We start from the raw sequence: 52,915 nt of genomic DNA, 5'->3' as shown, positions 1-52,915 counted from the left end.
ACTCAGCATTGGGCTGGAAAAGCCCTGTCGCATTCGAAAGGAAAGTGGCTTAAACGAGCACTTGGGGCGGCACAAAAACGGGACAGGTCCACTCTGGAAGCATTAGGGACGAAAAAAATACGCTGCTGGTCCCCAACGGTATTTTGCGTCACCCTGGTACAAGGTCTTCAAGTTCCGGCATCAGAACAACGCTTTCCTGTTCGTTCGGGTCCGTGCGTGCGATAACTGCAACTGCGGGTTCATTCCCATCGTTGAACGGAAGGTGCGGAGTGTTTGATGGTATATAGATCAGGTCTCCTGCTTGCGTTTCCATAACGTGTTCTAGCCTGTCGCCCCAATACATCTTAGCAGACCCGGAAATCACATAAATCGCGGTTTCATGTGTCTCATGTTTATGCGCCCTGGCGCGCCCTCCGGGCGGGACCGTGAGCAGATGCATGCAGAAAGCTTGGCTACCTACCGTCTGTCTGGCGATGCCTTCGAAGTAATCGAACCCCTGTTTCCCGGAATAGGTTTCGCCGGGGCGCAGTTTCACTCAATCCGCCATCTAGGTTTTCCTTCCTAAGATTTGAGCTAGAGAATGATAGGCCAGCTTCGCCTGGAAACGTAGGGAAATCAGAAGCGGGTTTTGGGCGGAGATTCTAACGAGCCTTTTGAACGAACCGCATACCGGGTGATACGGCCTGAGATACATAAGGACGAAGAAAACCACGTTTGCGGACGTTACACATACCAAACTGTGCACGTAGCCATGACAGGTCCGTACCTCGACCCTCCTCCAAAATCTTCCCTGTTGGGCGGTCACATGGCGTATTGCCATTGAAGACCTTTGGAAAGATTTCATTACCTCGGGTCAGAGAAAGGGTCCGGAGGGGTATTCAATCGCAGATGCCGCATGAATGCCCGTGCGATCCTTGGAACCGGTTTTTGATCAGAGACCACAAAATGGCCCCGGTACCGCATTGGAGATTCAAATCGGACAAATGCCAGGTCGGGAGATCGGTAATGGTAGACGGGAAAGGGATTGATAACAGACAGCCCCAATCCTTCGCGCGCCATGTCGGCTGCGGCAAATGAGGTTGAAACTTCGGCAACGATCCTCGGTTTAGCGCGCACTTGATGAAGCAACCGGTCCAGCTGCCCGCGCCGCCCATGTCGATACGTCAGTGCGATCAACTCTTGCTCATGCAAGTCTGAAGGCGTCAGAACGGTGCGTTCAGACAGGGGATGTTCGGGTCGCATGACGCAAACGGCTGGTGACTCGCGAAATGGTATAAGTTTGATGCCAGCGCGGCTTTGTTCAATCCCGGTCACGGCAAGATCAAATCGGTTCTCAAGCACGCCAAGCGTGACCATATCCGACGTTGTCACCTCAAGGTTCACGAAAAAACCGGGATTCCCGCGAATGAAACTGGCGATGAGGGAAACGATGTATCGATGAGCATAGCTGGGCGGTGCAACGAGGCGCAGTGTTTCCTGCACAGTTTCGCCCGGACCATCGATCCTGTCCAATGCCTCGAACAAAGGATCCAATCGCATATTCAGCCTCACGGCTTCTTGCGTCGGTCGCAATCTGCCTGCATCCCGTTCGAACAGTGTTCTGCCCAATCGATCCTCCAGGCTGCTGACGGAGCGACTGACCGCGGATTGAGATAAGCCGAGCTGCCGTGCGGCAGCGGCTGTTGTTCCAGACTGCATGAGCGCACGGAGCGCCTGGTATTCCGGCAGAGAATGCCAGTTGCGAGGTTTCTTCATTGCTGGGCGCCCGCATGATTCCGACTAGCTCTATGAGTAAAACTCATCAAGTTTTTTTACAATCATGACGATTACGTCTGTTAGCGTGTGTCGAGATGACACTAATCTGGGTAAAGCGAGTTTGAGGACCCTCCCTCTTATCATTGATGGGCACAACGACGTATTGTCAAAACTGGCCTCGTCAGGTGGTCTGCCCGAAGCGGGCCGCTTCCTGACCGGGCTCGAAGGCGCGATCGACTCTGTAAAATCCACGGCCGGTGGATTTGGCGGAGGCTTCTTTGCCGTCTGGGTGCCTTCGCCTATCGATGCCGATGCAAAAATGGAAGAAATGGTCCGGCCCAGCTATGACCTGCCGCTTCCCAATCATATTGATGCCGAAGATGCTCTGCCCTCAGCGCTGGGGCAGATTGCCATCCTGCTGGAACTGGAACGTTTGGGGGCGTTGAAAGTGGTTCGATCGGTTTCGGATATCCGGGACTGCTTGGCGCAAGGCCAGATGGCGGCCATTTTTCACATCGAGGGCGCCGAGGCGATTGATGCAGATCTGCATTCGCTTGATGTATTTCATGCGGCGGGGTTGCGATCGCTTGGGCCCGTGTGGAGCCGACCCAACATTTTTGGCCATGGTGTGCCGTTTAGATATCCATCGGGGCCAGATACTGGCCCTGGGTTGACGGATCATGGACTGCGGCTTGTGCAGCGATGCAATGCGCTGGGTATCATGTTGGATTTGTCCCACCTCAATGAAAAAGGTTTCTGGGATGTAGCGCGGTATTCGGATGCGCCTTTGGTCGCAACGCATTCGAATGCCCACGCCATCTGTCCGCACGCGCGAAATCTGACCGATGATCAGCTTCGCACCATCGCGGAAAGCGACGGGATGGTCGGGTTGAACTTTGCCACTGCGTTTCTGCGTGAGGATGGTCGGATGCTGTCCGACGTGCCGTTGATGCAGGTTCTGAAGCACCTTGACCACCTGATCGGGATAATGGGTGAAGACCGGGTCGGGCTTGGGTCCGATTATGACGGGGCGGTCGTGCCGGACGACGTGAAGGACATCTCGATGCTGCCTCGATTGAGAGATGCCATGGTGACCCATGGATACGGCGAAGAGCTCATCAAGAAGCTCTGCCACGAAAACTGGTTGCGTGTTCTTGAGAAGACCTGGGGCTCGTAACCGTTAGTGAAGACTTGATGACAGAGAGGACAAAATGAACGCATTTAACAGATTGCTTACCGGTGCGGCGCTAGGATTGGCGCTGGCCGTGACCTCGACTTCGGCAATGGCCGAAACGCCGCCGAACATGCTGGTTATCGCGCATCGAATCGACGACATCACGACGTTGGACCCGGCCGAAAGCTTTGAGTTTGCGGGTTCGGATGTCAGCCGGAATGTCTATCAGAAGCTGGTCAACTTCGACCCGCTCAATCTGGACGCTGGTTATCAGCCCGACATCGCTGAAAGCTGGGATGTGTCTGAAGACGGCAAATCGATCACCTTCAATATCAGGGAAGGACTGACCTTTCACTCCGGAAATCCGGTGACGGCAGAAGATGTTGAATTTTCGCTGCGTCGCGCGATCATTCTGAACAAGACGCCGGCCTTTATCCTGACCCAGTTTGGGTTCACGCCGGAAAATGTCGAACAAACGATTGTCGCGGACGGCAACACTCTGACGATCACGACGGACAAACCCTATGCGACATCCTTCGTTCTGAACTGTCTGACCGCTACCATCGGCGGCATTGTCGATAAGAAGACGGTGATGGAACACGACAAGGATGGCGACTTGGGCAATGAATGGCTCAAGACCAATACTGCTGGATCTGGAGCTTATAGCCTGGTCAGCTGGAAACCCAATGAAAGCGTAACACTGAAGTCGAACCCCGATTTCTATTTGGGTGCTCCGGCCATGGAGCGTGTGGTTGTCCGTCACGTTCAGGAAAGCGCCAGCCAGCGCCTGTTGCTGGAACGTGGTGATATCGATGTCGCGCGCAACCTGAACCCAGAAGATGTTGCCGGTGCTTCATCTGTTGCCGGCGTAAAGATTGCAGACGAGCTTAAGGGCCGCCTGATGTATGTTTCGCTGAGCCAGAAACACCCTGAGCTGAGCAAGCCTCAGGTTCGGCAGGCGTTCAAATATCTGGTTGACTATGAAGGGATGCGCGACAGCTTCCTGAAAGGGCAATACACGATCCACCAGAATTTCCTGCCCCAAACCTATCTCGGTGCCTCTGACGAGACGCCGTTTAGCTTTGATGTGGAAAAGGCCAAGGCCCTGCTGGATGAAGCAGGTGTAAGCGGGCTTGAGATCGAAGTTGGTGTGCGTGAAGCGCAGGAACGGATCGAAATCGCCCAATCGCTACAGAATGCGCTGAGTCAGGTTGGCATCACGATGAACATCACCGTGGGGACCGCCAAACAAATTTTGGCGCGGTATCGTGCGCGGGAACTGGATGTTTACCTTGGCGCATGGGGGCCGGACTATCCCGACCCGCAGACGAACGCAGGTACCTTTGCCTATAACCCGGATAATTCGGACGAAGCCAATGCCACAGGATTGCTGGCTTGGCGGAATTCTTGGGATACCGGCGGGCTGACCGAGAAAACGGATGCGGCTGTTGTCGAAAACGACACCGCGAAACGCGCTGACATGTACAAGGAAATCCAGGCCGAGTTCCGCGAGACTTCGCCGTTTGTCATCATGTTCCAGCAGATTGAGCAATCGGCCCTGCGTGAAAACGTGACGAATTTCTCAACCGGTCAGGCGATTACATCGGCGTCGTATTGGCAGGTGACCAAGTAAATGGCACTGGCCGAAAGACCAACTGAGGGGCGCCGCTCGGCGCCTCTTATCCATTGGATCAAGAGTATCCTGAAAACTCTTGGCACCATCGCAATTACAATGCTGGGTCTGCTTTTCGTGACCTTCATCATCGGTCGCGTGATGCCGATCGACCCGGTACTGGCAATCGTCGGTGAACGCGCATCGCAATCGACTTATGATGCGGTCTATCAACAGCTTGGTCTTGATAAGCCGCTGTTGGTTCAATTTGGATATTACCTTTGGGATGTTCTGCACGGTGATTTTGGCGATTCACTTCTGAATGCCCGCCCGGTTTCTCAGGATATTGCCCGCGTCTTCCCTGCCACGCTGGAATTGGCGACTTTGGGCGTTCTGATTGGAATCTTTCTGGGTGTTCCGCTTGGTGTGATCGCCGCAGTCAAGCGCGGATCATGGATCGATCAGGTCGCCCGTGTGGTCGCGCTTGTCGGGTATTCAATGCCAATCTTCTGGCTGGGGCTCATGGGGCTTCTGGTCTTCTACGGGATACTCGGCTGGGTCGGTGGCCCGGGCCGCCTGGATATCTTCTACGAGGACATAGTGCCCTCACGCACTGGGCTGATTTTGGTAGACAGTGCCTTGGCCCAGGATTGGGATGTCTTCCGCAATGCGTTGTCCCATATCATCCTGCCCGCGGCATTGCTGGGGTACTACTCGCTTGCCTACATCAGCCGGATGACCCGATCCTTCATGCTGGAACAGTTGTCAGCCGAGTATGTCATCACCGCCCGCGTCAAAGGGCTGTCTGAAAGACAAGTTATCTGGCGCCACGCCTTCAAGAATATCCGGGTGCAGCTGATCACAGTGATCGCACTCAGCTATGCCAACTTGTTGGAAGGATCAGTTCTGACCGAGATCATCTTTAGCTGGCCGGGGATCGGCAGCTATATCACGACGGCTTTGTTGAGCGCCGATATGAATGCCGTTCTTGGAGGAACCGTTGTGGTCGGGCTGATCTTTATCTGCCTGAACATATTCTCGGACCTTCTTTACCGTTTCTTTGATCCGAGGTCGAAATGAGCGACATGACCTTGCGCCAGTGGCTGCTGACCGACGAGCCGACTTCGCGCCGCCATGCCAGATTGGCCAGCTTCTACAAAGGCTGGCTGACTTTGCGATCAAACTCGATGGCAATGGTCGGGTTGGCGATTCTTGTCGTCCTTGTTCTGACAGCGGTCTTTGCGCCTTTTCTCGCGCCGCACGATCCCTTTGTTCAGAGCCTGTCCAGCCGACTTCTCCCCATCGGGGCTGAAGGGCACCTGTTGGGAACCGACAGCTTGGGGCGGGATATTCTGTCACGCCTGATCTTTGGGGCGCGAATTACACTGTACATCGTAGCTCTTGTGGCGCTCATCGCACCGATTGCGGGGCTTCTGGTCGGGACTGTTGCGGGATATGTGGGGGGATGGACGGATGTGATCCTTATGCGCATCACGGATATTTTCCTCGCTTTTCCACGACTTGTTCTGGCGCTGGCGTTTGTCGCGGCGCTTGGGGCAGGGATTGAAAACGCTGTTCTGGCAATCTCACTCACGGCGTGGCCGCCCTATGCACGTATGGCGCGTGCAGAAACCCTGACCATCCGGTCGACCGACTATATCAACGCGATACGCCTTCAGGGTGCCGGGCCGCTCCGCATCATCACCCGGCATATCTGGCCGCTTTGCATCTCATCTTTGATTGTGCGGGTCACGCTGGATATGGCCGGGATCATTTTGGCTGCCGCCGGCCTTGGTTTTCTGGGGTTGGGGGCACAACCTCCAAGCCCGGAATGGGGTGCCATGATATCCGAGGGTCGAAGGTTCATCCTTGATCACTGGTGGGTGGCCACGGTGCCGGGGCTCGCAATTTTCACGGTTTCGCTGGCCTTCAACCTGTTGGGTGACGGGCTGCGGGACGCGCTTGATCCAAAGGACGGTGGGCAATGAACTTACTCGACATCGAAGATCTGTGGGTTCGTTTCCCAACCCGTCAGGGCGTGTTTGACGCCGTGCGGGGCGTGTCGTTTTCGCTGGGGCGCGAGCGTCTGGGGATCGTCGGCGAAAGCGGCTCGGGCAAGTCGATGACGGGACGGGCCATTCTGCGCCTGATCCGAAATCCGGGTATCGTGGAGGCCAAACACATCAATTTGGAAGGCCGAGACCTGATGAAGCTCAGCGAGCGCGAGATGCGTGAGGTGCGAGGGAAGCAGATCTCCATGGTGATGCAGGACCCCAAGTTTTCTCTGAACCCGGTGGTCACCGTTGGTGAGCAACTCATGGAAGCATACCTTCAGCACAATTCCGGCTCGAAGGCCCATGCTAAGAAGATGGCTATCGAGATGTTGGATAACGTCTCAATCCGTGATCCTGAGCGGGTGATGCGAACGTACCCGCATGAGGTGTCTGGGGGTATGGGGCAGCGGATTATGATTGCGATGATGTTGATTCCCAACCCCAAGATACTGATTGCCGACGAACCAACGTCGGCACTTGATGTCAGCGTTCAGCGGCAGGTGCTGAATATCATGGACGGATTGGTCAAGGAACGGGGGATGGGCCTGATATTCATCAGCCACGACCTGAATCTGGTGTCTGAATTCTGCGACCGTGTTCTCATCATGTATTCGGGTCGCATCGTCGAGGTTTGCGAGGCTGACAAGCTGCATCAGGCCCAACATCCCTATACCCAGGGCTTGCTGAACTCGCTGCCGCGCCTTGACGAAAAATGCACTCACCTGAGTGTTCTCACACGCGATCCGTCGTGGTCCGAAGCCCCGAGCGTGAGGGGCTGAAATGAAGGCACTTGAAATCAACAATCTGAATGTCTGGTTTGGTCATGCACACGACCGGGTCGATGCGGTGAAGGACGCAAACCTTGAAGTCGCGCAGGGCGAGAGTTTTGGCCTTGTGGGCGAAAGCGGGTCCGGCAAGTCGACAATTCTGAGGGCAATAACCGGACTTGCACCGCAATGGTCGGGCACAATCCGAGTGGAAGGCCAGGCGATATCCGGGTCCCGGCGGGATCGGTCATTCTTTCGAACCGTCCAGATGGTGTTTCAAGACCCCTACGCGTCTTTGCATCCGCGGCACACTGTTGATCAGGTCCTCAGTGAAACTATTCATCTGCATGGGTTTGGGGACATCGATAAACGCGTGAGCGATTTGCTCAATGACGTCGGACTTGGGCAAAAATTCCGGTTCCGGTATCCACACCAGCTTTCCGGTGGCCAACGACAACGCGTGGCAATCGCAAGGGCCTTGGCAGGTGAGCCGGATATCTTGCTTTTGGACGAACCCACGTCAGCTTTGGATGTCAGCGTTCAGGCCGAAGTGCTCAACCTGTTGACTGACCTGCGCAAACAGCGCGGACTGACCTATCTGATGGTGTCTCATGATCTTCCGGTTATCGCACATATGTGCGAGCAATTGGCAGTTATGAGAAATGGTGAAATTGTTGAGGTCATGTCCTCGGAAACTTTGCGTTTGGGGAATCCAAGCCACGAGTATTCCAAGCAATTGTTGACCGCGTCTGTTGCTCCGAACCAATAACGAATGTTCATTCAATGTGGGGTTTGTCCTTCACACGATTAATTTGGGGGTCAGACAATAGCGTCCTTTGGCACGTCTGATGTGAATTTATCCCTATTTCGATAGGGACCGCGACGACACTACAGCGATCGAGATATTGGAAACGGCTACAAATTGTGTAACCGTGAAGCATGCAAGTAATGCAATATAAGTTTTAGCAACGAGGTCACTAATGAAAAGCAAGGTGCAAAACTTGGCGATTGCGGTTGCGTTACTGATCGCGCCACCTGTTTCAGCCCAGCAATCTGATTGGTCTTTTTCGGGCACAGCTTATCTGTTCATGGCCGAAACGGATATTTCTCTTGCAACACCAAGTGGAACAATCGACGGCACGTTGAGTTTTTCAGACGCTCTCGAAAACCTGGATTTTGCGTTTATGGGCAGTATTTCAGCGTCTAACGGGCGCTGGTTGTTGCTTGCTGATTACAACTACACCGATTTGGCGTTTAGTAACTCAACTCCCGGCCCGGCGTTTTCGAGTTTGGATACCTCTGCCACCACGCAATTTCTTAGCGGCTATGTTGGTTACCATGTTTATGAGACACCCGCGATCAGCGTGGCCTTAGCAGGCGGGTTCAGGTGGTTCAGCACGGAAACCACGTTCCGATTGCAACCTGGGGTCGCTGCTGGGCGAAGTGTGACGACCGACGACAACTGGACTGATCCGGTCGTAGCTGCCCGTGCAAGAGTTCGGATTTCTGACAAATGGTCAGGGACCGGGTTCGTGGATTATGGCGGGTTTCGGAGCGGTAGCGAAACCTGGCAAGTTTTGCTGACCGCAGATTATGAAATCAATGACAGATGGCTGATCCGCGGCGGCTACCGGTATATTTCCTTCGATCATGAGATCAACGGCAATGATTTCAGGTTTGACCAGTCCGGCCCGCTGCTGGGCGCAACGTACAGGTTCTGAAGACAACGTCAGGCGCATCCCTGATACTAACCTATGTTGCAACAGCGGCTGAACGCGGTTGTTTCTAAGGGCTGTCGTCGCTCGATAGTCCAGAAACGCACTGTCTGATTTCAAATAAGCTTTTGCTTTTTATGATTATTTTTTACTTTGGTAAATGGCGGAGACGAAGGGATTCGAACCCTCGAGACCCTTCCGGGCCTACTCCCTTAGCAGGGGAGCGCCTTCGACCACTCGGCCACGTCTCCGCCGACGGGTATATCCGTGCAAGCAACGGAAATACAAGGTCAATTCCGCAAAGTTTGGTTTTTTTTGCAGATCTGTCCGAACTCTTTGAAATAGAACGGAATCGCACCGGTTTGCATACACCATTTGTAAGTACGGGTTCACTTTCTTCAGGCCCGATGCAGTTCGTAATATCCTTAGAATCGCGGGCCTTGCCTGTGGCATCTGGCCTGATGTACGAGAATTTGAACGTGGCAAGTCTACAGCGGAGTTCAAGTGCTCGGTTGGCTTTGCAACGTGGAACCGGGTCACGAGTTTTTGCGTGATTGCGTTCCGTGCGCCAGTGCGAACCCAACAACTTATTGAAAAAGCATAGAAAACACATTCTCTTTTTGGAAGTCACGATCCGGTAACGCCGTGATGCGAATCGTTCTTTCGTCGTTGAGGAGAACATCATGTCGCAACATACCGTTCCGTCTGAACCATGGCAGAACCCTGACGAAGCCAATCAAAAGGTAGGCCGGGGTCGGCGCCGTTTGAGTGTGTTGGCGCGTTCCACTCAGGAGGTTTTCAAGGATCACAACGGTGAATCGGACCTTTTTGAAGGGACATGGCCCACGAATTTCTCGAAGGGTTTGCGTCATGACGTGAACGGAATTGTCGACGCGCAGGTCTATACCGAGTTTCTGGAAGAAGTGGCGGATCCGACCTGCACCGACAATCATGGCAATCGGTTGGCGTTGTTCGACACGCCAGCCTATTCCGGGCCCTTCCGCACCGCGCCATCAGAGGGTGGTGAATTTAGGTGGCGTGCGTGGGAAGGGCCAATCCTGGGCCATCGGCTTGGTCTCAACGGATGTGACGCGGGGGGGGTGGGAATTGCACCCGCGCCCCGGCTTGGATCGGATGAGTTGGCGGCGGAGATGGCCGAGATTTACGCGATGGCCTATCTGCGGGATGTGCCGTTCGAATCCATCAGGGATGGTGCCGGTGATGCGGCCAACGTGGCGGGTGCCCTTTGTCAGATGGAATGGTTCCGTCGCGATGGCAGCCCTCGGGACGCTGATGGCGCAGAGATTGGAAAGGTTTCGGCGGCGCGGCGGGTTCGGGACGGTGGCGGCCTGACCCCTCAAACCCTGTTTCGCGGTTGCTCACAGGGCTGTGCACAGGGACCGTATCTGTCGCAGTTCCTGGTACAAGGCCACGATCCACTGACAGCAGATCAAGCGCGCCGACAAAAGCAAAAGCTGACGCAGGCAATGGCCGTCGGGGCTGTTCCCTTCGGCGCTTTGAGGATCGACCAGAAAATCCAGCCGCAGGCGGCGGGCGTGGACTATCTGCGGGATTGGGCTGAGTGGCTGGACGTTCAGAACGGGGCGGACACGACGGCTGAACAAGCCTTTGAGAGCGAGGGAACGAAATTCATTGAAACACCGCGCGACCTTGCCTCTTACGTGCATTTTGACAGAATCTATCAGGCTTTTTTCAATGCCTGCCTGCTGATGCTGGGACAGGGCACGCCGACAGATGAAGGTTTGCCCGAGGATGGATATGCCGGTGTGCGTGATCCAGGCTCTGCCTGCGGCGGCGCGCACGTACTGTCCCTGTTGACGGAAGCCGGGGCACGGGCCCTGAGGGCCGCGAAACGCCAGACGTTTCAGGTGCACAATCGTGCCCGGCCGGAAAAGCTGGGCAGTGTTACGAGTTTGATGGCGAACGGTCACGGCGCAACCCTTGGCGCGGCCGAGCCTTTTGCCGCGACCCATCTGGGAAAACTCGAAGCGGCGACAAGCGAAGGTTTCAGCCTTATGGATGCAATCGCCGCCTCGCCTTCGGTGAAGCGGTTTGCGCATAACGCCATTTCCCATAAGGGCTTGCCGCGAAATGACCGTAACTTGCTGCTGCCGGTTGCTTATCCCGAAGGGTCGCCAATGCACCCGTCTTATGGCGCGGCTCATGGTGCCGTTGCCGGGGCATGTATCACAGTGCTCAAGGCTTTCTTCAGAACGCACGCTTTGGATGGATTACGGGTTTCTTTGGCTGCGGCTGGTCTGCCTCGGGTCCTTGTGCCAGCTGCGGGGGGCAAGACCCTGATCGACTCGACCCGACCGGAAGACAGTGCAGACTGCCTGACGCTGAATGGCGAGCTGAACAAGCTGGCTGCGAATATTGCACTTGGGCGCAATCTGGCAGGGGTTCATTTCTATAGCGATTATTTCGACAGTATCCGGATGGGTGAGCGTATCGCGGTCGGAATACTGGCAGAGCATATGGCAAAATCACCGACGTCATCGAAAGTGTCGCTTGAGACCTTTGACGGCGATCATCTCAGCATCTCGGGAAAACGGTCTTCTGGCAGTGAAATCCACGTAGCCAATAGTTCGCCTGAATTGTGGTGGACCCGCCACCTGCCAGAGCAGGCAGGTTGGGGCGGATGAGGTTTCAGATTTTTTCGGAGGGAGATTTTTCATGATGCTTACGTACCCGTCAACGATGATGATCTCTCGAACCAGGCTGGAACTGCCGTGGCAAGTATTGATGGCAGATCAGCCCTGCGTTTCAGATACAGATCGGTGTTCGGTGATGGCTGTTTTTCAATCTCCAGGTTGCGCCGATAGGGGGGTGAGTGAAGCCGCCCTGTCGGACTGGAACTCGAGAATTGAAGGGTTCTTTGATGGCAATGGAGTGAGCCCGTTCCTGGTCATGGACCCAGACGACATCGTCGATGGTCAGATATCGACGGGGTTCAAATGGTCTGCCAACCCGCGCGAGCCCCGGGATTGTCTGGGCGAGGATCTGGCCGCCAGTCTTTCGGATCAGGGTTGGGCAAGCAGGGCTGAGCTGCACAATGAATTTCTGGAATATGCGCTGATTTTACGGCCCGGTTCCGACGGCAAAATGCGGCCGAAGCGCTTTGTCGCTACGACCGAACTGATGGAGTGGTGGAGAACCATGGCAGTGTTCGATCTGGATCACTTCCTTTCGGTCGTTGAAACCGTATCCAGATGTTCATATTCCTGCGAAGAGTTGTTCGGGGTTTCGCGAGCAGACTGGTGCGCATTGGATGTGCCTCAACGCATTGCTCGTTTTCACAAAAGACTGGTGGGAACAGATTTTGCCCACCCACCAGAGCATCCGTTGAATATCGAACATGCTTTGTTCATGATCAGAGAAACGAACAGCCTGAGCGACCTGATCGCTACAATGCATCTTTCCTCATTCCCATATGTTGTCGGCAATGGTGAAAACAGAAGGCCCGCGCGGCTTGATGAAGTGTTACATTTTGCCGACCGGAAGGATTTGTATTGTCGCCATGCGGGATCTGGGTTGGCGGGTGAAGCCCTTGATCTGGCCTTCTCCAGGGGCACAGCGACACCGACAGGGCGCGCGATGGCGTTCGCGAATCCTCTGGGGCTTTATATTCGGGCGTTTCACATGTCCGAACTCTTCGTGGATGCGGTGAATGTGCCGACAGATTGGGTGCGTTATCCGCGCGGTGAAGCGGGAATGCCCATGCGCCTTGAGTTCGGGCCGGGCGACGATGATCCGCGGTTTCTGGACGATATCACCATGGGAACAGGGTCGACCGCACGGCCTGCGTCGGGTTATGCGCTTGCCGGCCTGATCGAGGTTGGCCCTTTGATAACAGTGGCGGCCAATCCACGCGCGATCACAAGGGTCGAATTTGTTGAAGTCCCGCCAGTTGATCCAAGCGACATCGTTTGTGGACTGCCGGAAACCCAACGATGCAAACAGATTTCTGAATTTGCGGACCGGACTGAAACCGAGGTCTCTGGCAAACTGGCGCTAACTCGCCAATTCAGTCACTGACAAAGGTTTCAAACCGGCACGGCTTTGACAACGGGCAAAGGTATTTCCGGCGCGGTCATATCGAATATGGCAATCGGGCGACCGGCAGCGTTGGCCGCCGCTGTCAATACAGTCATCAGCGTCGGGTCGGGACTCTGCCAGGCGTCCACATCGAAAAAGGATGCCGGAGTTGTCGGGCGATCGGTTCGCGCGCCGCGATACAGTCGGAACAAGCGCGCCTGTTCCTCATTCATCGCGTCATCTGTCACGCCGGTGTGGTCAAGGGTCACCATGTTGCGCCAGGACACAACCGCTTCGCATGCCGCGTGCCAGACACCTGTCGTCAGATCGGCGGAAAAAGCCGTTCCATAGGTTGGTCGCCCGCCATCCGCATCGGCGCAGACCGCACGCAATAGCAGGCCGACGCCCGAAACCATCCGAACGTGAACGCTCAGATGACGCAGGTAGGTGTTCAGCCAGCTGGTCACGTCGCGCGGCAACGCTGTTTCGGGCAACACCTGGTCGAACCCGTGTGGTCCAAGCGCGTGTTCCAGACATTCAAGCACCGCCCACAGCGCAGCGGCCTCATGCGTTGGTCCCGCTGCGGCCCCCTTCGACGTGATCTGTCCGTTGCTGCCCTGCGCACCCAGAGCAAGGGCATCATTTGGCAGAACATGCGTGGCACCATCCGATGAAATCAGGCTTTCGCGGGTTTCAGGCGAATCCGCGCTGTATTGCAGCGCATAACGTTCGATCGCCTCGAATCCCGAAAGCCGCGCGGCTTCGTTCCGGTTACGCGCTGTGCCAAAGGACACGCGATGTTTCATTGCGCCAGCGGGTGGCACTGTTCCGTTTCGCAAATTGATCATGCGAAAGGCGGTGTGGATCGGAGCACTTTTGGGAAATTCAGCAAAAGAAGGTCCGGAAATAATCCCTGCGTTTTCGGCCAGTTCAATCAGCGCGTCGGTCATTTTTGTTTCCGGATAGGTATGTAACGGGTTATACAAATGGTTGTGGTTGTTAAGAAAGGACTTTTAGTATGGCTCGTTTGACTATTAATCCGAAATACACACTTAAGGATCTTGGGTGTGAAGTTCTGAACGCCGCCCGGAGCAACGCGCTGGGGTCACAAGAGGGTCGCGACGCGGCTGAGCGGCAGATTCATGAAATCCTTGCTGATGTCGGTAATCCTGCGGTGGAGTTTGTTTATGATTCCAAGAACAAGGTTCATATCGTAATCCCTGATCTGAGCGATAAAGAGCCAGACCCAAATCCCGATCACGAGTCATGGTGCTGCAAGCTGGCCTATGAAGCGATGGGTGGCATTGTCGTTTATGGCTGTGGTTCCTGATCGCAGTATCTGAACTTGCCTGAGGAGTTTATTTGAGTAAGGCAAAAACCAAGATATTCCTGACCGGTCCGTTTCAGGTGATTTGCAACGACGGCCAGGATGCAACACCACGCGGCACCAAGGCGAAAGCGCTTCTCGCCTTGGTGTTGTTGTCTAAGAATGCTGTTCGCAGCAGGGCCTGGCTGCAAGACAAGCTTTGGAGCAAAAGCTCACCTGCACAGGGTGCGGCCTCGTTGCGCAAGGAACTTAGTGTCCTGACCAAGCATCTGGCCGGGTTCGGTCTGGGGTTTTTGGACATCGGGCGCGAGAATGTCTCCATCGACCTGAAAGCGCTTGAAATTGATTTGTTTGATGAACCGCTTCAACCGGATCGCGCCGAGCTTCTGGAAGGGTTGGATGTTGCAGACCCGGAATTTGAAGACTGGTTGGCAGTTGAACGGCAAGCGTATTGGGACGTTGGCTTTGATGAAAATGCGCCTGTCCCGGTTGGCGCGCGCTTTCCATCCCATTGGGGGCATCAGAGACCTGCAATTGTAGTCGAGCCGTTTGAAGTAATTGGTGACGATAACAATATCAACGTTGCGGCGGCGTCGATACGGGACGAATTGCTTTTCCTCTTGGGTACGTTGTCGGATGTCATCGAATTGCGTGATGCGCGCAGGCAAGAAGGGCCTGTCGACGGCTATATGCTAAGCGGCAGCGTGGTAGCGGCCGAAGGACTGCGGGTGGCGGCACAATTAACATCAACCGTGGATCAGGTGTGCCTATGGACCGAACGTTTCCGGTTTCGGGAAAAGGATACGTTTGACGCCGTTGAAGAAATCGCAATGAAAGTTGTCGAAGCGCTTCAACTACGGCTGCGGGATGGTCACTGGTCCGACATCTGGTCAGCACGCGCCACATCCACCGAAGTTTGGACGGCATTTCAGAATGGTCGCATTCAGGAGAGCCTTACGACCAAGGACGGCCTGTTTCGTGCCATCCGCCAGTATGAGGTCTGTTTGCAGCGCGATCCGGACTATCTGCCTGCGCGGATCGCTGTCGGATTCTGCCGCCTGGATCTGATCCGGTTGGGCATGGAAGATTCGCCGGAAAAAACGCTGGCTCTGGTCGAGGCCGACTGCGCCGTCATGCGTGAAAAACACCCGGCGGATCCTTATTGCGCCGCACTCGAAGCGTTTACCCACAGTGTTGCTGGCCATACTGCCGAGGCTTGCCAGCTGATGCGCAAGGTACTTGAGAGGTTCCACAGCAGCCCCGAATTGCTGGGCTATTATGGTGTCTTGTTGATGTATGATGACCGGCTTGAGGACGGAATAGCCACGTATCGGCAGGCCCTCGCGTTAACGCCGCACCCGCCGATCTGGATCGAGGCGAACCTGTCCATGACCCTTGCCCTCTCCGGAGACAAGGCAGCATGGCAGCACGCGCATAATGTCTTGCGAGTGGACCCCGGCAGCGTGCGGGCGCGGGTTGTGTTATGCATGTTGTCCGCCGCCGCTGGCAACCAGTCACTGGCACGCCGGCACGCCCGTCGCATCCTGGAATTGCAGCCCGGTTTCACGGCAGAGCGCTGGGCCTGGCCGGGCTGTTTCAAAAACAGAAAATACTATGACGAAGGTGCACGACTGTTGGCCGAAGCAGGTCTGTGATGGCGTCTAATTGTCGTCCAGCACTTTGCGGGCGACGCGGAAACACTCCAACGCCTGCGGAACGCCGCAATAAATCCCGACCACGTGGATGATGGCGCGTATTTCTTCTTTGGTCACCCCGTTGGTGATGGCACCCCGGCAGTGGATTTCCCATTCATGCATCTTTCCCAGTGCTCCGATCATGGACAGGTTCATCATCGACCGCGTTTTTGCGTCGATCACGTCATCCCCCCAGCCAAAACCCCAGCACCAGGCGGTCATGGCTTCCTGAAACGGGCGGGTGAAATCATCTGCTGCTGCAAGGTTCTTTTCCACATAGTCCGCGCCCAGTGTATTCTTCCGTTGTTCCAACCCTTTCAGGAACAGGTCTTCGTCAAATAAGTCGGCCATTACGGGTCTCCGGTTTGTCAGCGTGTCAGGCGGTGTTTGTATGCGGGATCGTAGTGTGATTTCATCCGGTGGTGCACCTGTATACCCGGTCCGGCATGTCCACTATGTCGATATACCCAAGTGCTTTGGGCAAAATCCGGTCAATTTCGCAAGGGTGCCAGTCCTTGGGCATCAGCGTGGTTGATCTACCCGCTCAAGGGTAGGGCAAGCAGGTTATGTCTGCCTGGGGTGGGTTTCATTCCACGGCCTCGCGCATCCATTGTTGCAACTTGGCGATTGAGTGTTCGGACATCACACCGCAGCCCGGATCCAGCACCAGCGGGCCGGGGCAGTAACCACGGGATCTGAGGCCGCGATGCACGGATTCCACAAGCCGGATGTCTTCTTCGACCGTTGTTTCCCTGTCCTGAACGGCCAGTTGCCGGATCACCGCGCTTTCCGAACCACCTTCAGTGTACCAACCGCGCCAGACGGTGCAGTGATCCGTGTCATTTGCGCGCCAGTGATATGTGTTCAGCACATTGCCCGGATAGCACTGGAACGAAAACATCGGCCACAGGAACCAAGACTGGTAATCGCCCGCATGAGGCACCGACAGGTCGATTGGGTAAGTCATCTTGTCGAGGCTCTGACATTCGGTCGTGTGGCGCAGCACGAAACCGCCGCCTGCATCGGGTTGGATGTCGTAGGTTTCGGGCTTGACGACACCTTCAGCGAAAGTCGGGTGGTTGCTCGGGCAGTGATAGCATTCCGAATAATTCTCGACGCTGACCTTCCAGTTGCAGTGTTCCGGAATCTCGACCCATTCCAGCGGCTCGAGTTCGTCGATATGCGGGACGAATGCACGGATTTCCTGCCGTACTCCGGGATACCAGTCATCCATCGGGGCTGCCTTGTCGTCGAGATTGACGAAGATGAACCCATTGAAGATTTCGGTCCGGACCGCCGTCAGGCAGATCGCATTGCGGTCAAATCCGGGGACGGATTTGATATTTGGACCCGCGCGCAACTGACCTGACAATTCATAGGTCCACGCGTGATAGGGACAGACGACAACGCGGGTGTTGCCTGTGCCCGAGACCATTTCATGCGCACGGTGCTGGCAGACATTATAGAAAGTGCGAATTTCGCCATCGCGCCCGCGAATGCAAAACAGGCTTTGCCCGGCAATCTCGAAGGCAAAGTAATCTCCTGTTTCCCGAACCTGCGCGACATGGCCTGCGAACTGCCATGTTCGGGCCAAAAGCCCCTGCATCTCCTTCTCGAAAATGGCGGGGTCGGTATAATATCGCGCGTCCAGTGAGTGGGTCAGCGGTGCGTTCATTCGGGTTCCTCCGCATAGATGCCAAGCTGATGGCGACGACGATGGAAACGTTCGACCCGTTCGACGATCTCGTCGCTGGATACGGCGATCACGAAAGACAGCAGCGTTTCCAGCAGCGCGATGGTCGAAACGGATGATGGGAAAAACTGCGGCGTATCTGCTGCGACGACAAACCCGTGATGGGCGTTCCGGATCACAGGGCTGGCCGGACTGTCCGAGATACCGATGACAGTCAGGCCCTGCTGACGTGCCAGTTTGACCGCCTCGATCACTTCGGTGCGGTAGGGATGACAGGTGATCGCAATCAGCACGTCCTGCTCATCGGCCCAGGCCAGATCGTCCATTGGGGTTGAACCGGGGCGGGGGATTGCATGAAACTGCTTCATCCCGGTCGAAGCCAGATAAGTAAAGTTGCGCGCGTTGGAGTTGTTGACGCCTACGCCGAGTGTGAAAATCTGGCGAGAATTCCAGATGATTTCGGCAGCAGATTTCAGGCGGGTCGCGTCGATCCCTGCAAATGTTTCCTCGATATTCCGGATTGCGGCACCGATCATATCGGCATACAGCCCGCCCAATTCACCGGATTTGCCGATGTCCTGAAGCCATCTGGCGCGGTCTGGAAACGACACGCGCCCTTTTCGGATCGCGTCGCGAAAGGGTTCGCGAAAATCTTCGTACCCTTCAAACCCCACTTGCCGCGCCATGCGCACGAATGTGTTGGGCTTGACCTTTGCCGCCTCGGCAATTTCGCGCACGGTTGAAACCCCTACATCCGTAGGGTTTTCCAGAACGTAACGCGCGGCTTTCTGCGCCTCAGGGGTCAGGGCGTCCCACTCTTCGGTCAGGCGATCCAGAACAGTTGATGATACATTTGTGTCATTCATGATTGACGATGGTACAAATGTGGAATTAGCCTGTCGAGCAGAAAAGCGACTCGGGAAGAGGAAAAATCATGTCCGGGAATGAACTGCCGTCACACGCACGTGTGGTCATCGTCGGAGGCGGCGTCATGGGCGTTGGTCTGGCCTACCATCTGGCCCATGAAGGCTGGGGCGAAGAGACTGTTCTGCTGGAAAAGGCCGAGCTGACCAGCGGCAGTACATGGCATGCGGCGGGGCAGATTACGCATTCAACCTCAAGCTTTGGTCTGGGCAAATGCGTCGATTACAACATCGGCTTGTATTCCGGCCTGCTGGAGGCCGAGACAGGTCAGCCTGTCACGTGGCATGGCTGTGGCTCGTTCCGCCTTGCTTATACCGAGGATGAGATGGATTGGCTGCGCCATACCCTGTCGGTGGGCCGGTCGCTGGGTTTCAATATCGAACTTGTCGGTCCCGAGAAGGTGGCTGAACTGCATCCGTTTTATAACCTCGAAGGTGTTCTGGGCGCGCTGCATACACCGGATGACGGGCATGTGGACCCGACCAATGTGACCATGGCGATGGCAGCCGGGGCACGCCAGAAGGGCGTGCGCATCTTCCGCAGCTGCCGGGCGACGAACATCACGCAGGGCGCAAACGGCGAATGGATTGTTGAGACCGAACAGGGCACCATCATCTGTGAGCATGTGGTGAACGCGGGCGGCACCTACGCGCGCCAGATGGGCGAATGGTCCGGGCTGCAACTGCCCATGACGTCAATGACGCACCATTATTTCGTGACTGAGCCAGTGCCCGAATTCCAGAACTTGGACAAGGAACTGCCGGTGATCCGCGATGACCGCAAAGTCTCGGGCTATATCCGGATGGAGCAGCAGCGCGGCCTGATCGGAATATACGAGAAAGAGAATCCGAACTCGGTCTGGCATGATCATTGCCCGTGGGAGTACGAGAACTGGTTGTTCGACGCGGATTATGACCGGGTAATGCCATGGCTAGAGGAAAGCCTGAACCGGATGCCGATCTTTGCAGAACTGGGTATTCAACGCGATGTGCATGGGGCGATATCACATCCGCCGGACGGCAACCCCCTGATCGGTCCTGCACCGGGTGTGCGAAATTACTGGTGCTGTTGCGGGACGCAGATTGGGATCGGTTGGGGCCCGGGTCTGGCCCGCGAACTGGCGCGCTGGATGGTGCATGGGGCTGCCGATATCTCGATGCGGGATTTCGATCCGCGCCGCTTTGGCAGCTATGCCACCAAAGACTGGCAAGTGATCAAAGCGGAAGAAGATTACTGCTTGCGGCACGAAATCCCGTTTCCACACTTCAATCGGCTTGCAGGGCGTCCGATCAAGCCGTCGCCACTGTACGAGTTGCTGAAATCCAAGGGCGCGGTACATGAAGAAGTCTATGGCTTCGAACGCCCCCGCTGGTTCGCCCGCGATGGTGTGGAACAACGCGATCACTATTCCTTCCGCCGCACTCCTGCCGACGACATGGTCGCGGCCGAGGTCAAGGCAGTGCGCGAACGTGTCGGCATCATGGATGTCACCGCCTTCACCAAAGTCGAAGTATCGGGGTCCGATGCCTATACCTTGTTGGATCGGTTGACTGCTAACAGGATGCCGCAAAAGGTTGGCTCGATCACGCTGACCCATATGTTGAACCGTCGTGGCCGGATCGAGTTAGAGACAACGATTGTCCGCATGGCCGAAGACCGCTTCTATCTGGTCTGTGCAGCGTTCTTCGAACAGCGCTTGCTTGATCATCTGGCGCATCATCGCAAGGGTGAAGATGTACAGATCAATGCGCTGTCGTCCGAATGGTCGGCCTTGTCGCTGAACGGCCCCAGATCACGCGAAGTTCTGGCGCGCTGTACGGCTACTGATCTGAGCAATCCCGGGTTCCGCTGGCTGTCGGCGCAAGAGGTCACCATTGCCGATCATAAACTCTGGGCGTTTCGCATGTCTTATGCGGGCGAACTGGGTTGGGAGCTGCATATGCCCAACGCTTCCTGCCTTGATGTCTACAATGCGCTATGGGCTGCGGGCGAGGCGTATGGCATCGCGGACTACGGCAGTTTCGCCATGAACGTGATGCGGATGGAGAAGGGCTTCAAAGGGGCAGGCGAGCTGACAAACGAAGTCACGTTGGCAGAAGCTGATGTGCTGCGCTTTGCCTGTACGGACAAGGATTACCTGGGCAAGGACAAGACGTTGAACACCGATTTGCCATGGGTATGTGCCTATCTGCAAGTCGAGCCGGATGGCGAAATTGATGGCCATGGAGGCGAGGCGGTGACGCTGGACGGGCGTGTCATAGGCTCGACGGCTTCGGTCGCATTCGGCCACACGGTCGGTAAGATATTGGCCTTTGCATACATCAAGCCCGAAGCAGCAAACGCGGGAACCGAGTTGGAGGTCGTGATTCACAGCAAGCCGCGTCCGGCCCGAGTACTGGATAAGCCCGCTTACGATCCAGACAGCCTGCAGCCCCGCACAGACGCAGTAATGGAGACCACCTGATGAGCCTGCCCGCCACAATGAAAGCCATGGTCACGATGGGCCATGGAGATTTAGAGCAGATAGTTTGGCACGATAACTGGCCGCGTCCTGAACCTGCGGAGGGTGAAGTGCTGATCAAGGTTGCGGCATGTGGCCTGAACAATACGGACGTCAACACGCGGTCGGGTTGGTACTCCAAGACGGTCACAGCCGCAACGACCGGTGGTGCGTTTGAAGAGGTTGGCGAAGAAGATCCCACCTGGGGCGGTAATCCGATCACCTTCCCGCGAATTCAAGGGGCCGATATCTGCGGGCATATCGTTTCCGTCGGCGAAGGTGTTGACCAGGCACGTATTGGCGAGCGTGTCATCACGGATGGCTGGCTGCGCGATCCGGTGGAACCCGACAATATGGACAAGACTGGTTATTTCGGCTCGGAACGGGATGGTGGTTTTGCCGAATACGCGACAACTCTGGCGGTGAATGCTGTGGCAATCACCTCGAACCTGACGGATGCTGAACTGGCAACTTTTTCCTGCTCTTACTCCACCGCCGAAGGCATGTTGACCCGTGCCAATGTGACCGGCGAGGATACGGTTTTGGTTCCAGGTGCTTCCGGCGGTGTGGGCGGTGCGCTTGTGCAACTGGCCAAACGGCGCGGCGCGCGTGTGATCGCGATGGCATCCGAATCCAAACACGCGGACGTGGCCAGGCTTGGCCCTGACGTCATTCTGCCACGCGCTCCTGCGAACCTGCGCGAGGCGCTGGGCGTAGAAAAGATCAGTGTGGTCGCAGATGTCGTGGGCGGACCATACTGGCCGAACCTGATCGACATTTTGGAACGGGGTGGCCGCTATACCTGTTCGGGCGCAATTGCAGGCCCGATCGTCGAACTTGATCTGCGCACATTCTACCTGCGCGACCTGACCTTCACCGGTTCGACCGTCATTGACCCTCAGGTCATGAAGAACCTCGTAACATACATCGAGGCTGGTGAGATCAAGCCAGCGCTTGCCGCGACATACGCGCTGAAGGAACTCCGAGAAGCACAAGCCGCGTTCATCGCGAAAGAGCACACCGGCAACATCGTGGTGATGCCATGACGCTTGACGATGTTCTCGAAGCTGCCCGGCAAATGCACCATGCGCATCCGGACCTTGCTGCGTTCGCGCCTTGGCCGGGTGATCTGACCCCGACGGGGTTGGATGCCGCACCCATTCCCGCAACGAGGCTGGTGGCAGCCTTCGATCTTGTTGAAGACACGCCAACCCGTGACCTGATCGCGGCGGTCAAAGCGACGGCGCATCTGGCACATTGGAAACACACCTACACCGAAGACGAAGTTGGTGCGGATTTCCTGAACCGATACGGCTATTATGAGTTGTTAGGTCCTACCGGACATTTTCACTCGACCCTGCTGCGTGGCTACATCGCATATTGGGGGGCTGGCCTGAATTACGATTGGCACAGCCATCAGGCCGAAGAACTCTACCTCATTCTTGGCGGAGGTGCGTTGTTCAAGGTCAATGGGAACGAAACATATCTTGGCGCCAATCAAACACGCTTGCACGCAAGCTGGCAAAGTCATGCCATGGTCACCACAGGTCAGCAGATCCTGACTTATGTTCTGTGGCGCGGTGAAGGCATGGGTGATCTGCCCCGGATGGATATCGCATGAAGATCAAAGCTATCACAGTATTTCACGTCGACCTTCCTCTGGAGCATCCATATTGGTTGTCGGGCGGGCGGCTGAAATTCGAAACGCTTGACGCGACAGTCGTGAAAATCGATACCGATGCGGGGTTTGTTGGCTGGGGTGAAGGGACCCCATGGGGCCATACCTATGTGCCCGCCCATGGTCCGGGTATCCGCGCCGGAATTGAAACGATGGCGCCGTTCATTCTGGGCCTGGATCCGCGGCGGGTTCTGGATGTGGAACGGGCGATGGATCTTGCCTTGCCCGGGCACCTTTATGCCAAAAGCCCAATTGATATGGCCTGCTGGGATATCGCGGGTCAGGCGGCGGGTGTGCCGATTGCCGATCTGATGGGGGGTGGATCGCGGACACCGCGCCCGATTGCGTCCTCGGTCGGGGCGAAATCCGTCGACGAAACGCGCGCGGTCATAGAGCGGTACCGCCAGCGGGGCTACATCGCCCATTCCGTGAAGATCGGTGGTGACGTTGAACGGGACATCGCGCGTGTTCGCGATGTCGAGAGTATTCGGCGACCCGGCGAGATCGTTCTTTACGATGTCAATCGTGGCTGGACGCGTCAGCAAGCGTTGCGTGTGATGAGCACCTGCGCGGACCTGAATGTCATGTTCGAACAACCTTGTGAGACGCTGGATGACATTGCTGCAATCTCGGGGCTTCACCCGTCACCCGTTTCAGTGGACGAAAGCCTTGTGACTTTGCAGGATGCAACCCGTATCGCCCGCGATGGTCTGGCTCAGATTTTCGGGATCAAATTGAACCGCGTCGGCGGGCTGACCAAGGCTGCACGCATGCGGGATATCGCGTTGGCCCATGGGATAGACATATTCGTAATGGCCACTGGCGGTACGGTTCTGGCCGATACCGAAGCATTACATCTGGCCGCGACCATCCCGGATGACAACTGCCTTGCAGTATGGGCCTGTCAGGACATGATCACGGTCGATATTGCCGGGGGGCGTGGGCCTCGGAATGTTGATGGCCATTTGCACCTGCCAGAAGAACCCGGGCTCGGCGTTCATCCGGATGAAAGCACATTAGGTGATCCAGTGGGAGTATACGCTTGAAAATCAACAAGATAACGCTCTGGTCTGTTGTTCTGACAAGTCACGAAACGTACCATATGGCTGAAGGCAAGACCTGTGCCACTGTGAAATCCCATGTCCTGAGCCTTGAAACGGACACCGGTCACAGGGGGTGGGGTGAGGTCTGCCCGATCCCGCATTACCTGCCGGCCTATGCGGACGGGGTGCCAGGTGCCATTGCTGAGATGGGGCCCGAAATTCTTGGGATCACCCCTTTTGGTGCAGACTCTCCCATGCGCAAGCTGGACGGGTTTCTGCAAGGGCATCAATACGCGAAATCGATCGTCGATATCGCGCTTTGGGACCTGTTCGGTCAGGCGGCAGGGTTGCCGGTTTATGCGGTGTTGGGTGGGCGAACGCAGGCGGATATGCCGCTCTATCATTCGATCACCTGCATCGCACCGGACGAGATGGCGCGTATTGCCAAATCCGCTTTTCAAACCGGAATCCGGCAGTTTCAGGTCAAGCTGGGTGTCGAGGGAGATTGGCAGGCGGATGCCGAGCGGCTGATCAAAGTGCGCGAAGCCGTGGGAACCGGGCCGTTGGTATATGGTGACTGGAATTGTGGAGCATCGCGATTGCAGGCGACCCGTACCGGGCGTGCGGTGGCACATCTGGACGTGATGTTGGAACAGCCCTGCAAAACGCTGGAAGACTGTGCCGCTGTCCGTCAGGCTACTGGTCTTCCGATGAAAATCGACGAGAGTGCCTTTGACCTTGCCTCGCTTTTGCGTGCGTATGAACTGGGTTGCATGGATGCGGTGGCGCTTAAACTTTCGAAATTCGGCGGCTTGTCAGCAATGCGTCCTGCACGGGATCTGACCGTGCATCTTGGTGCCGAGATTTGCGCTGAATGCACATGGGGGTCTGACATTATTACTGCGGCTTCACTTCACTTTGCGGCGTCGACGCCGAAAGGTTCTCTGATGAACACGTGCGACTTGTCGTCTTACGTGGCCCCGCGTCTGTGTCCTGATGCACCAATTCGTGAAAACGGCCGGATTGCTCCGCCCGAAGGTCCGGGTTTAGGTGTTGTGCCGGACCTCGATATCCTTGGCACCCCAATTCTGGAGATCGACTGAGATGCTGAAAATCCAATCACAATCCGAATGGATTGCTCGCGCGAACGAAGTTCTACCCGCCGGGGGGTTTGGCAACTTTGATCCGGGCATCATCATCGCCCGTGGTGAAGGCAGCCGTGTCTGGGACGAGGATGGCAACGAATATGTCGATTACCTGATCGGGTCGGGTCCGATGCTGCTGGGTCATGGCCACCCTGAAGTGATGGAAGCCGTTTTGGAACAGCTGCCCAAAGGGATGACGTTTTTTGCCAATAACAGAAAAGGAATCGAACTGGCCGAGGCCATCATCGACGCCGTTCCCTGCTGCGAGCAGGTGCGCTTTGTCGCGTCGGGCGGCGAAGCCGACATGTATGCGATTCGCCTGGCGCGGGCTTATACCGGGCGCAGCAAGATCCTGAAGTTTGAAGGCGGTTATCACGGTATGAGCGCCGAGGCGCAGATGAGCCTTGCCCCAAGCCGCAGAGTCAATTTCCCGCAGGCAGTTCCCGACAGCGCCGGTATCCCCGACAGCGTGGCCGAGCAAATGCTGATCGCGCCCTTTAACGATCTGGAAGCCGTCGCTGCTTTGCTGGATGAAAATGACGACGTTGCCGCGATTATAGTCGAGCCTTTGCAACGGATTATCCCGCCAATGCCAGGATATTTGCTGGGCCTTCGAGCCCTGTGTGATCAACATGGTGTGCTGTTGATCTTTGATGAGATTGTCACCGGATTCCGGCTGGCTTATGGCGGGGCGCAGGAACGATACGGGGTCACACCGGATATCTGCACTTTGGGTAAGATCACGGGCGGTGGCTTCCCTCTGGCTGCGCTTGGTGCCAGCGTCGAGATCATGAAGCATTTCGATAAGTCGAAGGTCGGGGAAGAAGGTTGGCTGATGCAGTTGGGTACCCTCTCGGGGAATCCGGTCGCCTCGGCCGCTGGGCTGAAGACGATGGAGATTTTGCGGCGTGAAGGCGCGTATGAGCGTTTGCGCGCAATTGGAAAACACTTGCAGCAGATTCAGTCGGACGCCTTGAATGAAGCGGGCATCGCGCATCGGATTTGCGGTGACGAGACTTTGTTTGACATCTATTTCACCAACGCCGAGTGCCGTGATTATCGCAGCGCAAACCACGATGATCCACAGCGCAACGCCACTTATAATGCGGTGCTGCGCGCCCATGGAATCTTCAAGTCTCCGGGCAAGCTTTATCCGTCGCTGGCGATCACCGATGCGGATCTGGAACAGACACGCATCGCCGTCCGTCACGCGGTTGATGCCATTTCCTGAAGGTTGGATGTATACAACGTAAACGGGTCGCTGTTGAGTTCAACAGCGACCCGCTACCTTTGGAAGTCGGGGGTCAGCCTCGCCCCCTCGAATACTGATTAAATCACCGGCAATCTGAAAACTTTTCGATACTTTCGAGACTGACCCGACTTCCTCATCGGTATGTCACTTTAATGCCCGAGAATCTCGGCGGTCACAGTGATCAAGTTCACACTGCCTTAAATTAATTTGAATTTTTCCAATCAAAAAAACCTGGACCCGCCTGTTCCAACAGTTCCGCTGCCATCGTGCGGGCCATTTCTGGCCCGTCTTTGACAGAACCGGTCACTTCTCTGTTCACGGTGTCCGACCCATCTGGGCGCAGGACTTCGCCGCGCAGCCTTAAGTTGTCTCCGTCCAGTTCCGCCAGGCCAGCGATCGGAGTTTCGCAAGACCCGTCCAGCGCGGCCAGCAAGGTGCGTTCGGCGGCCAGCCGCCATCCTGTTTCCGCGTGATGAATCGCTTCAAGCATTTCAGCCGCGCGTATATCGTTGCTACGCCGTTCGATGCCAATGGTACCCTGTGCAATCGCGGGCAGCATGTCATCCGGAGAAATGGCGCTGGCTGGAATCTCGTCCATGCCCAGACGGCGAATGCCAGCCATGGCCAGAAAAGTGCAATCCGCGACCCTGGCTTCCAGCTTTTTCAGCCGCGTCTGCACGTTCCCGCGAAACTCGACCACTTTCAGATCCGGCCGCCGGTTCAGCAGCTGCGCCCGGCGCCGCAATGACGAAGTGCCCACAACAGCCCCTTCGGGCAGATCGTGGATTGAGTTAAGGCGCGGCGAGATGAACGCGTCACGCACATCTTCGCGCGGAAGGAATGTGTCCAGAACCAGCCCTTCGGGCTGTTCAACAGGCATGTCTTTCGTTGAATGCACGGCGATATCGATTTCGGCGCGCAACATCGCCTCTTCGATTTCCTTGGTGAACAGGCCCTTGTTGCCGATTTCCTTCAGCGGGCGATCCGCATCGATCATGGCGCGATTGTCGCCGGTTGTTTTGATCACGACGATTTCAAAGGCCACTTCGGGCAGATCAAACGCATCGCTCAGGCGTTGGCGGGTTTCATAGGCCTGAGCCAGAGCCAGCGGTGAACCACGGGTGCCAATTCTGAGGGGCGATGCGGGGGTGGGCAGGGTCAAAGTCATGTGCACAGCTTTAGTCGCGTCACATTGCCCTGACAATGGGGGCTGAGCTTGACAAATTGCCGCCGAAGGACGACCCGTTGCCAAAACCGGAAGACTGGGGGCGAATATGGCCGAGACAAAGAAACTGCTGAGGGCGCTGGCGGGCGAAGTACAGGATGTGCCGCCAATCTGGATGATGCGCCAGGCGGGCCGGTATCTGCCGGAATACCGGGCCACCCGTGCCCAGGCCGGGGATTTTCTGTCTTTATGCTATAACCCGGAACTGGCCGCCGAAGTCACATTGCAGCCGATCCGGCGCTATGGGTTTGATGCTGCGATCCTGTTTGCCGATATCCTGCTGGTGCCGCAGGCGCTGGGTGCGGATCTGTGGTTTGTGACCGGCGAAGGTCCACGTTTGTCGACGATCACGCGGCAATCCGAGTTTGATGCGTTGAAGCCGGTGGACGCGATTCACGAGACATTGTCGCCCGTTTATGAAACGGTTCGGATCCTGTCGCGAGAATTGCCGTCTGAGACCGCGCTGATCGGGTTTGCCGGCGCGCCCTGGACAGTCGCGACCTACATGATCGCCGGGCGTGGAACACCCGATCAGGGACCGGCACACGCTTTGCGAGAGAGCGATACTGCCTTATTCGAGGCGCTGCTGGATCGCATCACGGCGGCAACAATCGAGTATCTGTCGGCTCAGATCGACGCCGGGGCCGAGGTGGTCAAGATTTTCGATAGCTGGGCGGGTTCCCTGAAAGGTGAGGCGTTTCGCAAATACGCGGTGGAACCGTGCCGTGTGATTACGCAGGCCATCAAGGAACGTCACCCCGGCATCCCGGTGATCGGTTTCCCGCGCGAGGCGGGGGAGGGGTATGTCGGGTTTGCCAAGACGACGGGCGTGGATTGCGTCGCGCTGGACAACTCGGTGTCGCCCGATTGGGCCGCCAGACATGTACAGGTTGATGGTTGTGTGCAGGGAAACCTGGCCTCGTCGCATATGGTGACCGGTGGGCAGGCTCTGGTGGATGAGACGCGGCGGATTGTCGAGGCTTTCTCGAACGGGCCGCACATCTTCAACCTGGGACATGGGATCACGCCGGATGCCGATCCTGAGAATGTTCAGTTGATGATTGATACGGTGCGCGGGCAGTAAGCAGGTTAAAGGGGGCCAGCCCCCTTCTTGGCCTGCGGCCAATTCATCCCCCGGGATATTTTGGGCCAGATGAAGTGCGGATCAGCGCAGGCTGTCGAGCTCTGCGAGGATCTCTTTAGTATGCTCGCCGCGCATGGGGCTGGGTTTCGGGGTCCAGTCATGGCCTGAAAACCGTGGGGCGGCGGCTGCCTGAAATGCGCCGTCAAAATCCTGCCAGCAGTTGCGATGGAGGTTCATCGGGTGTGAGCGGGCTTCGTCCGGGCTGAGAACTGGGGCAACGCAGGCATCTGTTCCTCGAAACAGGGCCTCCCAATGGTCGCGTGGTTGACTGGCGAAAATATCGGTCAGACGGCGTGAAAGCGAAGGCCACAGATCACGGTCGTATTGCCGTTGAAACTCGGTATCGTTTGTGAGGCCCAGTAAGCTCAGAAATTGCATGTAGAATTTTGGTTCGAGGCATTGCACGGAAATATAGCCACCGCAGGCGCAGGCGTAGGTTCTGCTCCAGTGGGGACCGTCCAACAGGCTTTGACCCCGGGTTTCAGACAGGTTGCCGGTTTGGCGCATTGTCATCAATAGGTTCATCATATGGGCCGAGCCGTCATAGATTGCCGCGTCAACGACAGTACCTGCGCCAGTGCGTTGCGCATTGATGAGCCCTGCCAGAACGCCTGCCACAAGATACATGGCCCCACCGCCGATATCGCCCACCAAAGTTGGCGGGGTCTGCGGTGCTTGGCCGGGACGTGATGCATACCAGAGCGCTCCGGACAGGGCGATGTAATTCAGGTCATGCCCCGCCGTGTCGGCCAGCGGGCTATTCTGCCCCCAGCCCGTCATGCGCCCATAGACCAGTTTTGGATTGCGGGTCAGGCAGGTATCCGGGCCGAGCCCCAGTTTTTCCATCACACCGGGGCGGAATCCTTCGATCAGGGCATCGGCTGTGTCAATAAGGCGAAGTGCGGTATCCAGATCATTGGCGTTCTTCAGATCAAGTGCGATGGATCTTTTGCCCCGGTCCAGCAGGGAACGTTCCGGCATACCCGGTGTTGCGGCGCCCCCTTTGCGGTGGACTGTTATCACGTCAGCGCCCAGATCTGCCAGTAACATGGCACTAAACGGGCCGGGGCCCAGACCTTCGAGTTCGACAACACGTATTCCGTTCAGCATCAAGGCCCTCCGTTTCCGGCAGAGTTTGCTGGCTGGTGTCGGGATTGCAAGCCGGATGATTGCTGGCGCGGGCGGTCTTCCTTTTGGCAGTTGTTCATCACATGGTGCGGAATGGGCCTGTTATCCCTGTGTTCGGGGCGATAGGGTCTGGGCCAGAACGGGGAGCGGATATGACGACCATTTTATCCATCAGAGATCTGCGCAAATCCTACGCCGATGGGTTCGAGGCGCTGAAAGGTGTGTCTCTGGACATTGAAGAAGGCGAAATTCTTGCGCTTCTGGGGCCGAATGGGGCGGGAAAAACCACTCTGATCTCGACGATCTGCGGAATAACCACGCCAACATCCGGCGCGGTTTCAGTCGGCGGGCACGACATTCAGTCGGATTATCGCGCAGCGCGCAGGATGATCGGGCTTGTCCCGCAAGAGATCGCGCTGGAACCGTTTGAAAAGGTCTGGAACACAGTTCGGCTGTCACGCGGATTGTTTGGGCTGGGCAAAGACAACGCCCGGATCGAGGACATTCTGCGCAAGCTTTCGCTGTGGGAAAAGCGCAAGAACGCAATCAAGGAGTTGTCGGGCGGCATGAAACGCCGCGTGCTGATCGCCAAGGCCTTGGCGCATGAACCACGTGTTTTGTTTCTGGATGAACCGACGGCGGGTGTGGATGTCGAGCTGCGCAAGGATATGTGGGAAATCGTGGCCGAGCTAAAACGGGACGGTGTCACCATCATTCTGACCACCCACTATATCGAAGAGGCCGAAGCCATCGCGGATCGCGTCGGCGTTATTGACAAGGGTGAGTTGCTTTTGGTGCAGGATAAAGACACGCTTATGGCGCAGATGGGCAAAAAGCAGATTGTCGTCATGCTGACTGAGCCAATCGCCAGGATTCCCGATGATTTGGCCAGCCACAATCTGACCCTCAACGGCGCGGGGGATAGCCTGATCTATACCTACGATACCCATGCGGATCGCACGGGGATAACGACCCTGTTGAATGACGTGTCGCAGGCCGGGCTGGTATTGCGCGATGTGCAGACACGGCAATCGAGCCTGGAAGAGATATTTGTAAACCTGGTATCCGGAGAGGCGGCATGAACTGGACCGCAATCGCTGCAATCTACCGGTTCGAAATGGCTCGCTTCTTTCGCACCCTGGCGCAAAGTTTCCTGTCACCGGTTCTTTCCACCTCGCTGTATTTCGTGGTTTTTGGCACCGCCATCGGCAGTCGAATTCAGGAGGTCGAGGGCGTATCCTACGGCGCGTTCATTGTGCCGGGCTTGATTATGCTGTCGGTGGTGATGCTGTCGATCTCGAACGCGTCTTTCGGAATTTATTTCCCAAAGTTTCTGGGCACCATTTACGAGCTGCTGTCGGCGCCGGTGAATTTTATCGAAATCGTGATTGGGTATGTCGGTGCAGCGGCCACCAAAGCGCTGTTCGTGGGACTGGTCATTCTGGCCACGTCGACCTTCTTCGTCGACATACGGATCGAACACCCCTTTGCCATGGCGGCGTTTTTGATCCTTTCATGTCTCAGCTTCTCGTTGCTGGGCTTTATCATCGGGATATGGGCCAGTAATTTTGAACAGATGTCTCTGGTACCGCAGCTTGTGGTCACGCCACTTATCTTCCTTGGCGGTACGTTTTATTCAATCTCGATGCTGCCGCCTCTGTGGCAGACGATCACGTTGTTCAATCCGGTCGTCTATCTGATCTCGGGGTTTCGCTGGTCGTTTTTCGGGCTTGCGGATGTGCCCATCGCCCTGAGTTTGCTGGCCATCATAGCCTTTACTGGGGTGTGTCTGGCGGTCATTGGCTGGATCTTCAAAACTGGCTGGCGCATTCGCAGCTAACCCACGCCGGTGCGTTGCATTTTTGCCCATTGAGTGTGTGAATTTGGTTCACGTCGCGTTCAAGGTTCGAAGAGTCTCTTGTTTACGGGTTGGTGGCACTCTACATCGGCACCCATGAAGCTCAGCCTGCCGTTCGTCAAAAAACACCCCTGTGTGGCCGTTGTCCGCCTGTCCGGCGCCATTGGAATGGCCGGGCGCGGGTCCTTGAACGACGCCACGCTTGCGCCGGTTCTCGAGAAAGCCTTTCGCAAGGGAAAACCTGCGGCCGTGGCGCTTGAGATCAATTCACCGGGCGGATCCCCTGTCCAAAGTTCAATGATCGGCGCGCGCATTCGGCGTTTGTCCGAAGAACTGGACGTGCCGGTCATCGCTTTTGTTGAAGACGTCGCTGCATCCGGTGGGTATTGGCTGGCCGCCGCAGCGGATGAGATCTGGGCCGATGACAGTTCCGTACTGGGATCGATCGGTGTGATCTCGGCTGGATTTGGCGCGCATGTCTTTCTGGCGCGGCAGGGATTTGAGCGGCGGGTCCATACCGCCGGGAAATCGAAGTCCATGCTCGACCCGTTTTCACCGGAAAAGAAAGAGGATGTAGCCCGCCTGCAAGGGTTATTGGGCGATATCCACGAGAATTTCATTGCGCACGTCAAAGATCGGCGCGGGGACAAGCTGAATCAGGAAGCTGACCTGTTCACGGGCGAGGTCTGGCTGGCGCGTCGCGCGCAGGAACTGGGGCTTATCGACGGCATCGCCCATCTGAAGCCAAAGGTGCAGGACCGTTTCGGTGACAAGGTCAAATTTCGCCGCTATGGCGTGAAAAAACCGATCTGGACCCGGTTTGGGGCCAGCCTGGCGCAGGATGCTATCGCAGGGTTAGAGGAGCGGGCAGCCTACGCGCGTTTCGGTTTGTGACGTGATCGTAAAGGCTGTCACTCTTTTTCTGATCGCAATGGGCGTATTGGCAATGTTCGGCAAGCTGCGGTTTCCTGGGCAAAAGAAGCTAAGCTCGGCGAAATGTCCGCGATGCGGTCGCTATCGCATCGGAAAAGGCCCTTGTGCCTGTAAAAAAGGAGGCCGGGCTTGATCACCACGTGGCTGCTGTCTGGTCTTGGCCTGTTGATCCTGTTGCTGGCAGGCGATGCCTTGGTGCGTGGCGCAGTGAACCTGAGCCTGCGCTTGGGGGTCCCGGCCTTGATCGTCAGCCTTACGATTGTGGCCTTCGGCACGTCCGCGCCCGAGTTGCTGATTGCTATCAGCGCCGTCAAGGAACACGCACCGGGTATTGCGCTAGGTAATGTTGTCGGATCAAACACGGCCAACATCCTGTTGGTTCTTGGTCTTCCTGCGATGCTGGCAACGATCCATACCAGCGAATGCGACAGCCGTAGGAACTATGCCTTCATGCTGATGGCGACGGCCCTGTTCATAGGGTTGGCGTTTTGTGGAACATTCACCGTCGTCAGCGGCCTGATCCTGCTGGCGGCTTTGGGCCTGGTTCTGATGAATGCGTTTCGAGAAGCAAAGGCGCACCGCAAGGCCTGTGGGGAAGCCTGTGCCGATGACGACGACCTTGAAGGCCTGGAAGAAGCGGATCCTGACATGCCTTACTGGAAGGTATCGGTTTACCTGATCCTCGGCCTTGTGGGCCTTCCTATGGGGGCGCACCTGCTGGTGGAAAATGCGACGGTCATCGCCCGGACATATGGTGTCAGTGAAACGGTTATCGGTCTGACCCTGATTGCGGTTGGAACGTCTTTACCCGAACTGGCGACAACCGTGATGGCCGCTTTGCGCCGACAGGCCGATGTGGCCCTTGGCAACGTGATTGGCTCGAACATGTTCAATCTTCTGGCCATTATCGGGATCGCAACCTGGTTCGGGCGTATCCCGGTTGATCCCGGTTTCCTGCATTTTGACCTTTGGGTCATGTTGGGCGCATCACTGCTTCTGGTTCCCTTTGTTGTCTTCAAGCAGGATATCTCTCGCGGTTGGGGGCTGGTGCTGACCTTCCTTTATGCGCTTTATGTCACTGTATTGCTGGTGTGATCTGACAAAACGAGGTGAAGCATGACCCGAGCTTTAGTGACCGGTGCCGGTATTCGTCTGGGCCGGGCCATGGCGCTTTATCTGGCGGGTCGTGGATATGATGTCGCCGTTCATTATGCGTCCTCAGAACGCCCCGCGCACGAGACTGTGGCGGAGGTACAGGCTATGAGCCGACGGTCAGTGGCATTGCAGGCTGATCTGCTGGATGAGGCAGAGGTGCAGGACCTGCTGCCCAAAGCAGCCGAGGCTCTGGGCGGGCCGATCACCTGTCTGGTGAACAACGCCTCAATCTTTGAATATGACAGCGTTCACACCGCGACCCGCCAAAGCTGGGACCGCCATCTCGACAGCAATCTGCGGGCACCGTTCGTTTTGACCCAAGCCATGGCCGGGCAGGGGCTGGCCCCGGACACGGACGAAAATGGCGAACCAGTTGCGACCGGTCTGATCATCAACATGGTGGACATGCGTGTACGCAAGCTGACACCCGAGTTCATGTCTTACACCATCGCCAAAATGGGGCTATGGACGCTGACCCGTACCTCGGCACAGGCGCTGTCCCCTGCAATCCGGGTCAATGCCATCGGACCCGGACCGACGGTACAGGGGCATCGTCAAAGCGCTGAGCATTTCCAGGCGCAACGAACGAATACTGTTCTGGAACGTGGGTCAAATCCGTCGGATATCACCGCCGCCTTGGGATATTTTCTGGATGCACACGCAGTAACGGGGCAACTGATATGCGTGGATGGCGGCCAACACCTGGGGTGGAAAACACCGGACGTTCTGGGAGTTGAATAAGCAATATCGCTGCAAGTTTTGCACCGCGCACGTTTGTGTTACCTGCGTGTTACAAAAATGTCTTTTTTTTCATACACTTGCTAAATGTGTGAAAAAATATCGTTAAAAATCAGCATCTTGATAATGTGCCTATTTTTTGTGCATGTTAATGAAGTGGTAATGAAACAAGGGAAATTCTAAGGCTGTGAAAACTTATCTTCACACTTATCCACAGGAATCGTGGATTTGTTTTCTCTTGATCTGAAGCCCGCAAGATTGCAGCCAGTATAAGAGAATCATATCGGAATCCCATGACTACCCACAGTGAATCGTCCCTGACCGGTTATGCCTGCATTCAGCGCTACGCAAAGACGCTGGACAGCTCACCCGGGGTGTACCGGATGCTGGATGCCGACAGTCGGGTTTTATACGTGGGCAAGGCGCGAAACCTGAAGGCGCGGGTGTCGAACTATACAAGGCCGGGTCACTCGGGCCGGATCGAGAAGATGATTTCCTCGACCGCTTCGATGATGTTTCTGACCACAAGAACGGAAACCGAAGCGCTGCTGCTGGAGCAGAACCTGATCAAGCAGCTTAAACCGAAATACAATGTGCTGCTGCGGGACGACAAAAGCTTTCCGAACATCCTGGTCGCCAAGGATCATGACTTTCCGCAGATCAAAAAACACCGTGGGGCGAAGAAGGAAAAAGGCGCCTATTTCGGACCATTTGCCAGCGCGGGTGCTGTAAACCGCACATTGAACCAGCTGCAAAAGGCATTCCTGCTGCGTAACTGTTCGGATTCCATGTTCGACAGCCGCACGCGGCCCTGTCTGCTTTATCAGATCAAACGGTGTTCCGGGCCGTGTGTCGGTTTGATTTCGGAGCAGGATTACAGTGAAAGCGTCAAGGATGCAGAACGTTTCCTGTCGGGGCGCTCGACCAAGGTGCAGGAGGAACTGGCTGAACAGATGATGGCCGCGTCCGAGGCTATGGAGTTCGAACGCGCCGCCGGTCTGCGCGACCGCATCCGGGCGCTGACGCAGGTACAGACCGCGCAAGGCATCAACCCTCGTGGCGTGACCGAGGCGGATGTGATCGGCCTTTATATGGACAGCGGGCAGGCCTGTGTTCAGGTATTCTTCATCCGGGCCAACCAGAACTGGGGCAACAAGGACTTTTATCCGCGTGTTGGCCCGGATGTATCACATGCCGAAGTGATGGAGGCTTTCCTTGGCCAGTTCTACGACAACAAGGAACCACCACGGCAGTTGATCTTGTCGGACGGGATCGAAAACGCCGATCTGATGCAGGAGGCTTTGTCCGAGAAAGCCGGGCGCAAAGTCGAAATCCTTGTCCCGCTGCGGGGTGAGAAACAGGAACTGGTTGCAGGTGCCTTGCGCAATGCGCGAGAGTCTCTGGCAAGGCGCATGTCGGAAAGCGCCACCCAAGCCAAGTTGCTGCGCGGGGTGGCAGAGGCGTTTGATCTGGATAGTCCACCGGGACGGATTGAGGTCTACGATAACTCTCATATCCAAGGCACTAACGCGGTGGGCGGTATGATCGTGGCAGGGCCCGACGGGTTCATGAAAAACGCCTATCGCAAGTTCAACATTCGCGGCGACGACCTGACGCCGGGTGATGATTTCGGCATGATGAAAGAGGTTCTGAACCGTCGCTTCACCCGCCTGCAAAAAGAAGACCCGGATCGGGATAAAGGGCTTTGGCCCGACCTGCTGTTGATCGATGGCGGTGCCGGACAGGTCAGCGCTGTGCACGAGATCATGCAGGCCCACGGAGTCGAAGACATTCCGATGGTCGGCGTTGCCAAAGGGGTCGACCGTGACCACGGCAAGGAAGAGTTTCACCGGATCGGCCAGCGCCCCTTTGCCCTAAAACGCAACGATCCGGTCTTGTACTTTATTCAACGGCTAAGGGACGAGGCGCACCGTTTTGCCATTGGCACCCACCGTGCGAAACGCGCCAAGGCTGTTGGTGCCACGCCGCTGGATGAAATTCCGGGCGTCGGGGCTGCACGCAAGCGCGCCTTGCTGACTCACTTTGGCAGCGCCAAAGCGGTAAGCCGGGCCAATCTGGCAGACCTGAAAGCGGTCGAGGGAATCTCGGCCGGGTTGGCTCAGAAAGTCTATGATTTCTTCCACGACAAGGGTTAGACCTGTCGCCCCCGCCACAGGATATAGAGACCCGAGGCCACAATAAGCGCGCTGCCGACCCACATGGTACGGTCCAGGCTTTCGCCGAACAGGGCGATACCCAACCCGATACCGAACAGCAGTCGCGTATAGCGGAACGGGGTCACGGCAGACACTTCACCCGTGCGCATTGCGTTCATGAGCGCGGCATAGGCCATGACGCCCATCATAACCGCGCCCGTCAGATGCAGGCTGGTGTGCGTGCTAACCGGTGTCATGGGTGCGCCTTCCCACACCCGATAGGCAAGGCCCGCAACGATAATGCTGAGGAAACCATAAAACCCCAGAACTTCGGTTCCAAGCGTGACAGGGGCCGCACGGCTGGCCAGATCACGCCCTGCGAACCCTAACATACCCAACACGGCCAGTATCGACAGCAGTGAAAAACTGTCCCCTGTCGGTTGCAGAATAATGACGACGCCGATCATACCGACAAAAATCGCGCTCCATCGCCGCCAACCAACCGCTTCACCAAAGAATAACGCCGCGCCTGCGACCACAACCAAAGGCGTTGCTTGCAAGATCACGGTGGCCGAGGACAAGGGCGTCAACGCGATGGCGAGCACATAGAACAGCCGACCAAAGACTTCGAACAGCACCCGAACTTTCATCGGGCGGGATAGAACGTCTGGGTGTATCAGACGTTTTCCGCGAGCCGACGCCAGTGCCGCAAAGATTACGGACCCGCCAGTCCCGAACAGAACCAGAACCTGCCAGATCGGAAGCGCGGTCGATGCTGCTTTCAGCAACGCATCCTCCAACGCAAAGCCCGCCATTGCGGCCACCATCCACAGGCTGCCGACCATGTTCGACCGGGCGTCGGTTTGAATATGCGCTGTCATCCTGAACGTTCCACTTTGCAGTCGACGGGCAATCTGACTGCAAAGACGTGAAACGCCAAGTGCACGAGGCGCAAAGCGTCGGACCTGCGGCGCTTTGACCAAGCTGTTGTGAGTGATGTAGTTTTTTACCGGTTTGTCTTTTCTGTCTTGAACCGGCGATATAGGGTCCAAGCCATGAAGTGGAATTTGCCCAATATCCTGACGGTTCTACGCCTGCTGGCTGCGCCCGGTCTGGCCGTAATGTTTTTGTACTTCACCCGGCCCTATGCGGACTGGTTCGCTTTGATCCTGTTCCTTTCGGCGGCGATCACCGATTGGTTTGATGGCTATCTGGCCCGTGCGTGGAAACAGGAAACCAAGATGGGCGCGATGCTGGATCCGATTGCCGACAAGGCAATGGTGGTGATCGCGCTGATGATTCTGGTTGGCTATTCGACCGAACACTGGACGCCATGGCTGGTGCTACCCGCCACCGTGATCCTGTTCCGCGAGGTTTTTGTCTCGGGCCTGCGCGAATATCTGGGCGATGTGGCGGGGACGCTGAAGGTTACAAAGCTGGCCAAGTGGAAAACAACAGCGCAGATGATCGCCATCGCCGTGCTGTTCTCGCAGGGCATCTTTGAACACTATGCCGTGATGGCGAGTTTCGGCATGGACGACGCGCTGGTAGAACAGATTATCGCGGGCCAGGTTGAAGATGTGAATCACCTGCGCTGGAACATCCATGGTATGTTCTGGGCAGGCCAGATCGGGCTGTGGTTGCTGTGGATTGCGGCGGCGCTGACATTGATCACCGGCTATGATTACCTACGTAAAGCCATGCCACATCTGAAGGAGATCTGAGGGATGGATGTGCTGTATTTTGCATGGGTACGCGAACGTATCGGTTTGCCAAAGGAAAAAGTCGAGACGCAGGCAGTCACTGTCAATGATCTGGTGGCCGAGTTGAGCGCGCGGGAAGAACGCTATGCCGCGGCATTTGCCGATTTGTCCGCCCTGCGCGTTGCACTGGATCAGGAGTTGTCGGATTTTGACGCCTCGCTGTCGGGCGTTCGGGAAGTGGCGTTTTTTCCACCAATGACGGGCGGTTGAGCGATGCGGATCGCTGTTCAGCAGGAAGCATTCGATCTGGGCGCCGAGGCCAATGCTTTTGCCGCCGGGGATGATGCCAACGGAGCCATTGTCACCTTCACTGGCGTTGTGCGCGACCTGGCAAGCGGTGATCTGGATGTGATGGAGATTGAACACTATCCGGGTATGACGGAACGGGCGCTGACCAAGATTGCCCAGGAAGCCAAGGAGCGGTGGTCATTGGGTGACGTGCTGGTGATCCATCGTCATGGCCGACTGGCCCCGGGAGACAGGATCATGATGGTGGCGACCGCTGCGCCGCATCGTAAAGATGCGTTTGAGGCAGCGGAATATCTGATGGATTATCTGAAGTCTCGCGCACCTTTCTGGAAGAAGGAAATCACCCACTCTGGTGCGGAATGGGTCGCAGCCAAAGACGAAGACGAAGACGCGCTGACCCGGTGGTAGTGATTTAGCGACCGTTTATTCTTGCAAACTTGGGCGGTGGCGCAAGGTCGTATACTTAATCCGCGTTGTTGATCCGTCCGCGCAGTTCTTCGGCCTCCTGACGCGCGGCCCGCAGGCCATCCATAGCAGCTGCCAGCTCGGCCTCTGTCTGGGTTAGCTGGTTTGTCAATTCGGCCTCACGTTGCTGCAAATAGGTGATGGCCTGATCGCGGGTTTCCTCGGCCTCGTGCAACTCCTGACTCATCCGATCCAGATCGGCAACGTCGCTTTGACTTACTCGGGACAGGCGGTGCGCCAACCAGTTGGCAAACCAGCCCATGCAGAAGGCGGCGAACAGGATAATGGCAGTTACAATGACGAATTCTGTTCTGTTCAACTTACTGGTCCCCTGCATCCGCATCTGGTGCGGTCGTGTCGGTTTGGTCCTCTGCGGAAGTCGCAGCCTCGGCCTCAAGCGCTTCAAGGCCTGTTTCTCTACCCTCAACAGGCTCAGGGCGGATCAGACGGAACTCGATCCGGCGGTTTTCTTCCCGACCCTCTTCGGTGTCGTTGTCAGCGATGGGTTGCGTTTCCCCATACCCCACGGCGGTGTAGCTGCTGGTAGGAATGCGCCGCCCGCGCAGCTCGTTCAGAATGGATTGCGCCCGCGCCTGGCTGAGTTGTTGGTTCATCTCTTCACGGCCCTGACTGTCTGTGTGGCCCTGAATCTCCATACGGATCGGACCGCAGTCGCGCAGGATATCCGCAATCTGGTTCACCACATCGCGCGAGTCTGATGCAATCGTGGCCGATCCGGGCTCAAAGGCGATTTTGCTGGTGGCCTGAATTTCAGCAATTTGGGCCTCGCAGACTTCCGGGTCGGGCAGGGCGTCCTCGGGTTCCGGTGGGGGCTGATAGGTGATGGTCAGGGTGTATTCCTGCCCCTCGCCCAACTTGTCGGACAATTGACCTGCGATGCGGGCCTTGGCGTCTTCTTCGTGGCTGAGGCCGATCAGTTCGACCGTATCGGGTGTTACGGTCAATACGCCGTTGTGGAGCTGACCCAAAGCCTCCAGACCGGCCAGAACACGTACAGGCCAGTCCGTCGGGAGATCCGAAACGATGCGGGTGGCAGTATATACCTGATCGGATCCAAAGGCCGCGCGCGCGTAGCTGTCGACCATGTCGCGCAGAGTTTCATCACCCAGCCGTCCGCGCAATTGCACCAGCCCTTCAGGGCTGCGGGTGGCCGAGAACTCGACCGGGCCATTTGGGTTCGTTGTCTCAGGCTCGGGCAATACGGCGTGCAAGGCGAAGACCGCAGGCAGCTCGGTTTCAAGCTCGCCCACAACCCGGTCGAACAACGCAGGATCGGTTCCCTCCGCTGCGATCAGGGTAATGTCCGCGTCTGACATGGTGACCGAACCCTGGCCTATCCGGAACAGCGCCTGAATGCTTTTCTCGGCTGCTTCTGGCCAGCGTGGCGATGGTTCGCCCAAGGCGATGGTGCAGGAATAAGGCCCCGTTAACCCGGCGTTTTTCGCGGCGGCCACGATTCGGTCACGTGCCTTCTCATCCTGCGCCGAGCAGGCGTCAAAATGCCCGCCTTCTTCGTCGATCAGGTAACGCAAAGTAAATGGAGTGACGACCGGGCGAGGTGCTGAAATTGCCAGCCCAACCCGCAGGCTGGGCGGTGCCGTACGCGTCAGGTCGCGTTCCAGTTTTTGTTTTTCTTGCTGACTGTTGGCAATTGCCGTGATCCTGACCAGATCCGGGCTGGCGGAAATTTTGGCGCGGGGCAGGTGGGTCAGGGCCTCCAACGCGTAAGATATTGCGGCATCCCACCCTTTGGGCTTTGGGTAATCTGCTGTTTCCATCAGGTCCGAAATGGCAACAGATCTGTCCAGATTGCCAAGCCGTTGGATCAGCTTGTCCCTGTTCTCACTGGCGGGGATCAGACCTATCACCGAAATTCCACTGTCATTTCGCAGGATTTCTACCGAAAAGCGCGGTGCTGCGAGGGCGGAAGTTGCGATAACCTCCATTTCGTCGATTACGCGGGATGTATCAACTTCGGTTCCCGCAGCGGTCAGCGCGTTAAAGCGGGTCGCTTCATCTGGCGCTGTACCGGTCAGGACCACCCGCAAACCATCGGCTTCGACCTCGGCCCAATCGTGTCCTTTCAGGTCCAGCGAGCGCCGTACAGCGAGTTCCGATGATTCTTCGATCTCGGTAACAGCATAGCTGGCCGCCAGAAGTGACAGGCCAGCTGATACAAGAAAGATCAGGGAAACAGCGATAAAATACGGCAGACGCATGTTTGGGTTTGGCACTCCTCAGGCGTTTGCGCCGATCTTTACAGGCCCCGTTCAGCGGGTGCAATCAGAGCAACAAGGCGACGCAAAGGAAGATCAGCGGAATAAAGCCGGTATCGCGGTTGGCCCGAAACAGCAGCAGCAGCTTGGCGTTGTCTTCGGTATCAAGCCCGCGCAATTGCCACATCATGTGCCAGCCCATGGCCCAGGGGCCGCAAAGCGCGACCCCCAACGCCAGAATTGACGCGTCAGGCACCCCGGCATCAATAATGGCCAGCCCCATCAGCGATACTGTTGCGACCAGAAAATACTTCAGCCATTTCGCCGTGTCGGTGCCGAACAGGCGCGCGGTGGATTTGATGCCGACCAGTTCATCGTCCTCGGTATCCTGATGTGCATAGATCGTGTCATAGAACAGGGTCCAGGCGATGCCGGACAGGTACAGCGTGCCAGCAGGCCAGCCGAGCGACCCGCTATGCGCCGTCCAGGCCAGTAATGCGCCCCAGTTGAAGGCCAGCCCCAGAAAAACCTGAGGCCACCAGGTAAACCGCTTGGCAAACGGATAAACGGTCACCGGCAGCAAAGATAACACACCCATGGCAATCGCCGCCTGATTGAAGCTGAGAAGAATGCCGAGCGCCAGAAGGCTTTGCAGTATCATCCAGGCCGCAGCTTGCCGGACACTGACTTGCCCCGACGGTATCGGGCGCGAGCGTGTGCGTTCAACCTGTGCGTCGAATTCCCGGTCTGTAATGTCGTTCCACGTGCAACCGGCACCTCGCATCAAAAAAGCTCCGAATGCGCAGCCTAGGGCAATCCACAGATCTTCCCAACGCGGTTGACCGTCATGCAGGATGGCCAGCGCCAGCCCCCACCAACATGGAAGCAGCAACAGCCATGTGCCGATGGGCCGGTCCGCGCGGCTGAGGCGCAGATACGGTCGGGCAAAGGCTGGGGCATATGTGTCGACCCAGTTGCCGGTGACGGCATCGGCGACTTGACCATCTGGTGTTGGGGCATTGCCTTGCATATGTAGGTCTCATGAGTGCGAAAATCAGACTGTATGTAGAGCAGCCCTTGGGTCAGGGGCAATCGGTTCCTTTGACGCGCGATCAGGCGCACTATCTGTTTGGCGTCATGCGACTGCCGGTTGGCGGAGCAGTGGCGCTGTTTAACGGCAAAGATGGAGAGTGGCTGGCCGAGGTGGCCGAGTCCGGAAAACGCGGCGGAGCTCTGACCTGTGTCAGGCAGACCAAACCTTTGCAGCTGCCCCCCGACCTGTGGCTCCTGTTTGCGCCGATCAAAAAGGCGCGCACTGATTTCATTGTTGAAAAAGCCGCTGAAATGGGCGCGGCTCGCATCCTGCCAGTTCAGACCGAATTCACCAACGCAGACCGTATCCGGCAAGACCGGCTTCAGGCTCATGCAATCGAAGCCGCTGAACAATGCGGAGGAACCTACGTGCCCGAGGTGGCAGACCTTCAGCGGCTGGACCGCGTGCTGAAGACCTGGCCTGAAGGTCGACAGTTGATGTTCTGCAACGAAGCCGAGGTCGGTTCGGCCCTGCGGCTGGCAGCGAATGAAAAAGGGCGCGCCTGGGCGATTCTCATCGGCCCGGAGGGCGGGTTTTCCAACGCTGAGCGTGCGCGGCTGTCGGCTTTACCCTATGCGCATGTGGTCAGTCTTGGCCCGCGTATTCTGCGGGCGGATACAGCGGCGGTGGCCGCATTGACCATGTGGCAGCAGGCATTGGGGGATTGGTCGTGATTCGCGAGGCGGTTCAATCGGATGCCCCGGCGCTTGAGAGGTTTCTGTCCCGCTACCCTGACAGTTCAATGTTTTTGCGCAGCAATTTGGCGGCCCACGGGGTGGGGTTGAATGCGAATGAATATTCCAGTCGCTACTTCATCTGGGGTGAGGATCAGGTTCAGGGTGTCTTCGGGCTCGGCAAGAAGGGCTATCTGATGGTTCAATTGCCCAACGCCGAAACCGAAGCTGTCGAGTGTTTCGCGCGGATGATCGAAGGCGAAACCGTTTTGGGTATGACGGGAGATGCACCTCAGGTCGAGCTGACGTTGGGCGCTCTGGGATTGGGGCAGGCGAAGTACCGGTTGAATCACGATGAACCGCTTTATCGACGTGACCTGCGAGGTCTGACTGAGGCACCTGTTCCTTATCGCGCTTTGCGCGCCGAGGATCGGTCAAGACTGCACACTTGGTTCGCGGATTACTTCGAAGATACTGGACAGGCCGCAGGCGAAGAGGCGCGTGAGCTGGCGGCAGAGCGCGTCGAGGCGGAATTGACCGCAAGTAGGGCGATTGTCCTGATGGAAGGCGACGCGCCGGTTGCCATGGCGTCTGTAAATGCCAGGGTTCACGACCAAGTTCAGGTCGGTGGAGTTTTTGTTCCACGTAAAAACAGAAATCGTGGCCTGGGTCGACGGGTCACGACCGCATTGATGCAGAAAGCAAAATCCGAGGGCGCGGCGGCCGCGATCCTGTTTGCGAACAACGCACCTGCAGCCCGTGCCTATGAGGCGATTGGGTTCCAACAGGTGGGTTGGTACAAGGTCGCTTTGCTGCAGGAACCGCAAAGGGTGCTCTCATGAGTTTCATCCGACCCGAGGCAAAACTGGCGCTTTGGCGTTGGCGCGAGGTTCTGGTTGCGGCTTTTGTCCTGATCCTTGGTCTGAGCTGGATCAGCGGGCCGGGTGGGCTGTTGGCCTGGATAGGCTGGTTTCTGATTGTCGTGTCAGCGGCTTTGACTGTGATCGGCATACAGCGCGCGCGCTTCAGAACAGGTGTGGGCGGGCAAGGTGTCGTGACGATTGATGAAGGTCAGATCACTTATCTGGGCCCCTTGGACGGCGGCATCGTCGCGTCCCGCGAAATTGAGCGTCTGGCCCTTGACCCGACCTCCGACCCCGCACATTGGGTTCTGGATCAGCCGGGCCAGCCAACGCTTCACATTCCTGTGAATGCAGAAGGAGCCGAGGCGTTGTTCGACGTGTTCTCAAACCTGCCTGGCCTCAAAACCGAGCAAATGCTGTCGGAACTCAACGGCAAATCGCAGCATCCGGTCGTTATCTGGGAACGTACACCGTCGCGCCCGGCGCATCTGCCGTTGCATTGACACTGGCGCCATTTCCGACCACCACTTGACCTTCAAAACAGACACAGCAGGATCGGAGCACGGTTCATGTCCATCCCTCAGTCCGGCGGCGGTCCGATCGAACGCCATGAACAACTGGCCGAATATCTGGAATCGGGTTGCAAACCCAAGCAAGATTGGCGCATCGGCACCGAGCATGAGAAATTCGGCTATTGCAAGGACACGCTGAAACCTCTGCCTTTTGAAGGAAAGCGATCCATTGTCGCCGTGTTGGAGGGGTTGCGGGATCGCCACGGCTGGGGAGAGGTCCGTGAATCCGGTCATCTGATCGGTCTTGAAAAGGACGGCGCAAATGTCAGCCTTGAACCGGGTGGCGCGCTGGAGCTGTCGGGTGCCCCTCTGGAGACGATCCATGAAACCTGCGATGAGGTGAACACTCACCTGCGCGAGGTGAAGGATATCGCCGATGAGATCGGTGTGGGATTCATCGGTCTGGGCGCGGCGCCGATCTGGACGCATGACCAGATGCCGCTGATGCCCAAGGGGCGGTATCGGCTGATGAACGATTATATGGAAAAAGTCGGCACCATGGGCCGCGCCATGATGCGGCGGACGTGTACCGTTCAGGTTAATATCGACTTCGGGTCCGAAGCCGACATGGTACAGAAACTGCGCGTGGCGCTGGCATTGCAGCCGGTAGCGACGGCGCTGTTTGCCAATTCTCCGTTCTTCGAAGGTAAAGTGAACGGTCAGAAAAGCTGGCGCAGCCATATCTGGCGACATCTGGACGATGCGCGCACGGGCATGTTGCCCTTCGTGTTCGAGGATGGCTTTGGATTCGAACGCTATGTCCAATACGCGCTCGATGTGCCGATGTATTTCGTCTACCGCGACGGGCAGTACATTAATGCGCTGGGCATGTCGTTCCGAGATTTCCTCAAGGGTGAGTTGCCTGCATTGCCGGGTGAAACGCCGACCCTGTCGGATTGGGCCGATCACCTGACAACGGCCTTTCCCGAAGCGCGGATCAAGAAGTTCATGGAGATGCGCGGCGCGGATGGTGGCCCTTGGCGACGGCTTTGCGCCTTGCCCGCCTTCTGGGTCGCGCTGACCTATGACCAAACCGCGCTGGATGCGGCGTGGGATCTGGTCAAGGGCTGGGATGCTGAAACGCGCGAGGCGCTGCGTGTTGCGGCGGCCAAAGACGGGCTTCAAGCGCAGGTTGGCAACGTCAACATGCATGATCTGGCGCGTGAAGTTGTGGCAATCTCCGAGGCGGGCCTGAAAGCCCGTGCGCGCCCTGGTGCTGGTGGTTTGGTCCCGGATGAGACGCATTTCCTGAACGCGTTGAAGGAAAGCATCGACACCGGCAAGGTTCCGGCAGATGAGTTGCTGGAACACTACAATGGCGACTGGAATGGCGACCTGACCCGGATTTATCCCGAATACAGCTATTGATGCGCACCGTCCCGCTTGCATTCGCGGGGCGGGGCCGATAGCAGGTTCTCGACCAAATTCAGAGGGCCGTCATGGACGATCTTAAGGCAAAGTATCTGGGCCAAATCGCCGAAGCAGGCGACGAAAACGCGCTTGAGGCGATCCGCGTCGCGGCTGTTGGCAAAAAAGGCGAGGTCGCGCTGAAGATGCGCGAGCTGGGCAAGATGACGCCCGAGGAACGTCAGGTCGCAGGCCCGGCGCTGAATGCCCTGAAGGATGAGATTAACTCGGCGCTGTCCGCCAAGAAAGCCGCGCTGGCCGATGTTGCACTGGATGAGCGCCTGCGGACCGAATGGCTGGACGTCACCCTGCCGACCCGCCCGCGCCGTCAGGGGTCAATCCACCCGATCAGCCAGGCGACCGAGGAACTGACCGCGATCTTTGCTGAACTGGGCTTCTCGGTGGCCGAAGGGCCGCGTGTTGAAGACGACTGGTACAATTTCGACGCGCTGAACATCCCCGGTCACCACCCCGCACGGGCCGAGATGGACACGTTCTATATGCACCGCGCCGAGGGTGATGACCGCCCGCCGCATGTGCTGCGCACCCATACCTCGCCTGTCCAGATTCGCTCGATGGAGAAACAGGGTGCACCGATCCGCGTAATCTGTCCGGGCGGCGTGTACCGCGCCGATTACGACCAGACCCACACGCCGATGTTCCATCAGGTCGAGGGGCTGGCCATCGACAAGGACATCTCGATGGCGAACCTGAAATGGGTTCTGGAAGAATTCGTGAAAGCCTTCTTTGAGGTCGACGATGTCGAACTGCGCTTCCGCGCCTCGCACTTCCCCTTCACCGAGCCATCGGCCGAGGTTGATATCCGCTGTTCGTGGGATAACGGTCAGCTGAAGATCGGCGAGGGCGACGACTGGATGGAGATTCTGGGTTCCGGCATGGTCCACCCCAAGGTGATCGCCGCTGGAGGGATCGACCCCGAGGTCTATCAGGGTTTTGCGTTCGGGATTGGCATCGACCGTCTGGCGATGCTGAAATACGGCATTCCGGATTTGCGGGCGTTCTTTGATAGCGACCTGCGCTGGCTGCGCCACTACGGGTTTGCGGCGCTGGATATGCCGAACCTGCATGGTGGTTTGAGTCGGTGAGTATCGGCCAGTTTTTCCTAGGCCTAGTGACAATAATAGTCGCTACGGTTGTCTACCGTTGGCAAAAAATGGTGGAAAGGGAAACTGAGCTTCAACAGAGGCAAAGAGAGCTTTTCGCCAAGTATCTGACCCTCACGCACGAACATTTTCTTTCCCAGCCTTACAAAGGGCAAGAATACACCGACGAGCAACTGGCGGGCTTCTTGGGGATATCGAAAGCAGAGATTGATATATACACCACACGCGATCAGGTTGCTTTGATAGCGTCAGATCGTATCTGGAATGCAGTTAGTTCTCATGACAAAAAGTTTCGCGCGTGGAAGGTTGCTTTCCCTCCGGCGGGTGATGCTAGCCCTGAAAACTCCGAGAAAGCTAAGGCGGCAGCAAGGGAACTTCAGCAATCTCATGCGCAGCTGCTGAGAATAATGCGAACGGAACTTGCGGAGCATCATCAATTCAGATTTCCAAGATGGATGCAAAAAATGTTGAGCAAAGAGCCATCCAAATAGCTTGCGCGGAGCAAAGGCCGGTAGGCCGCCGCGCCATCGCCAGACCGCCCGGACGGGCTGGCGATTTGTCTCCGCAGGTGCCCTGTTTCAACGACACACAAAATTGGTGACCACAAACTGCCCAGCTAAAGGTTTGATCGCCATTCCGCGGTCTGGCTATGGCCCGGCTTGATGCTTTGACCTGACGTAGGGCGGGCTTCAGCCCGCCATGTGCGGTGGGTGGGTGCCGGGCTGAAGCCCGGCCTACGATCGGACCACACCGATATGTTAAGTGACAGGGCGGAATGCCCCGTTAGGGTCGGGTGCATGATCTGTCGATTGCTCTGCCTTCTTCTGCTGATGACCGCGCCCGCCTTTGCCATGGGCCCCTGGAAAACCGAATGCCACGGCGTTATTGCCTGTGATCTCGGTGACCGCTCGTATCACGTTCTAGAACCTGATGGCTGGGATGGTGAAACACCTCTGCCCGTGCTGCTGCATTTCCATGGTTGGGCGCGGCAGGGCACCGTGGTTGTGAACCACGAACGGATTGCCGGGGCCACGAAACGTCGGGGCGTGCTGCTGGTTGCCCCGAACGGTTTGGGCAAAAGCTGGAATTTCTGGTCCGCACGCTCGGATGATGTGCCTTTTGCCGACCGGGTGCTGGAGGACGTGGCCAAGCGCTATCCGATTGACCCTGACCGCATCTATGTCTCGGGTTATTCCTTCGGCGGTGCGATGGCGTGGCGCTATGTGTGCCAGTCGGGCAATGACATCGCTGCTTTGCTGGCCGTTGCGGGCAGCATTCGCCAGACAGAAAACTGCCCCGAAGCCCCGCGTGAGGCGCGCCATGTACACGGGCTCAGCGATACGGTGATGGATTTTCCTTATGGCGCGAATGGCGACACGACCCATCCGGTCTCGCTTTGGCGTGAAAAGTACAATTGCAACGGAGCGACCCCGCGGGGTGATTGGAGTGTGGAACCGTTCCTGACGCTTAGCCGAGTGGAATGGACCGATTGCACGCAGGGGCAGGTGACGCTGGACACGCATCCCGGCGGGCATTTCATCCCGCATGGCTGGATTGGGCGGCAGTTGGATGAGCTTTTGGGCCGCACCCCCAGCTATCCGTGACGCGCAGCGCTTGCACCCCGGCGCATTCTTTGCCATTGCCTGTGCCGACTGGATGTTTGCCAAAAAAGGCCCCGTGCAATGAAATTCACTCTGTCCTGGCTGAAAGACCACCTCGACACTGATGCTTCGGTTGATGAAATCGCCGAGGTGCTGACCGATCTCGGGCTTGAGGTCGAAGAGATCGTGAACCCGGCCGAACGGCTGGCAGGTTTTACTCTGGGCTATGTGAAACACGCCGAGAAACACCCTGACGCGGACAAGCTGCGCGTTTGCAAGGTCGATACAGACGAGGGCGAGCTACAGATCATCTGCGGTGCGCCAAATGCGCGTGAAGGGATCACCGTCGTGGTCTGCAAACCGGGCATGTACATCCCTGGCCTGGACCTGACCATCAGTGTCGGCAAGATCCGTGGCGTCGAAAGCTTTGGCATGATGGCGTCCGAGCGTGAGCTGGAGCTGTCGGATGAACATGATGGCATCATCGAACTGCCTTCGGGCGAAGTGGGTGATACATTCGTGGACTGGCTTGCAGAAAACGACCCGTCCAAAGTCGATCCGATGATCGAAATCGCGATCACTCCGAACCGCCCGGATGCGTTGGGGGTTGAAGGGATTGCGCGCGATCTGGCCGCGCGTGGAATTGGCACGTTGAAGCAGCGTGATTATACGCCTGTTCCGGGTGATTTCGAGTGCCCGATCAAGGTGACGATCGACGAGGACACGCTGGACGGAGCGCCGCATTTCACCGGCCGTTTGATCCGTGGCGTGAAGAATGGCCCCAGCCCGCAATGGCTGCAGGATCAGTTGAAGGCCATAGGTCTGCGTCCGATCTCGGCGCTGGTGGATATCACCAATTACATGACCTACGATCACAACCGCCCGTTGCACGTGTTCGACGCCGACAAGGTGCAGGGCAACCTGCGGGTGCACCGCGCCAAAGGCGGCGAGACGCTGGTCGCACTGGATGAAAAAGAATACACGCTGCAACCCGGAATGATGGTGATTTCGGATGACAAGGGCCCGGAATCGATTGCGGGCATCATGGGCGGTGAGGAAACCGGATGTACCGAGGAAACGGTAAACGTTTTCCTCGAAAGCGCGTTCTGGGATCATGTGCAAATTGCGCTCACAGGCCGTGCGCTCAAGATCAATTCCGACGCGCGCTATCGGTTCGAGCGCGGTGTCGACCCGGAGTACACCCGCGAGGGGCTGGAACACGCGACCCAGATGATTCTGGACATCTGCGGCGGAGAAGCCTCCAACGTGGTTGAGGCCGGCAAAGCGCCGAACCATGCGCGCGCCTACAAGCTGAATGCGGAAAGGGTGCAGTCTCTGGTCGGGATGGATATTCCCGAAAGCGAACAGCGACAGACCCTGACCCGTCTGGGCTTTCGTCTGGAAGGCGAGATGGCCCATGTCCCCAGCTGGCGCCCGGATATCCTGGGCGAGGCCGATCTGGTGGAAGAGGTCGCGCGGATTGCTTCCTTGACCAAGCTGCAAGGCCGGCCGTTGCCGCGCGTGACCGAGGGGATACCGAAACCGGTGATGACCCCGGCGCAGCGCCGTCAGTCCATGGCGCGCCGTACCTGCGCGGCGCTGGGTTATAACGAATGCGTCAGTTATACGTTCATTGATCAGGCTTCGGCGGCTTTGTTCGGTGGTGGCGATACTACGACCATGCTGGAAAACCCGATCTCATCCGAGATGAGCCATATGCGCCCCGATCTGCTGCCCGGCCTGTTGCAGGCTGCCGCCCGCAATCAGGCGCGCGGATTCGCGGATGTCGCCCTGTTCGAGGTCGGTCCGGTCTTTCACAATGGCGAGCCGGGTGATCAGAAAACCCAGATCACCGGCCTGCTGGTAGGACGTTCTGGCCCCAAGGATGTGCACGGTGCTGCGCGCCCAGTGGACGTGTTCGACGCCAAGGCAGATGTCGAGGCTGTTCTGGCCGCCGTTGGCGCGCCCGAAAAGGTTCAGATTCTGCGCGACGGCGATCCATGGTGGCATCCGGGTCGTCATGGCAAAATCTGTCTGGGTCCGAAAAAAGTACTGGCTGTCTTCGGAGAGTTGCACCCGCGCGTTTTGCAGGCGATGGACATAAAAGGTCCGGTAATGGCATTCACCATCTGGCCGGACGAAGTGCCTTTGCCCCGCAAATCTGGTGCCACCCGCGCTGCGCTGGAACTGCGCGACTTGCAGGCGGTCGAGCGTGATTTTGCTTTTGTCGTCGATGCCGATGTCGAAGCGCTGACGCTGGTAAACGCAGCCGCAGGCGCTGACAAGGCACTGATTGAGGGCGTGCGTGTCTTTGACGAATTCATCGGCGGCAGCCTTGGCGAAGGCAAAAAGTCCCTTGCCATTACAGTGCGCCTGCAACCGACCGAGGCGACTCTGAAGGAAAAAGACATCGAAGCTGTGGCCGAGAAGATCATTGCCAAGGTTGCCAAGGCGACGGGTGGGGTCCTTCGCGGTTAGAGCTCTGAGGCTCCAATGGAAAGCGCGCCTTCGGGCGCGTTTTTTATTTGGACAGGAACTTGGTCAGTAAGTCATAGACCAGCCGGATGCGGCGGCTGGTGTGCAACTCGCGATGCGTGGTCAACCAGATCGGAAATGTGATAGCCTCCATCCCGGGGCACACACGCTCCATACCTGGTGCCGCATCACCGACGGTCTGCGACATGGGCGCTATGCCAAAGCCTTGTTTGGCATATTCCCAAGCCACTATTCCGTTCTGAGACCCAAGCCGGAAATTCTCGTTGGTCAGGTGAATGCCAAGCGGTTTCAGATAGGCGATCATCTGATTGTCGTCGCCGAAGCTGATGAACTCATGCCGTGAAAGGTCCTGCTTTGATTTCGGGCGTCCCGCACGGTTGAGATACTCTGTGGTTGCATAGAAATGCCCCGACGCCTCCTGTACCAGCTTCGCGATTAGGTCGGGTTGATCAGGACGGACATGGCGGATCGCGATATCTGCCTCGCGCCGCATAAGATCCTGAATATCGTTTGAGGCAATCACGTCAATCCGCAGGCGCGGGGCTTGCGCCCGGATTTCGCGCAGCAGGTCGGGCAAGACATAGGCCGACATCACGTCACTGGCGGTGATGCGAACCCGGCCTTCAATGGATTGTGCCTGTCCGGACGCCGTCAGCGCGATGCGGTTGGCGGCGTCCCCCATTTTGCGAGTATGATCCAGCAGCTCCAATCCGGCCTGAGTGATCTCAAGAGTTCTGCCAGCCCGTTCAAACAGCATCACGCCCAGGTCCTGTTCAAGCGCTGCTATCTGACGACTCAGCGTAGGCTGGGTTTGCCGTAGCTGCCGTGCCGCTGCGGAAAATGACCCGGTTTCAGCCGTCGCCAGAAAGGCCCGGATGTGGTTCCAATCAAAATCGCCAAACTCATTCATACAAAAATGTATAGTAAACCTGCAAATTTCGGCAATTTATATTCGGTCTGCGCATGAATAAATTCTCGCCGAAAGGAGACTCCTCAATGACCACCACTGCGAAATTCTGGGATGGAGTGGCCGAGAAATATGCCCGCTCGCCCATCAAAGACATGGCTTCGTACGAGCATACACTGGAACGGACAGCGTCTTACCTGAAGAAATCCGATGATGTTCTGGAACTTGGGTGCGGCACAGGCATGACTGCTCTGAAGCTGTCCGGATATGTAGGATCTATCACTGCAACCGACGTGTCCCCCGGTATGTTGGCCGTTGGACGTCGAAGCGCCGCTTCGCAAAGCATCGAAAACGTCACCTTTGCCGAGGCTGATGTAAATCGACCGCCTGAGGGTTCATTTGATGCGGCGCTGGCATTCAATCTTTTGCATCTGGTCGAAGATCTGGATCTGACACTGAGCCAAATACATTCGGTCCTTAAACCCGGCGGACTGTTTATTTCGAAAACTTTTTGCCGGCCGTCCAGCGCGGCGAGCCTGAAGTATTACGCTATTCGTCTCGCGCTTCCGATCATGCAGTTCTTTGGTAAGGCTCCGTTTGTGCGATTCCTGCCTGAGGCGGATCTTGATGCGGCCCTTGAACGCGCCGGGTTCAGCATCATCGAGAGCGACAGTTTCCCAATACGTGACGCCCGCCGATTCCTAGTGGCTCGTAAAATGTAAGGTTTTTCCGGAA

49 protein-coding genes, 1 tRNA gene and 1 pseudogene are annotated in these 52,915 nt (G+C 57.1%); 36 read left to right on the top strand and 15 right to left on the bottom strand.

Features of this window, described 5'->3' with window-relative positions:
* Positions 1-148: 148 nt before the first annotated feature.
* The 3 genes and pseudogenes from ACR0M9_RS09110 to ACR0M9_RS09100 all read right to left on the bottom strand — a co-directional run.
* Positions 149-535 (bottom strand): cupin domain-containing protein, encoded by a 387-nt coding sequence (locus ACR0M9_RS09110; protein WP_480773394.1) that lies wholly within the window; start codon positions 533-535, stop codon positions 149-151.
* Between the two features lie 308 nt (positions 536-843).
* Positions 844-1,539: a LysR substrate-binding domain-containing protein gene (locus tag ACR0M9_RS09105; protein WP_480623005.1), complete on the bottom strand. Its 696-nt coding sequence runs from the start codon at positions 1,537-1,539 to the stop codon at positions 844-846.
* Positions 1,540-1,563: 24 nt separating this feature from the next.
* Positions 1,564-1,755, bottom strand: a pseudogene (locus ACR0M9_RS09100) (helix-turn-helix domain-containing protein); the annotation flags it as partial.
* 121 nt (positions 1,756-1,876) lie between these two features.
* Between ACR0M9_RS09100 and ACR0M9_RS09095 the strand changes: the two are divergent.
* The 7 genes from ACR0M9_RS09095 to ACR0M9_RS09065 all read left to right on the top strand — a co-directional run bounded on the left by ACR0M9_RS09095 (position 1,877) and on the right by ACR0M9_RS09065 (position 9,083).
* Complete coding sequence (locus ACR0M9_RS09095; RefSeq protein WP_480773393.1) at positions 1,877-2,932, top strand: dipeptidase; 1,056 nt, start codon at positions 1,877-1,879, stop codon at positions 2,930-2,932.
* Between the two features lie 34 nt (positions 2,933-2,966).
* Positions 2,967-4,562: an ABC transporter substrate-binding protein gene (locus ACR0M9_RS09090; RefSeq protein WP_480773392.1), complete on the top strand. Its 1,596-nt coding sequence runs from the start codon at positions 2,967-2,969 to the stop codon at positions 4,560-4,562.
* Positions 4,563-5,621 carry an ABC transporter permease gene (locus ACR0M9_RS09085; RefSeq protein ID WP_480558696.1) on the top strand — a complete coding sequence of 353 codons (1,059 nt, stop codon included), beginning with the start codon at positions 4,563-4,565 and terminating at the stop codon, positions 5,619-5,621.
* Complete coding sequence (locus tag ACR0M9_RS09080; protein ID WP_480545830.1) at positions 5,618-6,529, top strand: ABC transporter permease; 912 nt, start codon at positions 5,618-5,620, stop codon at positions 6,527-6,529. The genes ACR0M9_RS09085 and ACR0M9_RS09080 overlap by 4 nt, the downstream gene beginning before the upstream one ends.
* Positions 6,526-7,374, top strand: coding sequence for an ABC transporter ATP-binding protein (locus ACR0M9_RS09075; protein ID WP_209598734.1), 849 nt, complete (start codon positions 6,526-6,528; stop codon positions 7,372-7,374). Before ACR0M9_RS09080 ends, ACR0M9_RS09075 begins: the two co-directional genes overlap by 4 nt.
* Before the next feature lies 1 nt (position 7,375).
* Positions 7,376-8,131 carry an ABC transporter ATP-binding protein gene (locus ACR0M9_RS09070; protein ID WP_480486520.1) on the top strand — a complete coding sequence of 252 codons (756 nt, stop codon included), beginning with the start codon at positions 7,376-7,378 and terminating at the stop codon, positions 8,129-8,131.
* A 211-nt stretch (positions 8,132-8,342) separates the two neighbouring features.
* Entirely contained in the window at positions 8,343-9,083 is a 741-nt protein-coding gene (locus ACR0M9_RS09065) for an outer membrane protein (RefSeq protein ID WP_480539066.1), read from the top strand.
* A 155-nt stretch (positions 9,084-9,238) separates the two neighbouring features.
* Here the strand turns inward: ACR0M9_RS09065 and ACR0M9_RS09060 are convergent.
* A tRNA-Ser gene (locus ACR0M9_RS09060) sits at positions 9,239-9,328 on the bottom strand.
* A gap of 432 nt (positions 9,329-9,760) precedes the next feature.
* Between ACR0M9_RS09060 and ACR0M9_RS09055 the strand changes: the two genes are divergently transcribed.
* Together ACR0M9_RS09055 and ACR0M9_RS09050 are read left to right on the top strand one after the other, a co-directional pair.
* Positions 9,761-11,743 carry a phosphatase PAP2 family protein gene (locus tag ACR0M9_RS09055; RefSeq protein WP_480773391.1) on the top strand — a complete coding sequence of 661 codons (1,983 nt, stop codon included), beginning with the start codon at positions 9,761-9,763 and terminating at the stop codon, positions 11,741-11,743.
* Positions 11,744-11,927: 184 nt separating this feature from the next.
* Positions 11,928-13,136: a hypothetical protein gene (locus tag ACR0M9_RS09050; protein WP_480492793.1), complete on the top strand. Its 1,209-nt coding sequence runs from the start codon at positions 11,928-11,930 to the stop codon at positions 13,134-13,136.
* A gap of 8 nt (positions 13,137-13,144) precedes the next feature.
* Here the strand turns inward: ACR0M9_RS09050 and ACR0M9_RS09045 are convergent, their stop codons facing one another.
* A complete protein-coding gene (locus ACR0M9_RS09045) occupies positions 13,145-14,086 on the bottom strand; it encodes a YcaO-like family protein (RefSeq protein WP_480482956.1) in 942 nt (313 codons plus the stop codon).
* 68 nt (positions 14,087-14,154) lie between these two features.
* Here ACR0M9_RS09045 and ACR0M9_RS09040 point away from each other — a divergent pair, with 68 nt between their 5' ends.
* Together ACR0M9_RS09040 and ACR0M9_RS09035 are read left to right on the top strand one after the other, a co-directional pair.
* A complete protein-coding gene (locus ACR0M9_RS09040) occupies positions 14,155-14,466 on the top strand; it encodes a hypothetical protein (RefSeq protein ID WP_480482958.1) in 312 nt (103 codons plus the stop codon).
* Between the two features lie 32 nt (positions 14,467-14,498).
* The gene (locus ACR0M9_RS09035; RefSeq protein ID WP_480482960.1) at positions 14,499-16,118 is read left to right on the top strand and encodes a hypothetical protein; all 1,620 of its coding nucleotides are present in this window, start codon (positions 14,499-14,501) and stop codon (positions 16,116-16,118) included.
* 6 nt (positions 16,119-16,124) lie between these two features.
* Here ACR0M9_RS09035 and ACR0M9_RS09030 read toward each other — a convergent pair whose 3' ends face one another.
* From ACR0M9_RS09030 to ACR0M9_RS09020, 3 genes are all read right to left on the bottom strand, one after another.
* The gene (locus tag ACR0M9_RS09030; RefSeq protein ID WP_480482962.1) at positions 16,125-16,508 is read right to left on the bottom strand and encodes a carboxymuconolactone decarboxylase family protein; all 384 of its coding nucleotides are present in this window, start codon (positions 16,506-16,508) and stop codon (positions 16,125-16,127) included.
* A gap of 235 nt (positions 16,509-16,743) precedes the next feature.
* Positions 16,744-17,832, bottom strand: a complete 1,089-nt coding sequence (locus ACR0M9_RS09025) for an aromatic ring-hydroxylating oxygenase subunit alpha (RefSeq protein WP_480773390.1) — start codon at positions 17,830-17,832, stop codon at positions 16,744-16,746.
* On the bottom strand, positions 17,829-18,716 hold the full coding sequence (locus ACR0M9_RS09020) for a MurR/RpiR family transcriptional regulator (RefSeq protein ID WP_480558706.1): 888 nt from the start codon (positions 18,714-18,716) through the stop codon (positions 17,829-17,831). The genes ACR0M9_RS09025 and ACR0M9_RS09020 overlap by 4 nt, the downstream gene beginning before the upstream one ends.
* A 68-nt stretch (positions 18,717-18,784) precedes the next feature.
* On the opposite strand from ACR0M9_RS09020, the gene ACR0M9_RS09015 reads away from it, so the two are divergent.
* The 6 genes from ACR0M9_RS09015 to ACR0M9_RS08990 are packed head-to-tail and all read left to right on the top strand — an operon-like array spanning position 18,785 to position 26,371.
* Positions 18,785-21,238, top strand: a complete 2,454-nt coding sequence (locus tag ACR0M9_RS09015) for an FAD-dependent oxidoreductase (RefSeq protein ID WP_480773389.1) — start codon at positions 18,785-18,787, stop codon at positions 21,236-21,238.
* The gene (locus ACR0M9_RS09010; protein WP_480773388.1) at positions 21,238-22,320 is read left to right on the top strand and encodes an alcohol dehydrogenase family protein; all 1,083 of its coding nucleotides are present in this window, start codon (positions 21,238-21,240) and stop codon (positions 22,318-22,320) included. The genes ACR0M9_RS09015 and ACR0M9_RS09010 overlap by 1 nt, the downstream gene beginning before the upstream one ends.
* Positions 22,317-22,895 (top strand): dimethylsulfonioproprionate lyase family protein, encoded by a 579-nt coding sequence (locus tag ACR0M9_RS09005; RefSeq protein ID WP_480773387.1) that lies wholly within the window; start codon positions 22,317-22,319, stop codon positions 22,893-22,895. The genes ACR0M9_RS09010 and ACR0M9_RS09005 overlap by 4 nt, the downstream gene beginning before the upstream one ends.
* On the top strand, positions 22,892-23,998 hold the full coding sequence (locus ACR0M9_RS09000) for a mandelate racemase/muconate lactonizing enzyme family protein (RefSeq protein WP_480773386.1): 1,107 nt from the start codon (positions 22,892-22,894) through the stop codon (positions 23,996-23,998). The genes ACR0M9_RS09005 and ACR0M9_RS09000 overlap by 4 nt, the downstream gene beginning before the upstream one ends.
* The gene (locus tag ACR0M9_RS08995; RefSeq protein WP_480773385.1) at positions 23,995-25,098 is read left to right on the top strand and encodes a mandelate racemase/muconate lactonizing enzyme family protein; all 1,104 of its coding nucleotides are present in this window, start codon (positions 23,995-23,997) and stop codon (positions 25,096-25,098) included. Before ACR0M9_RS09000 ends, ACR0M9_RS08995 begins: the two co-directional genes overlap by 4 nt.
* A 1-nt stretch (position 25,099) precedes the next feature.
* Positions 25,100-26,371 (top strand): aspartate aminotransferase family protein, encoded by a 1,272-nt coding sequence (locus ACR0M9_RS08990; RefSeq protein WP_480773384.1) that lies wholly within the window; start codon positions 25,100-25,102, stop codon positions 26,369-26,371.
* A gap of 223 nt (positions 26,372-26,594) precedes the next feature.
* On the opposite strand, the gene hemC is transcribed toward ACR0M9_RS08990, so the two are convergent.
* A complete protein-coding gene (gene hemC, locus ACR0M9_RS08985; protein WP_480539054.1) occupies positions 26,595-27,560 on the bottom strand; it encodes a hydroxymethylbilane synthase in 966 nt (321 codons plus the stop codon).
* A gap of 106 nt (positions 27,561-27,666) precedes the next feature.
* Here hemC and hemE point away from each other — a divergent pair, with 106 nt between their 5' ends.
* A complete protein-coding gene (gene hemE / locus ACR0M9_RS08980; RefSeq protein ID WP_480773383.1) occupies positions 27,667-28,701 on the top strand; it encodes a uroporphyrinogen decarboxylase in 1,035 nt (344 codons plus the stop codon).
* 81 nt (positions 28,702-28,782) lie between these two features.
* On the opposite strand, the gene ACR0M9_RS08975 is transcribed toward hemE, so the two are convergent.
* Positions 28,783-29,871, bottom strand: a complete 1,089-nt coding sequence (locus tag ACR0M9_RS08975) for a CaiB/BaiF CoA transferase family protein (protein ID WP_480773382.1) — start codon at positions 29,869-29,871, stop codon at positions 28,783-28,785.
* Between the two features lie 170 nt (positions 29,872-30,041).
* Here ACR0M9_RS08975 and ACR0M9_RS08970 point away from each other — a divergent pair, with 170 nt between their 5' ends.
* The 6 genes from ACR0M9_RS08970 to uvrC all read left to right on the top strand — a co-directional run bounded on the left by ACR0M9_RS08970 (position 30,042) and on the right by uvrC (position 36,729).
* Positions 30,042-30,971: an ABC transporter ATP-binding protein gene (locus ACR0M9_RS08970; RefSeq protein WP_480773381.1), complete on the top strand. Its 930-nt coding sequence runs from the start codon at positions 30,042-30,044 to the stop codon at positions 30,969-30,971.
* A complete protein-coding gene (locus ACR0M9_RS08965) occupies positions 30,968-31,729 on the top strand; it encodes an ABC transporter permease (RefSeq protein WP_209598717.1) in 762 nt (253 codons plus the stop codon). Before ACR0M9_RS08970 ends, ACR0M9_RS08965 begins: the two co-directional genes overlap by 4 nt.
* 114 nt (positions 31,730-31,843) lie before the next feature.
* Complete coding sequence (locus ACR0M9_RS08960) at positions 31,844-32,641, top strand: S49 family peptidase (RefSeq protein ID WP_480482989.1); 798 nt, start codon at positions 31,844-31,846, stop codon at positions 32,639-32,641.
* A gap of 171 nt (positions 32,642-32,812) precedes the next feature.
* On the top strand, positions 32,813-33,775 hold the full coding sequence (locus ACR0M9_RS08955) for a calcium/sodium antiporter (protein WP_267365434.1): 963 nt from the start codon (positions 32,813-32,815) through the stop codon (positions 33,773-33,775).
* A gap of 21 nt (positions 33,776-33,796) precedes the next feature.
* Positions 33,797-34,576, top strand: a complete 780-nt coding sequence (locus ACR0M9_RS08950; protein WP_480773380.1) for an SDR family oxidoreductase — start codon at positions 33,797-33,799, stop codon at positions 34,574-34,576.
* 290 nt (positions 34,577-34,866) lie between these two features.
* Positions 34,867-36,729: an excinuclease ABC subunit UvrC gene (uvrC, locus tag ACR0M9_RS08945; protein ID WP_480494396.1), complete on the top strand. Its 1,863-nt coding sequence runs from the start codon at positions 34,867-34,869 to the stop codon at positions 36,727-36,729.
* Here uvrC and ACR0M9_RS08940 read toward each other — a convergent pair.
* Positions 36,726-37,610 carry a DMT family transporter gene (locus ACR0M9_RS08940; RefSeq protein ID WP_480773379.1) on the bottom strand — a complete coding sequence of 295 codons (885 nt, stop codon included), beginning with the start codon at positions 37,608-37,610 and terminating at the stop codon, positions 36,726-36,728. The two genes, uvrC and ACR0M9_RS08940, sit on opposite strands and share 4 nt — an antisense overlap.
* 174 nt (positions 37,611-37,784) lie before the next feature.
* Here ACR0M9_RS08940 and pgsA point away from each other — a divergent pair, with 174 nt between their 5' ends.
* The 3 genes from pgsA to ACR0M9_RS08925 are packed head-to-tail and all read left to right on the top strand — an operon-like array spanning position 37,785 to position 39,149.
* Positions 37,785-38,453, top strand: coding sequence for a CDP-diacylglycerol--glycerol-3-phosphate 3-phosphatidyltransferase (gene pgsA, locus ACR0M9_RS08935; protein WP_480773378.1), 669 nt, complete (start codon positions 37,785-37,787; stop codon positions 38,451-38,453).
* 3 nt (positions 38,454-38,456) lie between these two features.
* Positions 38,457-38,702 carry a molybdopterin converting factor subunit 1 gene (gene moaD, locus ACR0M9_RS08930; RefSeq protein WP_209506660.1) on the top strand — a complete coding sequence of 82 codons (246 nt, stop codon included), beginning with the start codon at positions 38,457-38,459 and terminating at the stop codon, positions 38,700-38,702.
* A 3-nt stretch (positions 38,703-38,705) separates the two neighbouring features.
* Complete coding sequence (locus ACR0M9_RS08925) at positions 38,706-39,149, top strand: molybdenum cofactor biosynthesis protein MoaE (RefSeq protein WP_480494390.1); 444 nt, start codon at positions 38,706-38,708, stop codon at positions 39,147-39,149.
* A 55-nt stretch (positions 39,150-39,204) separates the two neighbouring features.
* On the opposite strand, the gene ACR0M9_RS08920 is transcribed toward ACR0M9_RS08925, so the two are convergent.
* The 3 genes from ACR0M9_RS08920 to ubiA form a co-directional block, all read right to left on the bottom strand.
* Positions 39,205-39,525, bottom strand: a complete 321-nt coding sequence (locus ACR0M9_RS08920) for a hypothetical protein (RefSeq protein ID WP_267365430.1) — start codon at positions 39,523-39,525, stop codon at positions 39,205-39,207.
* A 1-nt stretch (position 39,526) separates the two neighbouring features.
* Positions 39,527-41,446: an OmpA family protein gene (locus tag ACR0M9_RS08915; RefSeq protein WP_480483002.1), complete on the bottom strand. Its 1,920-nt coding sequence runs from the start codon at positions 41,444-41,446 to the stop codon at positions 39,527-39,529.
* Positions 41,447-41,510: 64 nt separating this feature from the next.
* Positions 41,511-42,473 (bottom strand): 4-hydroxybenzoate octaprenyltransferase, encoded by a 963-nt coding sequence (gene ubiA / locus ACR0M9_RS08910; protein WP_480773377.1) that lies wholly within the window; start codon positions 42,471-42,473, stop codon positions 41,511-41,513.
* An 11-nt stretch (positions 42,474-42,484) separates the two neighbouring features.
* Here ubiA and ACR0M9_RS08905 point away from each other — a divergent pair, with 11 nt between their 5' ends.
* From ACR0M9_RS08905 to pheT, 8 genes are all read left to right on the top strand, one after another.
* Positions 42,485-43,210 (top strand): 16S rRNA (uracil(1498)-N(3))-methyltransferase, encoded by a 726-nt coding sequence (locus ACR0M9_RS08905; protein WP_480486558.1) that lies wholly within the window; start codon positions 42,485-42,487, stop codon positions 43,208-43,210.
* Positions 43,211-43,278: 68 nt separating this feature from the next.
* The gene (locus ACR0M9_RS08900; RefSeq protein ID WP_480773376.1) at positions 43,279-44,052 is read left to right on the top strand and encodes a GNAT family N-acetyltransferase; all 774 of its coding nucleotides are present in this window, start codon (positions 43,279-43,281) and stop codon (positions 44,050-44,052) included.
* Positions 44,049-44,576, top strand: coding sequence for a hypothetical protein (locus ACR0M9_RS08895; RefSeq protein WP_480773375.1), 528 nt, complete (start codon positions 44,049-44,051; stop codon positions 44,574-44,576). The genes ACR0M9_RS08900 and ACR0M9_RS08895 overlap by 4 nt, the downstream gene beginning before the upstream one ends.
* A 66-nt stretch (positions 44,577-44,642) precedes the next feature.
* Positions 44,643-46,013, top strand: a complete 1,371-nt coding sequence (locus ACR0M9_RS08890; RefSeq protein ID WP_480773374.1) for a glutamate--cysteine ligase — start codon at positions 44,643-44,645, stop codon at positions 46,011-46,013.
* 71 nt (positions 46,014-46,084) lie between these two features.
* Entirely contained in the window at positions 46,085-47,158 is a 1,074-nt protein-coding gene (gene pheS / locus ACR0M9_RS08885; protein ID WP_480483013.1) for a phenylalanine--tRNA ligase subunit alpha, read from the top strand.
* The gene (locus ACR0M9_RS08880) at positions 47,155-47,667 is read left to right on the top strand and encodes a hypothetical protein (RefSeq protein ID WP_480773373.1); all 513 of its coding nucleotides are present in this window, start codon (positions 47,155-47,157) and stop codon (positions 47,665-47,667) included. Before pheS ends, ACR0M9_RS08880 begins: the two co-directional genes overlap by 4 nt.
* Before the next feature lie 306 nt (positions 47,668-47,973).
* The gene (locus ACR0M9_RS08875; protein WP_480773372.1) at positions 47,974-48,780 is read left to right on the top strand and encodes a CE1 family esterase; all 807 of its coding nucleotides are present in this window, start codon (positions 47,974-47,976) and stop codon (positions 48,778-48,780) included.
* A gap of 78 nt (positions 48,781-48,858) precedes the next feature.
* Positions 48,859-51,255, top strand: coding sequence for a phenylalanine--tRNA ligase subunit beta (gene pheT / locus ACR0M9_RS08870; protein WP_480773371.1), 2,397 nt, complete (start codon positions 48,859-48,861; stop codon positions 51,253-51,255).
* A gap of 43 nt (positions 51,256-51,298) precedes the next feature.
* On the opposite strand, the gene ACR0M9_RS08865 is transcribed toward pheT, so the two are convergent.
* The gene (locus ACR0M9_RS08865) at positions 51,299-52,183 is read right to left on the bottom strand and encodes a LysR family transcriptional regulator (RefSeq protein WP_480773370.1); all 885 of its coding nucleotides are present in this window, start codon (positions 52,181-52,183) and stop codon (positions 51,299-51,301) included.
* 86 nt (positions 52,184-52,269) lie between these two features.
* Between ACR0M9_RS08865 and ACR0M9_RS08860 the strand changes: the two genes are divergently transcribed.
* Entirely contained in the window at positions 52,270-52,902 is a 633-nt protein-coding gene (locus tag ACR0M9_RS08860; RefSeq protein ID WP_480486566.1) for a methyltransferase domain-containing protein, read from the top strand.
* Positions 52,903-52,915 lie beyond the last annotated feature (13 nt).

This window comes from Ruegeria sp. CH2, assembly GCF_056537065.1.
This window is presented reverse-complemented; position numbering and strand designations above follow the sequence as displayed.

Excerpts from the sequence above, each read along its gene's own strand:
- hemE (WP_480773383.1), top strand. The coding sequence starts at position 27,667 with ATGGCCGAGACAAAGAAACTGCTGAGGGCGCTGGCGGGCGAAGTACAG.
- ACR0M9_RS09055 (WP_480773391.1), top strand. The coding sequence starts at position 9,761 with ATGTCGCAACATACCGTTCCGTCTGAACCATGGCAGAACCCTGACGAA.
- ACR0M9_RS08860 (WP_480486566.1), top strand. The coding sequence starts at position 52,270 with ATGACCACCACTGCGAAATTCTGGGATGGAGTGGCCGAGAAATATGCC.
- ACR0M9_RS09000 (WP_480773386.1), top strand. The coding sequence starts at position 22,892 with ATGAAGATCAAAGCTATCACAGTATTTCACGTCGACCTTCCTCTGGAG.
- ACR0M9_RS08960 (WP_480482989.1), top strand. The coding sequence starts at position 31,844 with ATGAAGCTCAGCCTGCCGTTCGTCAAAAAACACCCCTGTGTGGCCGTT.
- pheS (WP_480483013.1), top strand. The coding sequence starts at position 46,085 with ATGGACGATCTTAAGGCAAAGTATCTGGGCCAAATCGCCGAAGCAGGC.
- ACR0M9_RS09065 (WP_480539066.1), top strand. The coding sequence starts at position 8,343 with ATGAAAAGCAAGGTGCAAAACTTGGCGATTGCGGTTGCGTTACTGATC.
- ACR0M9_RS08915 (WP_480483002.1), bottom strand. The coding sequence starts at position 41,446 with ATGCGTCTGCCGTATTTTATCGCTGTTTCCCTGATCTTTCTTGTATCA.
- moaD (WP_209506660.1), top strand. The coding sequence starts at position 38,457 with ATGGATGTGCTGTATTTTGCATGGGTACGCGAACGTATCGGTTTGCCA.
- ACR0M9_RS09010 (WP_480773388.1), top strand. The coding sequence starts at position 21,238 with ATGAGCCTGCCCGCCACAATGAAAGCCATGGTCACGATGGGCCATGGA.
- ACR0M9_RS08890 (WP_480773374.1), top strand. The coding sequence starts at position 44,643 with ATGTCCATCCCTCAGTCCGGCGGCGGTCCGATCGAACGCCATGAACAA.
- ACR0M9_RS09045 (WP_480482956.1), bottom strand. The coding sequence starts at position 14,086 with ATGACCGACGCGCTGATTGAACTGGCCGAAAACGCAGGGATTATTTCC.
- ACR0M9_RS08970 (WP_480773381.1), top strand. The coding sequence starts at position 30,042 with ATGACGACCATTTTATCCATCAGAGATCTGCGCAAATCCTACGCCGAT.
- ACR0M9_RS08965 (WP_209598717.1), top strand. The coding sequence starts at position 30,968 with ATGAACTGGACCGCAATCGCTGCAATCTACCGGTTCGAAATGGCTCGC.
- ACR0M9_RS08900 (WP_480773376.1), top strand. The coding sequence starts at position 43,279 with ATGTTTTTGCGCAGCAATTTGGCGGCCCACGGGGTGGGGTTGAATGCG.
- ACR0M9_RS08895 (WP_480773375.1), top strand. The coding sequence starts at position 44,049 with ATGAGTTTCATCCGACCCGAGGCAAAACTGGCGCTTTGGCGTTGGCGC.
- ACR0M9_RS08940 (WP_480773379.1), bottom strand. The coding sequence starts at position 37,610 with ATGACAGCGCATATTCAAACCGACGCCCGGTCGAACATGGTCGGCAGC.
- ACR0M9_RS09015 (WP_480773389.1), top strand. The coding sequence starts at position 18,785 with ATGTCCGGGAATGAACTGCCGTCACACGCACGTGTGGTCATCGTCGGA.
- ACR0M9_RS09085 (WP_480558696.1), top strand. The coding sequence starts at position 4,563 with ATGGCACTGGCCGAAAGACCAACTGAGGGGCGCCGCTCGGCGCCTCTT.
- ACR0M9_RS09070 (WP_480486520.1), top strand. The coding sequence starts at position 7,376 with ATGAAGGCACTTGAAATCAACAATCTGAATGTCTGGTTTGGTCATGCA.
- ACR0M9_RS08990 (WP_480773384.1), top strand. The coding sequence starts at position 25,100 with ATGCTGAAAATCCAATCACAATCCGAATGGATTGCTCGCGCGAACGAA.
- ACR0M9_RS09075 (WP_209598734.1), top strand. The coding sequence starts at position 6,526 with ATGAACTTACTCGACATCGAAGATCTGTGGGTTCGTTTCCCAACCCGT.
- ACR0M9_RS08950 (WP_480773380.1), top strand. The coding sequence starts at position 33,797 with ATGACCCGAGCTTTAGTGACCGGTGCCGGTATTCGTCTGGGCCGGGCC.
- ACR0M9_RS09080 (WP_480545830.1), top strand. The coding sequence starts at position 5,618 with ATGAGCGACATGACCTTGCGCCAGTGGCTGCTGACCGACGAGCCGACT.
- pgsA (WP_480773378.1), top strand. The coding sequence starts at position 37,785 with ATGAAGTGGAATTTGCCCAATATCCTGACGGTTCTACGCCTGCTGGCT.
- ACR0M9_RS09030 (WP_480482962.1), bottom strand. The coding sequence starts at position 16,508 with ATGGCCGACTTATTTGACGAAGACCTGTTCCTGAAAGGGTTGGAACAA.
- ACR0M9_RS08865 (WP_480773370.1), bottom strand. The coding sequence starts at position 52,183 with ATGAATGAGTTTGGCGATTTTGATTGGAACCACATCCGGGCCTTTCTG.
- pheT (WP_480773371.1), top strand. The coding sequence starts at position 48,859 with ATGAAATTCACTCTGTCCTGGCTGAAAGACCACCTCGACACTGATGCT.
- ACR0M9_RS09040 (WP_480482958.1), top strand. The coding sequence starts at position 14,155 with ATGGCTCGTTTGACTATTAATCCGAAATACACACTTAAGGATCTTGGG.
- ACR0M9_RS09025 (WP_480773390.1), bottom strand. The coding sequence starts at position 17,832 with ATGAACGCACCGCTGACCCACTCACTGGACGCGCGATATTATACCGAC.
- ACR0M9_RS08925 (WP_480494390.1), top strand. The coding sequence starts at position 38,706 with ATGCGGATCGCTGTTCAGCAGGAAGCATTCGATCTGGGCGCCGAGGCC.
- ubiA (WP_480773377.1), bottom strand. The coding sequence starts at position 42,473 with ATGCAAGGCAATGCCCCAACACCAGATGGTCAAGTCGCCGATGCCGTC.
- ACR0M9_RS08875 (WP_480773372.1), top strand. The coding sequence starts at position 47,974 with ATGATCTGTCGATTGCTCTGCCTTCTTCTGCTGATGACCGCGCCCGCC.
- ACR0M9_RS09005 (WP_480773387.1), top strand. The coding sequence starts at position 22,317 with ATGACGCTTGACGATGTTCTCGAAGCTGCCCGGCAAATGCACCATGCG.
- uvrC (WP_480494396.1), top strand. The coding sequence starts at position 34,867 with ATGACTACCCACAGTGAATCGTCCCTGACCGGTTATGCCTGCATTCAG.
- ACR0M9_RS09105 (WP_480623005.1), bottom strand. The coding sequence starts at position 1,539 with ATGCGATTGGATCCTTTGTTCGAGGCATTGGACAGGATCGATGGTCCG.
- ACR0M9_RS09090 (WP_480773392.1), top strand. The coding sequence starts at position 2,967 with ATGAACGCATTTAACAGATTGCTTACCGGTGCGGCGCTAGGATTGGCG.
- ACR0M9_RS08905 (WP_480486558.1), top strand. The coding sequence starts at position 42,485 with ATGAGTGCGAAAATCAGACTGTATGTAGAGCAGCCCTTGGGTCAGGGG.
- ACR0M9_RS08975 (WP_480773382.1), bottom strand. The coding sequence starts at position 29,871 with ATGCTGAACGGAATACGTGTTGTCGAACTCGAAGGTCTGGGCCCCGGC.
- hemC (WP_480539054.1), bottom strand. The coding sequence starts at position 27,560 with ATGACTTTGACCCTGCCCACCCCCGCATCGCCCCTCAGAATTGGCACC.
- ACR0M9_RS09020 (WP_480558706.1), bottom strand. The coding sequence starts at position 18,716 with ATGAATGACACAAATGTATCATCAACTGTTCTGGATCGCCTGACCGAA.